The following is a 57,671-nucleotide window of genomic DNA, read 5'->3' on the forward strand; positions in this document are numbered from 1 at the left end:
ATCGACAAGCTGTACCACGAAAGCGAATTGGTGCCCGCCGTCGTCTCGGAGACGTATCCGAGCGGGGTGGTGCTGCTCGCGCTCGTCGATGTCGCCAAGCCGGAGTCGCCGGACCCGCGCTATGCGTTGATCACCAGGAAGGTGCGCACGCTGCCCGGTCATCAGGCCAAGGCGGGCGAGCGGGTGCCCGCGGTGGCGGTGCGCACCGATCGGGCGCCTGGCGTCGGTGAGCGCTGGCAGTCGGTGAGCGCCATGCCCATCGCCTGGGGCACCCGCGACGGCGCCGTCATCGAACGCGCCCGCGCCGCCATCAGCGAAACCGAATGGCGTTTGCTCACCGACAATCTCGGCCTCGCCGATAAAGTGCGCCGCACCTCCACCAAGCGCCTGCTGCTCGATCCACACCAGCTGCCCGGAGAACTAGGGGTCTGACTCCCCTGTACTGCCCCCTAGGGCACGTCCTCAAAGTCCCATCCGGCGCCTCCGCGGTCCAGCTCGCCGCCTGGCCGCGTTGTCGTCGTCGCCGATACAACCCCGGTATCGGCTCCTCCTCCGCCTTGCCAGGCGACGAGCTGGACCGCGGATGCATCCGGCCGGACTTTGAGGACGCGCCCTAGACTCGGGTGATGGTGCCAACGGCCGATCTGCTGGCGTTCGTCGCGGCAAGCATTCTGTTAATCATCATTCCGGGGCCCGGTGTGCTGTTCACCGTCGGGCGGGCACTCGCGCTCGGCCGTCGCGCGGCGCTGGTTTCGGTGCTCGGGCATTCCGCCGGCGTGCTGGTGGAGTTGATCCTGATCGCATTCGGGCTCGGCACGCTGCTTGCCGTCTCGGCGGTCGCGCTCACCGTTATCAAGTTCGCCGGCGCATTTTACCTTGTCTACCTGGGTATTCAGACCTTCCGTGACCGAAAGTCGTTGAGCGAGGCGCTTTCCGCGCGAGTCGAGCCCGCGTCCGGTAAGCGGGTGTTCCGGCAGAGCTTCCTCGTCGGCGTCACCAATCCCAAGGGGATCGTGTTCTTTTCGGCCGTGCTGCCGCATTTCGCCGATCCGCGGGCCGGTTCGCTGCAACTGCAGTTCTTATTGCTCGGCAGCATTTTCCTGGCGATCGCACTGGTGTCGGACAGTATCTACGCGCTGACCGCGGCGGCCGCGCGGAACTGGTTCGCGAAGTCGCCGCGCAGGCTGTCGGCGGTCGGCGGTGCGGGCGGGGTATTGATCGTCGGGCTCGGCGCCTCGGTGGCGCTGAGCGGGACGAGCGACTGACGGACTGCCGAATCCGGCGGGCGTTATCCCCGCTGGACGTCCGAACCGGCTACCGTACACCGGGTATCCGGATCGAGGAGGGGTGGTCGTCGCGATGAAATGGTGGTCCGGCCCGTTGGCCGTCGGTATGGTGGGCGCGCTCGGGCTGACCTCGGCCGCCGTCGCACCGATGGCGGCGAGCGCCGATATCGCCAATCCGTTCGTCGGCGCCCCCGGCCTCGGCGATCCCTACTATCCGCTCGACGGCAACGGCGGATATGACGTGCGGCACTACGACATCGGCATCGACTACGACCCGCCGAGCCACCAGCTCACCGGCACCGCTCGGATCGATGCGGTGGCGACGCAGGCGCTCGGGGCGTTCAACCTGGATTTCGCCGGACCGCAGGTGCGCACGGTCTCGGTGAACAACCTGCCCGCCACCTTCGATCGCAACGGCGAGCACGAGCTGACCATCTCACCCGCGCTGCCGCTGCTGCCCGGACTGCCCTTCACGGTGACGGTCGAATACTCCGGGATTGCTGCCGACACCCAGGGAGAGGGTTGGACCTACTCGTCCGGCGGCGGCGCGTTCGCCGCCGGTGAGCCGCACAGCGCCGCGACCTGGTACCCGCTCAACGACACCCCTTTGGACAAGGCCACTTTCACGCTGCGCGCGACCGTCCCCGCAGAATGGGAGGTGATGTCCAACGGGGTGCGCACCCAGGACGCGGTCGAGAACGACAGGCGGACGGTCGCCTGGGAGACCCATCAGCCGACCATCGGCTATCTGACCACCATCGCCATCGACAAATTCGATTTCCTGGAGCAGCGGCGCGCCAACGGGACTCCGCTGTTGAGCGCCTTCGCACCGAATGCCGGGCGGACACGCGCGCTGGAGGAGCGGCTGCCCGAGGTGCTCGACTTCATCGAAAGCCTTTACGGCCCTTATCCGTTCGATGCGGCGGGTGGAATTTTCGTCGACACCGATTTGAAGTTCTCGCTGGAAACCCAGACGCGGCCGATCTATGCGCCGTGGGTCGACCTGGACACCGTGGTCCACGAGGTGACGCATCAGTGGTGGGGCGATTCGCTCTCGGTGCGGCAGTGGTCCGATGTCTGCCTCAACGAATGCTTCGCCAGCTACACCGCCGACTATCTCTGGCCGGAACGCAAGGACGGCAAGAACGTGGACGCCGAATATCGTTCCACCATCGAGAAATACGGCAAGGATCAGCGGTTCTGGGATATCGCCCTCGCCGCACCGGGCGTCGGAAACGAATTCACCTCGGTCTATTACCGAGGCCCGCTCTTCCTGCATGCGTTGCGCAAGCGCCTCGGTGACGACGTATTCTTCTCGGCTGTAAGGGAATTCAACGCCGCACATGCGTACGGCAATGCGTCGATGCCGGAGTTTCGCGCCTTCCTGCAGACGAAATCCGCGACGGATCTCACCGGCTTCCTCGCGGCGTGGCTGGATGGCACGACTCGGCCACCGGACGAGTTCCTCTACCCGGATGCGTTGCGCGGCTAGGCCTTCGGTTTGCCCTCGGCCTTGGCCACCCGCCGCTCGGCCCGGTCCACTTGTTTCTGCGCGGTGTGCAGTTGCTCCTTGGCGGACCGGTCGGCCGCACGCGCGAATTGCCGTTCGTGTCCGGCGCGATCCAGTTCGTCGCGCAGGCGCTCTATTCGGGAGTTGATCTCGGCCAGGCGATGCGCGGCCTCGTCCGCCTCCGTGGCGGCTGTATCCCGTGCGGCGCGCGCCGATTCGAGCGCGGCCCGCGCCTCGTCACGCTCATGAACCGAATCCTGTTCAGGCGCGGTTGTTTTCGGATCTTCTGCGCGGTGTTCCAGCACCGAGAGCGTCGGTCCGGCCGGGCCGAAACCCTCGTAGGTCGCGGCGCTCGTCAACGTTCCGGTATGCACCTGTTCGGCGACGGCCGGATCGGCCAGTGCGGCCGTCAGCGTCTGGCCGACCTCGCGCAGCACCGCCTCGCTCGCCGGACGCCCGTGCTCGGCGGCCAGCGCGCCCGCGCGTTTGGCGAGCGCGTTGACCACCTGCTGACGCTGTGCGGTCAGGGTGCGCAGCCGCTGCCCGGACAGCTCCCGCTGCGCCGCGCGCAGCGCCGCGGCCAACTCCAGCAGCGCGTCCACTTCGCGCGGCGCCTCCCGGGCGAGCAGGTTCACCGTCCAGGCGGTGACCGTCGGTTTGCGCAGCTTGCCGATGGCGGTCGCGAGTTCTCGGTCACCCGCGTCGCGCGCGGATCGGACCAGCGCGTCGCGCGCGGCGACGAATTCACTCGGGTGCAGCGCGTATAGGTCGGTGGTTGCCTCGTCGAGCGTCATCTGCCGGTCCTCGCCTTCGCTCGTGGCGGGCATGGGAACGAAACGAGCGTAACGAGGCGGTCGGTCGGAACGACACCCCCGGTGGATTGGACGAACGTCCACGTCAGGCGTTTACGCGAAAGGCATTGCTAATGGACTACTTTGGGTTTCAACTGCTGACCGGACTGCTGCCGCGGGTGCTCGGACTGTCGATGATGGGGCTGTGGGCGCTGCACTGAGCCGCCGATTCGCCTTAAGGATGCTTCGAAACCCCTGGATCTAGCCCGCACGGCTGATGCGACCCGGTACCCGCGCAGGTATTCTCACCCGCGTTCAGGACCGTGAACATGTTCGGTGAGAAAGGTTTTCCCGTGAAGTTTCCAGGAGCGAGGCTGCTGGCACGCGTCGTGCTCGCCCTCGTTGCGGTGGCCGCGGTAGTAGTCGCGGTGGCCGGATGTTCGGCCGAGGCAAGTAAGTCCGATACCGCCAAGGCGAAGGTCGGCGACTGCATCAACGTCATCAAGGCTTCGGAGAACGACGCGAAGACCGAGCCGGTCGATTGCGCGTCCGACAATGCCCTGTACAAGGTCGCGAAGACCTACGACAAGAAGACCGACTGCACCGCACCCGCCGTCGGCTACAACGAAACCCTGAAGAACAACGAGACGGTGGCCTACCTATGCCTGGCACCGAACTTCAAACAGGGCAAGTGCTATGCCGATCTCGGAACCACCGGCTGGAAACTGACCGACTGCACCGCGAAGGAAGCCAGCTTCAAGGTGGTGCAGCGCATCGACGGCAAGGCCGACGAGCTGGAATGCGGTTCGAATGCCGAGAAGTTCCTGACCATCGAGGAGCCGAAGACCACGTTCTGCATGGCCAGGCCCGCCTGATCGTCATTCCAGCAGGGCGACCGACGCGATCCGGTGCAGGGTGAAGTGCCGGACCGCGCCGGTCACCGGGTCCAGGGCATCGAGTTGCCCGTTACCGACCTTCAACGGCTCGACCACCCGTTGCGTCGCGACGCCCTGTGCGTCGACGTAGCCGATATTCACCGACCGCCGCACCCGCGCGGCCAACTGCAGCAGCGCCAGGGTCGCCGCGGTGCTGGTGCGGGTGCCGTCGGTGCGGACCGACTGTCCCTGCCGGGCGCTCGCGGCCCGTTCGCCCGCCCGCAGCTCGGTGACGAGCAATTCCAGCTGTTCCCGGCTCGGCGGCGTCGGTCGATACGACTGTCTCGCGTTGGGGCGCACCGCGATTCGCGCACCGCGCGGCCGCAGATCCACGATGGCCCCCGAAGCGTCCTCACCCGCGGGGGCGAATCCGGCCGCCCGCAATTGGTCGAGCAGGTCACCGAGCGGCGCCTGCGCGATGGCCACCGTCGGCGCGATGGCCCGCAGCGCGAGCGCGCTCGCCACTGGCGCGGCCAGCACCTCGGCCAGCAGCGCCGGATCGTCGCTGCGCACGAATGATTGCGCCATCCCGGCCCGCAACTGGCCGTGGCGGCGGGCGACGTCATCGATGAGGTAGGTCAGCGCCTGCGGCACCGGTGTCCGCGAATGCGTGGCGAACAGCCGGTGCAGTTCCGCCGCGGTGAGGCCGGCATCGAGCGCACGTCGCACCGAACCCTCGCCGATCCGGTAAACCGTTGCGGCGCCCGCGGATTCGATATCCGCCACCAGTGCGACCCGCTGCCGCAGGTCGGCGGTGAGCGGGCCGGGCGCGATAACCGTCAGGTCCGCCTGCACCAGCACATGGTCGACCGGCTCCGGCAGCGCCGTGGCCATCTCGGATTCGGCGTCCGCGGCCGCGCCGTGCACCAGCGCGCGGCCCGCCGAAGCCAGCGCGCCGCGCCCGATCAGGCCGACCGCGGCCGCCTCCGCCAGCGTGTTGCGCACCGCCTCCGCGCGAAAGTGCCTGCGCCAGCGCGGTTGTCGCCAGGCCAGCGCCCGCCCGATCGCGGCGGCATCGATGGCGCTGCCGGAGGGCAATTCGGCCAGCAGGCCGAGTATCGCGCGGCGGTCCCTCGGCGCGACCGGATTGCGCAGCTCCACCGACAGCGCGGCGATGGGTTTGTCGTTGGTGTCGCGCATGCCGATCATCCAGGGGAGCCGGTCCAACTCCAGCCAGGCCTGGGCGATGGTCACCCAGCGCCGGGCCGGCGGCTGCTCCAGCCAGGCGTCGGCGGCGGGTGTCGGGGCCCAGAAATCATCGGTGGAATCGAATTCCGGGGCCGGATCCGGGAAACCCTTCTCGATCAGCTTGGCCGCCGCCAGCAGCTCGACCAGCAGCCCGGCGCGCGGCTCATCGATACCGGTCTGCTTCGCGACCCGGCGCAGTTCGCGTACCCCGAGCCCGCCCGCCCGCAGCGCGGGCGCGGGCAGTTGACCGAGCGCGTCGATGATGTCGCCGCAGTGCCGAAGCAACTCGCCGACCTCGCCCGCCGCGACGGCGTTCACCTCCGCCGGGGTGTGCTTCACCGGATCGGATGTGGGCGGGCGCAACAGGTTCGGGTGGGTGACCGGCTCGTTGCGCAGTACCTGACCGACGGTGATCGGCAGCTCGACCGTCTCGTCGTCGATCCAGTTCAGCAGGCGGCGGGCCAGCAGCTGCTGTACCGGGCGGTCCGGCGCGGTGCCGGGTGCGGCATCCCTGGTGCGGCCGCGCGGGCCGGTGGCCGCCAGCTTGTCGAGCAGATTGCGCTCGGCCGGGGCGATTTCCGCGAGCGCGGCCACCACCTCGGATTCGGTGAGCGCGTCGGGAACCTCGGTGGCGCTGCCGATCGGCCACGGCAGCGCCTCGGCCGCCGCCGGAACCATGCGCAGCCCGTCACCGTCGGTCCAGACCAGCGCGCGATCGGTGAGCCTGGTGAGCGACGCGTCGATCGCCGCCTTGCCGACCCGATCCTTCAACTGCACGTGCAGCTGTTTGCGCGCCAGCGGCGCGGTATCGCCCGGCGGACGGGTAATGCTGTGCACCGCAAGCGTTTCCAGGATGGCGAAATCGAGCGTGTCGAGATCGTCGGTGGCGCGCAGCACCGAGGCGCGCTGTTCGGCACGGGAGGCGAGCACCGTCATCGAGGAGGGCAGTGGCACCGCCAGATCGGGCCGGAGTTCGAGCAGCGCCACCAGCTGGTCATCGCTGCGCGCGCCGAGCCATCCGGCCAAGGAATCGGTTGCGGACATCCCATCCAGCCTACGGGGACCGGCGCGGCGCCGTCGGACGGGAAGGGCACGGGCTCGCATGTCACAATGGGCGCGTGGTGAACAAATCGAAGAAACCGTATGTCGACAACGGCTGGCCGAAGCTGGCCGATGGTGATCACGCGGTCACCGAACTTTCGTCGACCCGCTCCGGTGGGCTTTCGCCGTTCGGCGAGGACACCGAGTTTCCGGTCCCGGCCGAGCAGTTGCCGTACATGCACCCGCATACGGTGATCAACCGGTAGCTATCTCAGGGGCCGGAAAGGTCCTATAGATACGAACAAGGGCCCCGCATCCTCGTCGATGCGGGGCCCTTGTCCGTTGCCGAACAGCCTTACTGGGGGAGCAGCCCCTTGTTGGCCTCGTAGAAGTTCACGATGTTGGGATCCAACTTGACGTTGTTCGCCTTGGCGGTGTTGATGAAGTCGAGCGCTTCCTTGGGCACCTGAACGCCCTGGCTCTGCACGACCTCGATGGCGCGGTCCACCGCGGAGAAGATCTGCTGGCTCTGGTCGGGTGCGGCCTGGGTCTGCGGGGCCTCCGGGCTCCAGCGCGGGGTCTGGCCCGCGGGGGCCGTGCGCGGCGTCGGGCCGCTGCTGAGGCCGAGACGAGAGGAGCAGGAGGGCCAGGCGCCCCAGCCCTGCGAGGCGAGCACCTTTTCGGCGACCGCGATCTGCTGTTCGCGGCTGGCCTGGCTGGCGGTGGAGGCGTAATTCTGACCACCGTGCGCGTTCCAGGTGCTCTGCGTGAACTGCAGACCGCCCTTGAACCCGTTGCCGGTGTCGATACCCCAGTTGCCGCCCGCTTCACACTGGGCGAGACGATCCCAATCCGAGTCGGTTGCCGCGCTGGCGTTTCCAGCGAGGGCCATTCCCGCGGTGCCGAAGATGGCGCCGGTGACGGCGACCTTGGCTACGGTGCGCCCGGTGTTGGTTGGCTTGCGATGGCGTCCACTCATTCCGGTTGTCTTCCTCTCGTACGCACCTGCGAGGTTTATTCGGTCCGGACTGAGAGGTCGTCCGTCCCGCCCTCGCCCCTGCTTCTGCGTCGGGGTCCGGTACCCGCGGGGCGAGGCTCGGTGCGGCGGGCCGGTGGTGCCGGGTATCCCCGGCTGGATAAGACCGTACGACGATCGCCGCGAAAAATCACCATTTGGTAACCGGCGTGTGCGCAGTGGTCTCGAGATGGTCTCGATTGCTGTGACGCGGCTTTCGTGCAGCTAGAAGATGGTGGGTTCGACGGCTCGCCGCCTGTTGCCACGCCGTGACCCGCTCGTTATGTGACGAGGATCACATCCGAGATTCGGTAACGATTAACCCGGGTAAGTAGTTCAGCTTCATCTGGCGCGCCGACCGGACCACAGCGCGAAGACGATCGCGAGCAGAAATCCGACCGGCGTCAGCATGGCCGCCACATACAGCCAGACCCCGGGATCGCGGCCGCCGAAGAATGACGTCAGAAATATGGCGATGATCGCCAGCAATCCCAGCGCGAACAGGGTGAGGGAAAGCCGCAGCAACCACTCGCCGCCGCGGCGCGGCGAGCCGCCGTCGGGCGGCGGTGCGGATGGGTTCGTCACCGCTCGACCGTAAAACTGATGTGCTTGCGTTATTCGCACCGGGGTAGACTCGATGACAATCGCGTCCTGCAGACCTGTGGGGCGCGTTCTTTTCGCAAGCAAGCTGAAAGGACCTGTGCGCGGCGCTGTCGCCGGTCGGGTTCGGAGCAGACGGATGTGCTCGGACCCGCGGGGTCCGAGTTTCGATGATGAACGGGTGAGCGCAGTGCCGACCGGCAGGGTGAAGTGGTACGACGTCGAAAAGGGCTTCGGCTTCCTTTCCCAGGACGAGGGTGAGGACGTCTATGTCCGCTCGTCCGCGCTGCCCGATGGTGTCGAGGGCCTCAAGCCCGGTCAGCGCGTCGAATTCGGGATGGCCGCCGGTCGTCGCGGTCCACAGGCGCTGAGCCTGAAGTTGCTGGAGGCGCCGCCGTCGGTGCGGCAGGGTCAGGAGCGGGAGCGCGGCGGGCGCGGCAAGGAGCCGTCGCATCCGCGCAAGACGCCGGACGAGCTGCACGGGCTGGTCGAGGACATGATCACCCTGCTGGAGACGAAGGTGCAGCCGGATCTGCGCAAGGGCAAGTACCCGGATCGCAAGACGGCACAGCGCATTTCGGAGGTCGTCCGGGCCGTCGCGCGCGAACTCGACCACTGACGCGCTTTTTCGGCTCGCGTGAAACTTCGGTGATTCGCCGGGGAAGGGGTTCGGCCCCATACCCGGCGAATCACCTCACGAAATCAGCTCGCGGTACTGATCGACCAGGCCGCGTGCGGAATGTAAAGCTCACGGCCAGTGTCCTTGTCCCGCGCCAGAATTGGCAGCTGGAACTCGACACCGACCAGGCGTAGCTGCGGTTCCGGATGCGACGGGATGGTCACCGCCAGCGCGCCCGCCGGATAGTCGGTGTGGCTGGTCACCCGGTCTACCCGGTCGTGATTCGGCAGCTCGTACACCAGTTGGGCCAGCCATGGTGCGTCGGCGATCCGCTTGGGCAGCGAGAGCTGTAGCGGATAGCCGCTCGGCACATCGAGTTGGACGGTTTCGCCGTAACGGCAGTCCTCCAGTTTCACCGTGCAGTACACGTACGGATCGACGGTGACCGTGCGGCCGTGCGCGTACGCGGTGATCGCCGGATCCTTTTCCGGCGCGCGCTTGACGAGTACCACCAGCACGCCGACGAAGGCGACGACGAAGACCAGCAGTGCGGCGGCGATCAGTGCGGCGACGGTGCGGGCGCTCGGCTTCGTCACGACAACTCCTGCGCCGTATTTCGCTCACTCACTGACGGGATCTCCTATGCCTCGGTGGGGGTGCTGATCCGCGCGGCGGGCCGCGGGATGCGCCGGTTCGTGGTGCGGCACTTCCTGTTCCGCGTGCTGTGGGCGGTTGCCGCCGAGACCGGGCAACAGGGAGTGGCCGCGATAGCTGACAAATGTCTGGATCAGTCCGACTACGAGTATCGCCGATACCACGGCGAACCCTTTCCAGTAGTCGGTCGGCAACAGTACGCCGCCCGCGCCGCCCACCACCCAACTCAGCTGCAGCACCGTTTCGGACCGCCCGAAACCGGAGGCGATCGACTCCGGCGGCAGGTCGTCCTGGATCGATGCGTCCAACGAAACCTTGGCCAGCGCGCTGGCGCCCGCGGCCACGAAGGTGGCCAGCGCCGCGCCGAGCAGGCTGTCGGCGAAGGTGGCGAACAGCGTCACCAGCGTGCAGGCCGCGGTGCAGCCGAGCACGATCAGCGCGGGCTTACCCAGCTTGAGTCGCGCGCCGCCCGCGTTGCCGAGGAAATTGCCGATGCCCGCGGCCGCGCCGACCACGCCGAGCATGGCGGCCTGTTGCAGCGGGCGATGCTCGGTCGACTTGGCGACGAATGCCACATAGAAGGTGAGAAATCCGGTGAGCACCCGGATCGCGCTGTTCCCCCACAGCCCGGTGACCACCGCCCGGCCCAGTGGCTGCCTGCGTTTACGCGCGGGCACCACCGATTCCTGGCCAGGGCGCAGCACGGCGGTGTGCTCGTCCTCACCGTGATAGCCGATGGTCGCGGGCACCTCGCCCTCGGTCACCTCGACCCAGCGTGGAATGCGCAGGCTCAAATACGTTCCCGCGATCGCGATCAGGATCGCGAAGACCAGCGCGCCGGGCGATTTCGCGATCGCCGCGGCGAGCGCCGCGATCGCCCCCGCCCCGATGGTGCCGCCCACCAGGCCGAACACCGTCAGCCGGGAATTGGTGCGGACCAGGTCGATCTCCGGTGGCAGCACCCGCGGCGTCACCGCGCTCTTAAGCACCGAGAAGGATTTACTGCCGATCATCATGCCGAGCGCGAGCGGGTACAGCGCCCAGGTGTTGAAGCTGATGAGCAGCAGCGTCGCCACCCCGGCGCGCGCCGCGAACGAGGTGGCCAGCGCCAGCCTGCGGCCGCGCTGCAGCCGGTCGAGCAGCGGGCCGATCAGCGGGGCGATCACCGCGAACGGCGCGATGGTGATCAGCAGATACAGCGCCACCTTGCCCTTGCTCTCCGCCGATGCCGCGGAGAAGAAAAGGGTATTGGCCAGCGCGACGCCGATCGCGGCGTCCAGCGCGAAATTCGCCATGGTCGCGTAGGTGAGCGCGGTCAGGCCGGACTTGTCCGCGCCATTGGCCTCGGCGGCCCGCTTGAACGTGGCGATGCCGCGTTCGGTGAGTTCCCGGCTGCGCATGGCGGCCACCCGGGTGACCGTCAGCTTGCGCGGTACGCGCTGGGTGCCCGGCGGGTGATCCGCCGACACCGGGGTTTCGGGCTCGGGTGGTTCGAGCTGGCGCGGTTCATGACCCGGCGGTTCGGCGCGATTCGATGGATCCATATGCGGAAAGACACGGCGCGGCGTCCGGTGCGGTTCGGTTTCGGCGCTGTCGTCATGGTGGTCGATCGGGAGCCGCTTGGTCTCCGGCGGCTTACGTGGATCCGGTCGGCGCGCGACGTTCGGTGGCGGGTAATGGTCATAGCCGGGGTGCCGTTGGATCGGCGGCGACTCCTCGCCGTCCCACCAGTCACGGCCAGGACCGGAGGGTTCGCGAGGAGTAGTCACATCCTCAATTCTGTCGTACATCGATCCGTGGCGTTCAACGACGCTCGACCCCGGTCGGTCGACGGCGAAATCGGGATGATTCAGCATCACTCATTCGGCGACGAATCGAACCTCGAAGCTGGTCGGCCACAATTTGCCGGTCAGCAGGAAGCGATCGGTGCCGGGGATCTGGGCTATGCCGTTGAGCGCGTCCAGGCCGACCCTGGCCGTCGGTGGGAGCAGATCGCTCGCATCGATGATCGCGAGCACCGCGCCCGTATCCGGATCGATGCGCAGGATGTTGTCGGTGGGCCAGTCGTTGGCGTACACGGAACCGTCCGCGGCGCAATCGAGTTCGTTGAGACGCGCCTGCTGGTGGCTGGTCAGGGTTATCGAACCGGTGATCGCGAAGGTGCCGGGATCGCGGAAGGTGAGCTTGCCGGTGCCGTCGCTCATCACCAGCCTGCCCGCGCGAAAACATAGGCCCCAGCCCTCGCCGTCGTAGGCGACGCGGGTCCGTTCGGCCAGCGTCACCGGATCCCTGGCGATGGCGATATGGTCCTGCCAGGTCAGCTGCCACAGGGTGGCGCCGGCGCGGGTCAGGCCCTCGCCGAACAGGGGCGCGGGTAGGTCGGCTCGGGCGATTTCGGCGCCGGTCGCGAAATCGGTGGCCCGCACATTTGATCGGCCCGCCAACCCGGAGCTTTCGTACAGGGTCGCACCGTCGATCTCCAGGCCCTCGGTGAACGCCTTGGGGTCGTGCGGCCTGGTGCCGACGACCTGAATTTTCAGCCGCGGAGTCGCGTCGTCCGAACCGCCGCAGCCGCCGGTCGCGAGCACGGCGACGAGGACTGTGATGGCCAACGAACGCCGAGTGCGTTCCATACGGCAAAATGTAAGCCGTGAGCGCAGTTTCTGTTTCGGAGTCCGGCGTCAGGCCGATCCTGGCCGATGCCGTCGAGCTGGCCCGTCGTGCGCTCCAGGAGTTGGAACCGGCGGCGGTCGGCGCGCACCTCGGCGTCACCGCCGAGGACGAGTACGCGGCGACCCATCGCTTCGCGGCCACCCTGCCCGGCTATCGCGGCTGGCAGTGGGCGGTCGTGGTGGCCGCCGGGCCGGACGCCGACTACGCGACGGTCAGCGAATCGGCGCTGCTGCCCGGTCCGGACGCCCTGGTCGCCCCCGAATTCGTGCCGTGGGACCAGCGGATCCGCCCCGGCGATCTGGCCCCCGGCGACCTGCTCGCGCCGCCGCCCAACGATCCGCGCCTGGTGCCCGGCTATGTCGCCACCGGCGACCCGGTGATCGACGAGGTCGCATACGAGGTCGGTCTCGGCCGCACCCAGGTGCTCAGCCGCGAGGGCCGCGAAGAGGCCGCCGAGCGCTGGTACAGCGAATACGGCCCGGATTCCGAAATGGCCAAGGCCGCGCCGTCCACCTGCGGCCTGTGTGGCTTCTACCTCCCGCTGGCCGGTGCCATGCGCGCCGCCTTCGGTGTCTGCGGAAATTCGATGGGCGCCGACGGGCGCGTCGTCCACGCCGAATACGGCTGCGGTGCGCACTCGGATGTCGTAGTGCCCACCGGTGGCGGTTCGCCGCTCTATCAGGCATACGACGACGCCGCCGTGGAACTCGTCTCGCCCGAGGAATTGCGCACGGCGGCTGAGTCATTCGGTGCTGTTGTACAAGAGGCCGCCGCTGGGCAGGAGGCTGCCGCTGGGCAGGAGGCTGCCGCTGCGCAGGAGCCTGCCGGTGAGCGGGAGGCCGCTGCTGTGCAGAAGCCTGCCGGTGTGCGGGAGACCGCTGCTGTCCCGGACTCTGCCGCTGGGCAGGAGGCCGCCGCTGGGCGGGACCCCGCCGCTGGGCAGGAGGCTGCTGCTGCGCAGGAGTCTGCCGGTGAGCGGGAGGCCGCTGCTGTGCAGAAGCCTGTCGCTGTGCGGGAGCCCGCCGCTGGGCAGGAGGCTGCCGCTGCGCAGGAGCCTGCCGGTGAGCGGGAGACCGCTGCTGTGCAGGAGCCCGCCGCTGGGCAGGAGGCTGCCGCTGCGCAGGAGCCTGCCGGTGAGCGGGAGCCCGCTGCTGTGCAGGAGTCTGCCGGTGTGCAGGAGCCCGCCGCTGGGCAGGAGGCTGCCGCTGCGCAGGAGCCTGCCGGTGTGCGGGAGCCCGCTGCTGTGCAGGAGTCTGCCGGTGTGCGGGAGACCGCTGCTGTCCCGGACTCTGCCGCTGGGCAGGAGGCCGCCGCTGCGCAGGACCCTGCCCGTGAGCGGGAGCCCGCTGCTGTGCAGGAGCCTGCTGCTGTGCAGGAGGCTGCCGGTGAGCAGGACTCCGCTGCTGTGCAGGACGTCGCCGGTGAGCAGAAGCCCGTCGCCGAGCACGCGTCCGCTGAAATCGCGGGCGCGGCAATCGGATCGGTTACTGACGGCTCGGCTGCGGAGCTGCCCGATGCCGAGCCTCATGCGATTGTCGCGGCGCAAACTCCGATCCAGTCGGAGACCGCCGAATCGGCTGTGGCTGCCGCATCTCCGGTCGAGGACGCTATGGCTCCGGTCGGGGTTGCCGATGGGTCGGAGGGCGCCGAATCGTCCGCTGACGCAGCAGAAGCCGAGCCGACCGACGCTGTGGTGGATACGCCGACCGACGCGGTCAGCGCGCCCGAGAGGGCGGCGGGCGCTGATTCGGTGATCGAGAACGGTTCGGCCGAAGCGCATTCCACGGTCGACGCAGGCTCTTCCGCGACCGGCGAGGCGTCGGCGGCGGTTTCCGATGCACCTGGATCGGGCGAATCGCCAAGGGCTGCAACATCTTTCGCGACGGACGACCAGGCTGGGACTGACAGCGGCCTTGGGGATGTGGCCGAGAGCAATTCCGGAAATTCCCGGGCGGGGGATCACGAGTCGACCACCGTTTCGCCTGCCGCCGTTGATATTCCGCCGAAGGGCGATGCGACCTCCGCTACCTGGTCGGAGTACGGGTCATCGCCGCTGAGCTGAGTGGGGCGGCTGATCCGTTCGGTACTTCGGGGCTGCGCGCGGCCGTGCTCGCGGCGTGGCGGGATTCGCCGACGCGGTTGCGGGAGGACTCCGCGACCGAGGCGGATCTGGTGCGGGCCGGTTATCGCGATCGGTTGCTGACCGAGCTCGCGCAGAACGCCGCCGATGCCGCGGTCGCGGCGGGGGTGCCGGGGCAGGTGGCGGTCCGGCTCGACGGGCGCGAGCTGCGGGTTTCGAATAACGGTGCACCACTTGACCTTTCCGGCGTGCACGCGCTGACGGCGCTGCGTGTCTCCGATAAATCGGATGTCGAGTCGGTCGGGCGTTTCGGTGTCGGCTTCACCGCCGTGCTGGCGGTGAGCGAGGATGTCGAGATCCGTTCCACCACCGGTTCGCTGCGGTTCTCTCGCGAACTCACGCGGGCGGCATTGCGTGAGTACGGTATTCGCGCCGGTGCCGGGCCGGATGGGGCCGACGGCGGGGTGCTTCCGCCGGTACTGCGGCTGGCGTGGCCCGTTTCGACAGCACCGGAAGCGGGTGCGGACACCGAGGTCGTGTTGCGGCTGCGCGCCGATGTCGACACCGAGGCGCTGCTGGCGGCGATGCGTGCGGAGGCGGTCGATCTGCTGCTCGAATTGCCCGCGTTGCGCGGCATCCGGTTGGGGGACGACGAAATCACCTCCGCCGTCCGCGATTTGGGCAACGGACTGCAGGAGCTGCGCGTCGACGGTCCGGGCATCGAGCGGCGAATCTGGTGGCAGTACCGGACATCTCGCGCGCGGTGGCTGCTGCCGGTGCGGGCGGGCAGGCCGGTCCCGGCCGGGGCGGATGTGCTGCGCGCGCCGACCCGCTCCGATGAGGAGCTTTCGCTGCCCGCGCTGCTGATCGCGGATATCGCGATGCAGCCGGACCGTCGCAGGTTGCTGCCCGGCGCCCGGTTGGCCGAATTGGCCGAGGGCTACGCCGATTTCGCGGCCGCGCTACCGGCGGCCGAACGCCTTGTGCTGGTGCCCGCACCAGGTTTCGCGCGCAGCGAGGCGGATGGATTACTCCGCGAGGCGCTGGTTCGTGAACTCCAGACGCATTCGTGGCTGCCGATTGTCACACCCCAAGTGGGCGGCACCATCGATGCGATCGGCGAATCCGCCCCGGTTCTGGACGCTCTGGCGCGGACGACGCCGACAGCCGAGGAAGGCTCGACAGGCCAAGTCGTCTCGGGTGTCGATGCGGTCGAACCGGCCACTACGGATTCACTATTGCTCGACGCGGATTTCACGCCGCACGCACCGGATCCCGGAAACGCGCTGGCGATTCCCGCGCGGGCAAGCGTATTCACCGGTCTCACAACGGAATTGGCCGACCTGCTCGACGATGTCGTCGGCAACCTGGTGATCCCGGAACTGTCCGGTCTCGCATACGCCGAAGCGCTCGGTGTACTGGACGTGCACCGCCTCGGTCTGGCCCGGCTGGCCGAACTCTCGGCCGGAGTCGAGCGCCCACCGCACTGGTGGCGTTCGCTGTACGCGGCCCTGGAGCCTTTCGCCGTCGATCCGTTGACGATGGAAGAGCTTGGCGCGCTTGCGGTTCCGTTGACGGATGGCCGGTTGGTCACCGGCCCGCGGACCGTTGTGCTCGACGATCGGCTGGATACCCCGATCCGGGTGCACTGGGCCCGCCTGGTCCATCCGGAGGCGATGCACCCGCTGCTGTCTCGTTTGGGCGCGCGCTCGGCCAGCCCGGAGGATCTGCTGAACGATCCGGCCCTGCACGCCGAATTGGCGGATAACCCCGGCGACGAGGACACCGCCGACGCGGTGCTCCAGCTCGCCGCTTCGGTCGATCCCGCCGTACTGCCCACCTGGCTGAACATCCTCGAATTGCCCGATGCGACAGGCGAATTGCGTCCGGTGGACGAACTGCTGCTGCCGGATGCGCCGCTGGCCGGGCTGCTGGTGGCGGATTCGCCGTTCAGTACGGTGTCGGCTCAGTGGGTCGACGCCTACGGCGCGGATGCGTTGCGCGCGGTCGGTGTCGGCTGGGATTTCGGTGTCGTCACCGAATCGGATCCGACGGGCCCGGATCACGACCTCGATGACGAGGACCGCTGGTGGTCGGGTCTGCTGGACGATCCGCGCGAATTCGCGGCGGTGCGCGATCTGGATCTGGTGGCCGACGCCGCGTGGCCGGAGGCGTTGCGGCACTTGCTCGCCGAGCCGCGCACCCGCCGTCTGCTCGCGGACCGGGACGGGTACACCGCGTGGTGGCTGCGCCGCAATGCCCGCATCGACGGAACTCCGCTGGGCCTGTTCCGTCATCCGGACGATACGGAATTCGCCGATCTGCTACCGGTTTTCGACGTCCCCGGGCTGACGCGCACGGATGCCGACGCGCTGCGTGCGGTCCTCGCCGACGCGGGCGTCATCAACGGGCAGTTGGCCGCCGCGCTGCTCGGCGCGCTCGCGGATCCGACGAAAACCCCGTCACCCGAGGTGGTTTCGCGCACGCACGCCAGGCTCGCCGCGGCCGTCGACGACGAACTCGTCGACCTCAGCGAACTGGATCCGCCGGACCGGGTGCGCGCCCTGTCCGGCGCGGTGGTCGAAGCCGCCGACGCGTTCGTCCTCGATCAGCCCTGGTTCGGTCTGGCGGTGACGCCGGATCGCCTGGTGGTGGGCGATATGGACACCGCCGCGGCGCTGGCGACCCTGCTCGACCTTCCGCTGGTTTCGGCGTCGATCAGCGCCGAGGTGGTGGGCGACGGCTACCGCACCACCTGGGCGGACGAGCCGCTGGCCGTTGTGCTGCGCCAGCTTTGGACATTGCCGCCGCAGCGGGGTGAGCTGGTGCTGCACCGTGAGCTGCTGGTGCGGCTCACCGGCGCCGTATCGGGCACCGTCGCCGTGCCGTGGTGGCGCAGCGGCGATACCACCCACATTCGCGTCGGAAACCCCTCGGACGCAGCGTAACCGGATCAGGCCGCGAAGTTCGCGATCATCTCGCTGAGCAGATCCAGTTGCGCGCGAACGCTTTCGCTGTCGTTGTCGACGAGCCAGCGCAGCACCAGGCCGTCGATGGCGTTGAGGGTGAACCGGCTCAGCGATGACAGCGGTACCGACCACTGGTTGGCCGTCGCGTCGCGCGCGTGGTCCAGGATGTCGGCGACCGTGGTGTCGTTGAAGTTGTATTGCTCGCGGGCGATGGCGAGTTTCGCGGGCGTTTGTTCGCCTTCGCGCAGTGCGTAAGTCGTGGTTTCGTATGTGAGTAGTTGTCGTTCCGGAGTTGCTTCGATGTTGAGCCACATGAGTTCCAGGCCCGCGCGGATCAATTTTTGAAGCGCTTCTTTTCCAGTTCCGACGTCCTGCCAAACCGTTTCATTGGCGTCGACAGAATCGCGTAATTCCATCGACAACGCCTTGACCAGTTCGGTCATCAGCGCGTCCTTGTTTTCGAAACAGTAATGCACCACACCGAGCGACACACCTGCCGCTTGGGCGACATCGCGCGTGGTCACGCCCGCGACGCCCTTTTTTTCGGCAAGGCCGATCGCGGCCTCGATAAGGTGGGCCCGTCGTTCTTCGACGCTCAATCGGGAGGACACCTCAGCGAGTTAAGCGTCCGCGGCGCGCGCAGTCAATTCGCGCGGCGGAAAATCTCGACTGGACGAGTGACCAGTTGTGTGGTTCGCTGCCATCTGATGGGAAGGGAGACGCGTATGTCGGTATCGCGCAGAACCGTTCTTGCCGGCACGGTCGCCGGCACCGCGGCGCTCACCGTTCCGGTGACGCTCGCCGCGGGCGCCGCGCTGGCTCCGGCCGCACGCGCGGCGGGCGGATATCTGCTCGGCGTCGGCATCTCCGATATCACCGGCCCCGCCGCCGAATGCGGCATGATGGGCTACTCCCAGCTGGAACAGCAGACCGCGGGCATCCACCTGCGACCGAGGGCCCGCGCGTTCATCATCGACGACGGCAACCGCCGAATCGTGTTCGTGGTGGCCGACAACGGCATGATCTTCCAATCGGTGCACCGGGGCGTGCTGCTGGAGCTGGCCCGGCGCTTCGGCGATCGATACACCGAGCAGAACGTGCTGCTCACCTCCATCCACTCGCATGCGACCTGCGGCGGATCCAGTAACGATTACGCGTACAACCTGTCGATTCTCGGCTTCCAGCAACAGGTTTACGACGCCGAGGTCAACGGAATCGTCGAGGCGATCGCCGCGGCCGATGCCGATCTCGGCCCCGGCTCGCTGGCCATCGGCCGCGGCGAACTGCACGACGCCAGCGTGAACCGATCGCGAGTCGCCTTCGAGCGCAATCCGATTGCCGACAGAGAAGTATTTCCGAATGCGATAGATCCCGCCGTGACCGTACTTTCGTTCATGAAAGGCGGCAAGCCGGTGGGCGCGATCACCTGGTTCGCCACCCACGCCACCTCGATGACCAATCAGAACCACTTGATCAGCGGGGACAACAAGGGATACGCGTCGTTCTCCTATGAACACATCGAGCACGGCGTCCGATATCTCGACGGCGCACCGGATTTCGTCGCCGCCTTCCCGCAGACCAATGCGGGCGATCTGTCCCCGAATCTGAATCTGCGTCCGGGTTCGGGGCCCACCGAGAACGAATTCGACAACACCAGAATCATCGGTGACCGGCAGTATCGCGCATCGAAAAACGCACTGTCGCAAGCGCAACCGGTTAACGGACCGGTCGATTCGCTGCTCTGCTATATCGATATCGCCGACATCGCGGTGGACGGCCGATTCACCCCGGACGGACAACCCCGGCACACCGCACCCGCCGCCGCCGGTGTCTCGCTGATCGCGGGCAGCACCGAGGACGGTCCCGGGCTGCCCGGCATCCCGCTGCCCGAGGGCGTGCGCAACCCGTTCGTCGACGCGCTGATCGGCGGCCACGACGCCCCGGTGCCCGACTGGCTCGCGGATGCCCAGGCGCCCAAGGCGATCGCGGCCCCGCTCGGCCTGCTGCCGCCCGTGCCGTGGGTGCCGAATGTGGTGCCGATCCAGCTGGTGCGGATCGGCGAGCTGTATCTGGCCGCTGCGGGCGGCGAATTCACCATCGTGTCCGGTCTGCGCATCCGGCGCGCGGTCGCGGCCGCGCTCGGGGTGCCGCTGGAGCAGGTGCTCATGCAGGGCTACGCCAACGCCTACCACGAATACGTCGCGACCCCGGAAGAATACGATTCGCAGCAGTACGAGGGCGCGTCAACGCTGTTCGGCCGCTACACCTGTTGCGCCTACCAGCAGGAGTTCACCCGTCTGGCAACGGCTTTCGCGGCACGGCAGACCATCGCCCGCGGACCGGCGCCGCGCGATATCTCGAATATGCAGCCCGATTTCCAGCCCGCACCGGGCCCGGACACCACACCGCCGGGCCGCGCCTTCGGCGATGTGCTCGTCCAGCCCGCGCCGTCGTATCCGGCGGGCGCGCAGGCCGCCGTCGAATTCGTCTCCGCGCACCCGAAACACAATCCGCGCCGCAACGGAACCTTCCTGGAGGTGCAGCGCCGCAACGCATCCGGGCAGTGGACGCGGGTGGCCAACGAGGGCGAATGGGCGGTCAAGTTCTATTGGAGCAAGCGCGGTGTCGCCGATTCGGTGGCCCGGTTCACCTGGGATATCCCGGCCGACGCGCAGGAGGGTCGCTACCGATTCCAGCACTACGCGGACAGCTGCGGCTCGGACGGTGTGCTCCAACCCTTCACCGGCACCAGCGACGAATTCGAAATCGTCTGAGCCGCAAGCTCGCTCCGCATCGCCGACTCACAGACCGGTCTGCGCGCCCTTGTCGCCGCGGCGGGCACCCCGGCGCTGAATCAAGAAGATCCCCAGACCGAGCAAACCGACGACCAGACCCATCAGGCACACCGGACGATCCGCCGCCCACCGGTCGCCACCGGCGAAAACGACGACCGTGGCGATCAGCCACATGGCGCTGCCGACGGCCAGCACCGGGCGCGGATCGGTGAACCGCGGCGGGATCTCGGGCACGTTATCGGGCACCGCCCTAGGGTAGCCGCGCCAACCCGCGCCCCGCAGGCGGCGTGTCACGTATCGTTCACCACTGTGACAACGCCATCGGATGTTCGAGCCCTCGCTGGCGAGCTCTCGCTGGCGGTCGTTCGACTGACGCGCCATCTGCGGGGCCGCCGGGTCGACTCGCAGATCTCGCTGACTCAGCTCTCGGCACTGGCCACCCTGGCCCGTGAGGGCGCGATGACCCCCGGCGCGCTCGCCGCCAAGGAGCGCGTGCAGCCGCCGTCGATGACCCGCGTCATCGCCTCGCTGACGGATCTGGGACTGGTGCAGCGCGATCCGCATCCGACCGACGGCAGGCAGATCATCGTCTCCCTCTCGTCCGCCGGGCGCGCACTCATCGATGACGAGACCAGCGCCCGCGAGGCGTGGATGACCGAACAGCTCGCCGGGCTCACCGACGATCAGCTGCTGGTGCTGACCCGCGCCGTCGGCATCATGAAACAGATCGTCACGGAATCGGAGTAGCTACCGCGCGCCGAACGGCCGGTCGCTGTCGACGATTTCGCGGCCGAGCGGGAACAGCGAGAGCGGGATGAGCTTCAGGTTGGCCCAGCCGAACGGAATGCCGAGAATCGAGATGAACAGCGGAATGCTGGTGAACAGGTGGCCCAGCGCCAGCCACCAGCCCGCGACGATGAACCAGATGACGTTGCCGAGCAGCGATCCGACACCGGCCGACGGCTTCTCCACGGTGGTCCGCCCGAACGGCCACAGTACGTAGGCCGCGATCCGGAACGACGCGATGCCGAACGGGATCGTGACGATCAGGACGCAGCAGATGACGCCGGCCAGCAGGTAGCCCAGCGCCATCCAGAATCCGCACAGCACCAGCCACAGCACGTTGAGCACCAACTGAATCGGCTTCATATCGTCAGCATGCCAGGTGCGCGGTGCGGCGGGCATCAGGGAAAACCCGGATGTCGCCAGGTTCGGAACTACCAGCTCAGAAGTACCAGCCGAGCACCGCGTCCCGTTCGCTGCCGAATGCCTCGTCCAAGGCCCGCAGTGTCCCGGAATCCTTGACCTGCAAGCGGTTTGCCGCCGCGAAGGCCCTCGCGGGGTAGGCGCCGAAGTACATGCTGCCGAGCACGTCGATACCGACCTCGATATCGGGGGTGCGTTCGGTCGGCGCGCATTCGGCGATGCCGTCGCGGATGGTCAGCGCGAAGACGCCGCCCGCATTCCGGAACGGATCGTCAACGGCCAGTACGACTTCCAGGTCGCGCAGGTAGGTGCGGGCGGTGAGCGCGGCCGGGACGTCCATGAGCCGGGCCCAGAGACCGTCGCGCCGGGCGGTGGTGCGGACCAGGCGGATATCGGTGAGCAGGTAGGGGAGCGGATCGTTGTCCGCGAGCACCGCGTCCACCCGCCGCACCAGGTCCAGGCCGAGCAGCGTACGCCACAGCGCCACATGGGCTTCCGCGGTCACCGCGCGGAAATCGACTACGTCGACGACGATTCCGTCGGCCTCGTGCCGATACCGGTACAGCACATAGCCGTCCGGGTGCAGCAGCGCGAAATACGCTGTGCCGCCGCCTCGATGGGATGCCAGATCCGCGAACGTCAGATCCCATTTGGCCCGCGGCCGCACCTGCGCGCCGGGGACCAGCCTGCGCCATCGGTCGTAGATATCGATCAGCCGTTCCTGGACATCGGCCACCTCGACCAGCTCGACGCCGCCGGGATCCGGTGCGGTGGGCCGGAATTCGGCGAAGCGCCGATCGATCGACACCGCGTTCTCCAGGATGCACGGCCCGTAGCCGAAGCGGCCGTAGATCGTGCCCTCGCTGGCGGTGAAGATGGTGAGCGGCAGCCCGGCCGCCTCGGAGCGCCGGTGCTGTTCGGTGTACATGGCGCGCAGGATGCCGCGCCGCCGATGTGTCGGCGCGACACCGACGCCCGCGATGCCGGACGCCTCGACCGTGCGCTCGCCGGGGACCGTCAGCGTCATGGTGCGGCTGCGCATACTCCCCACGATCCGTCCGTTGTCGACCGCGACGATGGAATCCTCGATGGGGTAGATCAACCGGCCGTACTCGGCAAGGGCCGGTTCGGCCCGGTAACCGAAGGAGATTTCGGACAGCAACCGCATACCGGCGACGTCGGAGGGTTCAGCGGATCGAATGGTGATGCCCGTCAGCGCCATATTCGGACCATCCCATGAATTCGGCTCCGGCGCACGCGAATATCGCCGCACCGGCCGGGCAAACCGGTGCGGGAACACCCCTATTGTTGATTCGGCTGGATGAAGATCGCCGTGCCGTATGCCGCGACCTCGCTCATGGTGCCCGCGATCTCGTTGCAGTCGAACCGCATCGCGATCACCGCGTTGGCGCCGAACGACATGGCGTGCTGGCACATGCGCAGGATCGCCTCGTGCCGGGACTGGTACAGCAGCTGGGTGTACTCGGTGATCTCGCCGCCGCCGAGCGATCGCAGGCCCGCCGTGAAATTCGAGCCGAGGCCGCGGCTGCGCACGGTCAGCCCCGCCACCTCGCCGAAAACCCGGACGATCTGGTGTCCCGGCACATCGTTCATGGTGGAGACCAGGATCGGGAACTGCGGTCCGGGCGGCGTTTGTTGCGGCTGCTGCTGATACTGCTGCGGCGGATACGGCTGCTGCGGCGGCTGATTCATGCCCGCAGCATAGAGGCGGCCCCCGCGGGCCACCAGCGCCCGTTCCATACACCTAACCCGCGACCTGAACCGGGTGTGTGGCCGGTCGGCGGCGACCGGCAGGATAGAGCGCGTGGCCGAAGTGATCGATATCGACGATCCCGCCGATGCGCGGGTCGACGACTTTCGCGATCTCAAGAATGCCGATCGGCGTCCGGATCTGCCGGGGCGGAAGGGATTGGTTATCGCGGAGGGCGTGGTCGTGGTGCAGCGCATGCTCGATTCGCGTTTCGCGCCGACCGCGCTGCTCGGCGTCGCCAAGCGGTACGACGAGCTGGCCGAGGAACTGGCCGAGGTGTCGGTGCCGTTCTACCGGACGACGGCCGAGATCATGGCCGAGGTGGTCGGCTTCCACCTCAACCGCGGGGTGCTCGCGGTGGCGCGCAGGCCCGAGCCGCTCACCCTCGACGAGGTGACGGAGAAGGCGCGCACGGTCGCGGTGCTGGAGGGCGTCAACGACCACGAGAACCTGGGCTCGATGTTCCGCAACGCCGCCGGGCTCGGTGCCGAGGCCATCCTGTTCGGCGACCGCTGCGCCGACCCGCTGTACCGGCGGGCGGTGCGGGTTTCGATGGGACATGTGCTCCGGGTGCCGTTCGCCTCGGTCCCGGACTGGCCCGACGGTCTGGATATATTGCGGCGCAAGGGTTTTCAGATAATCGCGCTGACGCCGAATCCGGCGGCGACGAATCTGGCCACCGCGATGACGGGTGAGCGCGTCGCCCTGCTGCTCGGTGCGGAGGGGCCGGGACTCACCGAGGAGGCCATGCGCGCCACCGATATTCGCGCGCGCATCCCGATGTCGAAGGGCACCGACTCGCTGAACGTGGCGACCGCCGCCGCGATGGCGTTCTATGAACGGGTGAGGCTGTCATGATTTCCGGAGCCCGCCGATGAGTCAGTTGCCCGACGGTTCGTATCCGTCGAATCAGCCCGATCGGGATCCGACGCCGTGGGGCAGCGGCATCGCCGTCGCGACGCTGGTCGGTCTGCTGACGGCGCTGGCGGTGTACGCGTTCGGCAGTGCGCTCGCCGAGGTGCATCCGCTGCTCGCGGTCGCGGTGAACCTGGTCGCGGCGGGTGGCGCCGCGCCATCGGTCTGGCGCTGGCGCTGGACGCCGGTGACCCGCTGGGTGCTCGCGGGCGGCGTCGGCGGTGTGCTGCTCGGCTGGTTCGTGCTGTTGGTCGGCGCGGTGTTCTAGGAGACCCGGTCGCGCCCGCGCAGCCAGCCGAGCAGTCCGCGGCCGCGGCGCGCATCCGGTTCGGGCTCCTCGGGCGGCGGCGCGAGCGTCGCCGGATCGGGCGCTTGACCCTTCGGATAGAGGTTGAACCCGCATACCGCGATATCGCGTGCGACCAGCGCGCCCTCGGGCGCCGGCGCCCGGTAATGGAATCCGAGCCATTCGTTGTTGGCGGCGTCGGCGAAATCCGGCGGATCGAACGGCAGCGACTGCGGATCGGGTAGCTGCCCGGCCTGCCAGCGCACCGGATGTTCGCCTGCCCAGTACGGCCGTTCCCACACGTCGGGCAGGCCGTCGTCCTCGAGGATATTGACCCGGGTGGAGCTGAACGCGCGCCGGAATTCGCCGCGCTCCCAATGCGCAAACGCGCCCCAGCCGTGCGCGGTGTCGAACGCGATGAGGTAGGTCTGTTCGGAGGCCAGTGGACGCACCAGCAGCTCGGGTAGCGCGGTCGGATGCGCGAGCGCCGCCTGCGCCGAGCACACCACGGTGACGCCGGGATAGCAGCCGATGTACACCTCGTCGGCGTCCGGGCCCGCGCAGCCGCCGAGCGTGCCGACCATGATGGGCACCACGTCGTTGTCGGCGTGCAGCTGTTTGGCGAGGGCGAGTGCGGCTTCGGGATCGGGATCGCGGTGTGCGCGGAGAACCGCGAGTGGGTCGGATGCGTCGACGTACCAGAGGGATGAGGCTTTGGACAGCATTTCCGGCACCTCCCGATGGTTGCACGAAACAGCTCCGCGAACTTCGAGCAACTCCGGGCGTGTACCGAACAAATTCGACCGTCCGCGAATTGCCCTCTGCCGACCCGCGAGTCGGCTACACACCGAAAAATCTACCCGCATCTGGGCGACGATGCCCGGCCTTCGGCCCGGGAACACGCCACCGGCACGCCGAAATCGGGTGCGATCGGCCGCACAGCTACCGCTGCGGGCTCGTCAGCAAACCCGGTCCACGCTCCGGAGTCGCACCTGCGGCGGCTGCGTACGGGTCGATCGAAAGTACCTACCGGTCAACGATGTTCGGCGGATGCGGGCCGGTCGGATGGATGAAACAGGCTGTCGGACCACCGAACTGGATATTCGGCCGGTCGAAACGGACCGTCGCCGAACCACTCTCGAAGAGATAGCAGCCGCGACACGGGACGTCGCGACCCCGCGCGCCGGACGACGGCGCGCCACCATAGCGCGTAACTCAGTGACCCGAGCTACGCACGCCTAGGAGTACATCCTCCCAAGACGGCATCGGCGCTTTGCCGCGCTTGGTGCGCGCGGATTTGGCCGGGGTCTTGGGGCTGGCCTTGGGGGTCTCCTCGGCAGGCGCCGGCGTGGCCGTGGCGGCGGGAGCCGCCGGAGCGGTGCTCGCGGGCGCGGCGGCGGGCGCCGGGGCCGGAGTGGGCGCCGGGGCGCTGGGGGCCGTCACGGTGTTGGGCGTCAGTGCGCCGGCCGCGGCCGGGATGGCGGCCGCCGCGCCGCCGGACACCGCGCGCGGCTGTTCGTAGTATTCGTCCAGCGTCGGCTGGCCCTGGCGGGTCGCGGTGCGCGCGGCGGGCGCCTCGCGGGTGGGCCGCGGCTCGGGAGCGGCCGGTTCGGGTTCGGGCGCCTCGATCTCCGGCTGCGGCGGCAGAACGGTGGCCAGACCGCGCAGTGCGCGACCGTAATCGGGATCGATCAGGTCGGAGGCCGGATCGTCGAGCGGGGAGACGCTGCCGCCGTGCGCGTCGGGCTGGTAGCGCCAGTGCGCCGCGATCTCGGAACGCCCGTTCTGCCACTGCAATTGGGCGACCCAGTAGCCCTTCTCGTCCTTCCAGGCATCCCATTCGGCGTTTTCCAGCGTGTGCCCGCGGGCGCTGAACGCGGCGGTGACGATATCGATGAGGGTTTCCACGGCCGGGCCGTCGGCGCGCACCGGATGCGCCTTCTGCGCCAGTTCGGCGGCGCGGGCCCGCTCCAGCAGCACCGGGTAAGCGAAACGCTCCACCCGGCTGGCCGGCATTCCGGATTCCTCGGTGACCTGCTCGACGGAGGCGCCGGCGCGGATACGGGCCTGGATATCGCGGGGACGCATAGAAGCTTCCATTTCGATCTCAATCTGGCCGAATCGGGCAAGGTCTCCGCGTGCAGCGGCTCGTAGCTTGTCATCTGCGGGCAGCCGGAATTTCTGACCGGACTCGGTGTCGACACACACGATGTGCGTGGAGTCGGGCGTCACCCCGATCACTCGAAGTTCACGCACCGTTACCTCCTTATCGCGTCGGCTCGCGACACCGCCCACTTTCCGAAACAGTAGTGCACTGGTGAGATCCATGGGGCAAGACACGCGGTACGGAAATCTATCAACGGACACATCCGCACCGCTAATCTGCTCTGTTCACTTTTGACAATACAGATTGCGAAGTGTTCGCGCGCACCGTAATACGGCGCGGGCCCGACCGGCAGGTATCCGATCGGGCCCGAAATTCATTCGTTCGCCGTGCTTACGACAGCTTTTCGACCACCCAGTCGATGCTGCGGGTCAGCTGGGAAACATCCTCCGGATCGATCGCCGGGAACATGCCGATGCGCAACTGGTTGCGGCCCAGCTTGCGGTACGGCTCGGTGTCGACGATGCCGTTGGCGCGCAGCACCTTTGCCACCGCGGCCGCGTCGACCGAATCGGCGAAGTCGATGGTGCCGACCACCTGCGAGCGGTGCGCCGGATCCGTGACGAACGGGGTGGCGTACTCGCTCGACTCGGCCCACGAGTACAGCCGCGACGAGGAATCGAGGGTCCGCTTGACCGCCCAGTCCAGGCCGCCGTTGCCGTTGAGCCATTCGATCTGGTCGGCGAACAGCAGCAGGGTGCCGAGCGCCGGGGTGTTGTAGGTCTGGTCCTTGCTGCTGTTGTCGATCGCGATCGGCAGCGAGAGGAATTCGGGGGTGTAGCGCCCCGATTCGGCGATCTCACTCACCCGCTCGAGCGCCTTCGGGCTCATCAGCGCCACCCAGAGGCCGCCGTCGGCGGCGAAGCACTTTTGCGGGGCGAAGTAGTACACGTCGGCGTCGGCGATGTTCACCGGCAGACCGCCCGCGCCCGAGGTGGCGTCGATGGCGATCAGCGCCTGCTCCGAACCGGCCGGACGCTGCACGGGAACCGCGACGCCCGTTGAGGTTTCGTTGTGCGCCCAGGCGATCACGTCGGCGGCCGGGTCCGAAACCGGTTCCGGCGCGGTGCCCGGATCGGTGGTGATGACGATCGGATCGCCGATGAACGGGTTCTTCTTGGCCACCGAGGCGAACTTCGAGCTGAACTCGCCGTAGGTGAGGTGCAGCGAACGCTCGCGGATCAGGCCGAATGCGGCGGCATCCCAAAACGCCGTGGTACCACCGTTACCCAGCACCACCTCGTAGCCGTCCGGCAGGCCGAACAGCTCGCGCAGGCCGGAGCGCACCCGCGCCACCACGTCCTTCACCGGCTTCTGCCGATGCGAGGTGCCGAATACCGCGGCGCCGACCTGCACCAGCGACTGCAGCTGCTCGGGTCGAACCTTGGAGGGGCCACAGCCGAAGCGACCATCGGCGGGCTTGAGATCGTCGGGAATGGTCGGGAAGGCAGTGGTCATGGCGCACATGCTAGTAGGTGGTAATGCTGTGTCGTCGACCACAGTCCAGCTAACCTGTGCAGCCATGAACTCGGCGGCTAACTCGGGGTGGCTGTTACGCAAGCGAAGGGCACTCGGACTTGGTGTTCCTTCGATATCCGACGATGCGCGGCGCGAGTTGCTCATCCGCGGAACCCTCGGCTCCGCAACGATCTTGGATGTCCGGCCACGACGCAGCGAACCCGGGCACGCCTTCTGGGCGCGGGTGCAGCTGGAGGGGCAGGAGCCATACGAGGTGCGGGTGCGTCAGCGGGTGCCCGAGCGCGATCTGGACTGGATGCGCCCCGGCGATGTGGTGAGCTGCCGGGTGGATCCCGGCGACCGGGACCGGCTGGTGCTGTTCGTCCCGGATCTGGAGGAGACCGCCCGGGTCGGCATCGCGAAGATCCTGGCCGATGGCAGGCGCGCGGACGCGACCGTGCTCGCCGCGGCCCCGGTCGGCGCGGAATACTCCGGCCGCGACGATCCGGTGCTGCGGCTCGACCTCGAATTGCGTGCCTGGGACGAGCCGAAACCGTGGCGGGTCAGGGTCGTTCAGCAGGTGCCGCTCGCGGCGATCAACCTGGTCGATCTCGGCCAGCGCCTCGAGGTGGCATTCTTCACCGTGGATCGTGGCGAATCGGTCGCGATCGACTGGGCGGCCACACTCGGTGACGAATAGCGGGTAATCCGTTGCCGGAAGCCCGAATTCGATTACAGGTGGACGAAAGTGAATCCCGCGGCGCGAAGTTTCGGCAGCACCGCGAGCATGCCTGCCCCGGTACCGGCCTGTGGGCGGTGCATGTGTGCGAGGGAAATCGCGCCCGGCGCAGCGGCATTCATATTCTGCTGCACCTGGGCCGAGCTCGCGGTGGCGCCGAAATCGGCGTTGATGCTGAAACCGACCGGGGTTTCCCCCAATTCGTTGCAGATGCGCACCGCGACATCGTCGTAGTGCGCGGTGCCCGCGCGGAAGAATCGCGGCGGCCTGCCGACGAGTTGGGTCAGGCGTTCGTGGTTGGACCACACCTCGTCGACGGCCTCCTGCACCGACTTGGTGCCGTTGATGCCGTACGCGGCCCGGCCGTTCACCGAAAGCGGCCGGTGCTGCACACCGTGATTGGCCAATTCGAACAGCGGATTGCCCATCAGCTGGGCCACCCGCGCCGGATTCGCGTCGATCCACCGCTTGTTCAGGAAGAGTGTCGCCGGAATCTGTTGGGTGACAAGGAAATTGATCAACGACTCGTCCATGTCGTTGTTATCCGGCCCACCGCAGGCGTCGAAGGTGATCGCCATCTGCTTGCCGGTGGCATTGAAAGAGCTTGTGATGCCCGGCATTTCCATGCCCCACTGCTTCGGCTGTTCGCCGGCGTGCCGGGCGGCGACGGCGGCGGGCCCATTGGCGTCGTCGATCGGTGCGGCCTTCGGCAGACCTGCCCTCGGCTGAGGCGGCTGCGTTGTCGATGTCGGCGCCGACTCGCCGTGGGCGGCAGAACATCCGGTGACGACGAAACCCGCGGCGAGCGCGGCAGCGCCGAACAACCCCCGGCGCGACAGTTCTCTATCCAGCATTCCCCGTACCTCTGATCTCGACGTTGCGGGGGAATGCTACGTCACCGAATCCGCCGATGTGGTCTGGGGCACAGAGTGTTCACCGGGCACGGCGCGCCGGATCCGTCCCTGGAACCGGCACGCCGGCAACCACTTACGCGTGCGAAATGGCCGACCAGCCCGCGACGTCCTCAGGCTTGCGCGGGCCGGGCCCGGTGTAGATCGCGGCCGGGCGCACCAGCTTCCCCAGTTGCTTCTGCTCCAGGATGTGCGCGCACCAACCCGCGGTGCGGCCGCAGGTGAACATCGCGGGCATCATGTGCGCGGGCACCTCGGCGAAGTCCAGGATCACCGCGGCCCAGAACTCCACATTGGTTTCGATCGCGCGGTCCGGGCGCCGCTCGCGCAGCTCGGCGAGCGCCGCCTGCTCCAGCGCGGCGGCCACCTCGTAGCGCGGGGCGGCCAACCGCTTCGCGGTGCTGCGCAGCACCCGGGCGCGCGGATCCTCGGCCCGGTACACCCGATGCCCGAAGCCCATCAGCTTTTCCTTGCGGTCCAGGATGCCCTTGACCAGAGCCCTTGCGTCGCCGGTCTTTTCGACCTCCTCGATCATCGGCAGCACCCGGGCGGGCGCGCCGCCGTGCAGCGGGCCCGACATCGCGCCGATCGCGCCGGACAGCGCCGCGGCGACATCGGCGCCCGTCGATGCGATGACGCGCGAGGTGAAGGTGGACGCGTTCATGCCGTGCTCGGCGGCCGACACCCAGTAGGCGTCGATGGCCTCGGTGTGCCGCGGGTCCGGGTCGCCCTTCCAGCGGGTCATGAACCGCTCGGTGACCGTGCTGCACTCGTCGATCTTCTTCTGCGGTACGGCGGGCTGGTAGATGCCGCGCGCGGACTGCGCGACGTAGGACAGCGCCATCACCGAGGCGCGGGCCAGATTCTCCCGCGCGGTCTCGTCGTCGATATCCAGCAGCGGCTGATAACCCCAGATGGGGGCGAGCATGGCCAGGCCGGCCTGCACGTCGACGCGCACGTCACCGGTGTGCACGGGCAGCGGGAACGGTTCGGCGGGCGGCAGGCCGCGGCCGAACTCCCCGTCCACCAGCAGAGCCCACACATCGCCGAAGGTCACCCGATTGCCGACCAGATCCTCGATGTCGACGCCGCGGTAACGCAGGGCGCCGCCGTCCTTGTCGGGTTCGGCGATATCGGTGGTGAATGCCACCACACCCTCGAGCCCGCTGACGAAATCGCTTGGTACGGATGCTCCTGGCACCGCGGGGCTGGTAGTCATGTTGTGACTCTCCTTGCACTTCGGGTCGCATGGGTTCTCGTCGATGAGGGATAACGCTTCGCCGAGCACATGCCGATCGGTTAAAACCTTAGCTTCTTGCTACCGCGGAGTAACGTCTGCCCCATGCGTGACCTGGACAATTCATCTGTCGGTCAAGAAGCGGCAGAGTTGCCAACGGATGTGGATTTGGCCGCCATGCGGGCCGAGTACGGGAACAACCCGTTCGGCTCCGGCGAGGACACCGACCTCGACGAGAGCTGGCTCGCGGGCGGTTGGGAGCCGCTGCTGCGGCACTGGATAGAGCAGGCGACGGCGGTCGGCATCGCCGAACCCAACGCCATGGTGCTGGCCACCGTGTCGCTGGCGGGCGGCACGCCGCGCCCGGTTGCCCGCACGGTGCTGTGCAAGGGTCTCTCACCCGAGGGTGTGACTTTTTACACGAACTACGAATCGGCGAAGGGCACCCAGTTGGCCGCGGTGCCGTTCGCCGCGGCCACCTTCGTCTGGCCCGCGCTCGGTAGACAGGTGCACGTGCGCGGCGGAGTGGAGCAGGTGCCGATCGAGACCACCACCGTCTACTGGCGATCCCGGCCGCGGGATTCCCAGCTCGGCGCCTGGGCCTCGCAGCAGTCCCGCCCGATCGGTTCGCGCGCCGAAATGGATCGGGTGCTGGCCGAGACCACCGCGCGCTTCGCCGATGTCGACGAGATCCCGGTGCCGCCGCACTGGGGCGGCTACCTCCTACGCCCCGACGAGGTCGAGTTCTGGCAGGGCCGCCGCGGCAGGCTGCACAACCGGATCCGGGTGCGCATCGACGACGGCGCGATGACCGTCACGCGACTGCAGCCGTAAGGAAATCGGCTCTGGTGAAATAAAATTCACTTCGATACCCGGGGCGTGACTGGTTAATCTCCTGGCCATGTGCACCCTCGCCTGTCGCCTTCCCGGATGAGGATCCTGGCCGACACCACCCCATTGCGTCAGCCGGATTATCGACGCCTGTGGGTGACCGGCATCATCACCATGGTCGGCGCCCAGATGTCGCTGGTCGCGGCGCCGCAGCAGATTTTCCAGATCACCGGCAGCTCCGGCTATGTCGGCCTCGCCGGGCTGTTCGGTCTGGTGCCGCTGATCGTCTTCGGACTGTGGGGCGGCGCGCTCGCCGATGTGATGGATCGGCGAAAGCTGTTGCTGCTCACCAGTTTCGGCACCGGCATCACCTCGCTCGCCTTCTGGGCGCAGGCCGCGGCCGGGCTGCACAACGTATGGGTCGTCCTGGTGCTGCTCGCCGCGCAGCAGGCGTTTTTCGCGGTGAATCAGCCGACGCGCAGCGCGACCATCCCGCGCCTGCTGCCCGCCGAACAGCTGGCGGCGGCCAATTCGCTCAATATGACGGTGATGCAGTTCGGGTCCATCGCCGGGCCGGTGCTGGCGGGCGCGCTCATCCCGGTGATCGGCCTCGCGACGCTGTACCTGCTGGACGCGATCGCGCTACTCGCGACGCTGTGGGCGGTGTGGCGGCTGCCCGCGCTGCCGCCGACCGGCACCGAACGTAAGGCCGGATTCCGCACCGTCCTGGACGGTTTCGCGTATCTGGCCACCCAGCGCATCCTGCTCGCCTCGTTCGCGGTGGATCTGATCGCCATGATCTTCGGCATGCCGCGGGCGCTGTTCCCGCAGATCGCGCGCGAGACCTTCGGCGATCCGGCCACCGGCGGACTCGCGCTCGGTCTGCTGTTCGCGTCGATGTCGGCGGGTGCGGTGCTCGGCGGAGTGTTCTCCGGCTGGATTCCCCGGGTGCGGCGGCAGGGGTTGGCCGTCGTGATCTGCATCGCGCTGTGGGGCTGCTCGATGATCGGCTTCGGGGTGGCCGTCGGGCTCACCGGAGATCTGCTCGGCGTCGGCGCCGGACTGTGGATCGCGCTGGGCTGCTCCGCATTCGGTGGCGCGGTCGACATGGTGTCCTCGGCGCTGCGGGTCACCATGCTGCAGACGGTCGCCACCGACGAGATGCGCGGGCGGCTGCAAGGGGTGTTCATCGTGGTTGTCGCGGGCGGGCCGCGCATCGGTGATGTTGCCCACGGTTTCGCCGCGGCGAGCCTGGGTACAGCTGTTGCTGCGGCGGGTGGTGGTGCACTCGTTGTGGTCGGCATGGTGCTCGCGGCGCTAGTCTTTCCGGCGTTCGTTCGGTACCGAGTGGGCCGCGCACATGCCGAAATGGTTCCGCAGTGACCCTGGCGAACACTCGGCAACCAGGAGCGAAACCTCACCGCAGCGTGTCCCGATTGTGAGCCCAACGAGAGCCACCCTCGATGGTTGGCCCGCTCGGTGAACGGCTAGCGTTGAGGTAAGTGCGTCGGGGCCGACCGCGCTCGACGCCTACGGTTCTAGCCTGAGAGGGATCCTTCCGTGCCCGCTGAGAACATCATCAACGTCGACGACGACGCCAAGCCGGTCCTTGTCTATCCCGGCGGGGAATTCCCCATGACGGTGACCAAGGCCGCCGAGGGCAATGACGGGATCGACCTCGGAAAGCTGCTGGCCAGCACCGGTTACGTCACCTACGACCCCGGCTTCATGAACACCGCGCCGACCAAGTCGGCCATCACCTACATCGACGGTGAGGCGGGCATCCTGCGCTACCGCGGGTACCCGATCGATCAGCTAGCCGCCTCCTCCACCTTCATCGAGGTCAGCTACCTGCTGATCTACGGTGAGCTGCCCACCGCGGCCCAGCTCGACGACTTCACCAACCGGATCCGCAGGCACACCCTGCTGCACGAGGACCTGAAGCGGTTCTTCGACGGTTTCCCGCGCAACGCGCACCCGATGCCGGTGCTGTCCTCCGCGGTGAACGCGCTCTCGGCGTACTACCAGGACTCGCTGGATCCGCGCGATCCGGAGCAGGTGGAGCTGTCCACCATTCGACTATTGGCCAAGCTGCCCACCATCGCGGCCTACTCGTACAAGAAGTCGGTCGGCCAGCCGTTCCTCTACCCGGACAACTCGCTCAGCCTGGTGGAGAACTTCCTGCGGATGACCTTCGGCTTCCCGGCCGAGCCATACGAGGTGGACCCCGAGGTCGCCGCGGCGCTGGACATGCTGCTCATCCTGCACGCCGATCACGAGCAGAACTGCTCGACCTCGACGGTGCGTCTGGTCGGCTCCTCCGACGCCAACCTGTTCACCTCGGTATCCGGCGGCATCAACGCGCTGTGGGGTCCGCTGCACGGCGGCGCGAACCAGGCGGTGCTGGAGATGCTCGACGGCATCAAGGCCAACGGCGGTGACGTCAAGGAGTTCATCCGCAAGGTCAAGAACAAGGAAGACGGGGTGAAGCTGATGGGCTTCGGTCACCGCGTCTACCGCAACTACGACCCGCGCGCCGCGATCGCCAAGAAGCACGCCGACGCCATCCTGCGCAAGCTCGGCGGCGACGACGAGCTGTTCGATATCGCGCAGGCGCTGGAGGAGGCCGCGCTCACCGACGACTACTTCATCGAGCGCCGCCTGTACCCGAACGTCGACTTCTACACCGGCGTCATCTACAAGGCCATGGGCTTCCCGACCCGGATGTTCACCGTGCTGTTCGCGATGGGCAGGCTGCCCGGCTGGATCGCGCACTGGCGGGAAATGCACAGTGAGCCACTGAAGATCGGTCGTCCGCGCCAGATCTACACCGGATACGGTGCGCGCGATTACCGTGAGATCGCCAACCGCGATTGATAACCCACCTATCGAAGGGGATAGCGAATGACCAAGCCGGAGATCGAATTCCAGGAGGGCCCCGCGCCCACCGAACTGGTGATCAAGGATCTCACGGTCGGTGAGGGCAAGGAAGCGGTGCCGGGCGGCACCGTCGAGGTGCATTATGTGGGCGTCGAATTCGACTCCGGTGAGCAGTTCGACTCCTCCTGGGACCGTGGCGAATCCATCACCTTCCCGCTGAGCAACCTGATCCAGGGCTGGAAGGACGGCATTCCGGGCATGAAGGTCGGCGGCCGTCGTCAGCTGACCATCCCGCCGGAGCTGGCCTACGGCCCGGCGGGTTCGGGGCACCGGTTGTCGGGCAAGACGCTGGTGTTCATCATCGATCTGCTGAACGCCAACTGAAAGCTGTTGCCGCAGCCCGGGTTTCGGACCCGGGCTGCGGCATTTTCCTGGTTTCGCCAGCTGCTTTCGAGTAGCGAACAGCTCAGCCGCGGACGATTTCGACCGGGTCGGTGAGCGCGGCGGCGATGGCCGATTGCTGGCCGGAGCTGCGCTGCGGGAGCGCGGCGACCGCCTTATCGGTTTGCGTACTCAAATTGCCGACGACGCTCTGCAATTGAGTGACGCCCTGGGTGAGTTGGCTGATGGCACTGGTCAATTGGGCGCCGCCCTGCTCGGCGAGCTGGGGGAGACCCTCGGCGAGTTTCGCGCCCTGCCGCAATTGGTCACTGGCGCTTTGCAATTTGCCGACGACGGTGCGCAGCAGGGTGCCGAGATCGGTATTCGGGTCGACCGAGGCGCCCACCAGATCGCCGAGGCCGGTCAGCTGCGAGCCCGCCTGGCTCGAAATATCGCGCAGCCCTTGGAGTTTGGCGATGACGCCGGTGAGCGTCGGATCGCCCGCGAAGGGTAGGCCCTTCAGCAGCGGCAGAATTTGGTCGAGTCCGGTGGTGACGGCGCCGGCGGTCTGCGACACCTGACTGATGGTGACGCCGGTCGAACCGAGCGCGTCGGCGAGCTGATTCGCCTGTGCGGCCGCGCCGCTCACCGTGTTGTTCAGCAACGCTATCGCCGAAGTCAATTGCGCGGCACCGCTTTTCGCGAAGTCTAGGAAGCCGAGCATTTGATCGGCGCCGGAGCTGAACTGATCGGCGCCCGCAGCCGCGGCCTGCACCCCCATGTTGAGCAGCTGGGCGGTGAACTGCACCTGTGTCATCTGGGTGCGCGCCTGGGCCGCGGCGCTGAGTGCCGCGTCGACGCCCGCCGCGCCGATCCGGTGCTGTACCTCGGTCACCGCGCCGTTCACCAGGTCGCGATCCGCGCCCTTGTGCGTGCTCACGGTGACCTTGGCCCGCTTGGGATCCGGTCCGGCGAGTGTGCCCATGGATGTGGTGAGGTCGTCGGGCAGCGTGATGACCGCGGCGTAGTCCTTGATATCCGCTTCGCCCGGTTTCGCGGCCGTCCAGTCGTAGCCGCCCGCATCCTGCAAGGCCTGCACGACCTTCGCTCCGGTCGGTCCCTTGTCCGCGTTGACGAGCGCGATACCCGTCGGCGTGTCGGAACGCCCGCAGGCGACGATGCCGGCGGCAATCGTGCCAGCGGCGACGAAAATGGCCAGAAGTCCCCAGCGGGTCCGTTTTTCGATCACGCGAACAGACCCTAGAGTCCGCAGGTTACCCCGCCATGGCTGTTTTATAAGAATTTGCTATGGGCGCGCGGCCCGGCTTATTTGTTCCAATGCGTGTTCCGGGCGGGCAAATGCAGCACCAAGCGCACGCCGCCCAGCGTCCCATCATCGAAATATGCTCGCCCGCCGTGTAATTGGGCCTGTTGGGCGACCAATGCCAGCCCGAGTCCGGATCCGCCCTTGCTCGCCTGGCTACCGCGGAAGAAACGATCGAATACCGCCTCCCGCTCCTCGATCGGGATGCCGCGACCATTGTCGTCGATCGAGATGATGATGTGCCCGTCCGAAGCGCGGTGCGCGGAAACCAGTGCCTGCGTTGCCCTTCCGTGTTTGACCGAATTGGTGAGCGCGTTGTCGACGGCGAGCCGCAGCCCGGCGGGCAGCCCACGGGTGACCAGTTCGGCGTCGCAGTCGATGCGCACGGTCAGATCCGGATAGTGCCGCATGGCGTCGTGTGCCGCCTGATCGCACAGATCACCGACGTCGGTGTCGACGTGATCGCGCTCGTTGGTGAGGTCGCCGGTGGCCAGTCGTTCCAGCGCGGCCAGCGTGCTCTCCACCCGGCCCTGGCTGCGTTGCAGGTCGGCAAGGATTTCCGCGCGCTGGGTCTCGTCCAGGTCCAGGGTGCGCAGCACCTCGAGGTCGGTGCGCATGGCGGTGAGCGGGGTGCGCAGTTCGTGCGCGGAGACGGCGGCGAAATCGCGCGCGGTGTCCAGGGCGGCGGCGGTTTCGGTCTGTGCCTGATCGACCCGCTCCAGCATGGTGTTCACCGCCTGGGCCAACTGCTCGGCCTCGCGTACACCCGAACCGTCGATCGGCGGCTGTGGATTGTCCGGATCGCGATAGCCGCTGCGCGCACCGACCTGCTTGGACAGGTGCACCATCGGGCGCACCGCGCGCCCGGCCAGCAGCCAGCCGAGCGCGGCGGCGGCCGCGATCGATGCCAGCGCCCCGAACAACACCCAACGTTGTTGCTGTGCGGTGGTTTTCGCCGCATCCGTGAACGGAATGCCGAGCGACACCACCTGACCCGGCGGCTGATTCTCGGTGGTGGTGAGGATCCGATATGGGATGCCGTGCACCGTCACCGTGCGCGAACCCGTTGGCAGATCGGGCATTTGGGTTGGGGTGCTGGCGATGACGTCGCCGTCCCGGCGCACGGTGAGCGCCAGATCGTTGTTCAGCCCCGTGAGCCCGATGGCGGTCACCGCGATCACCGGCTGCAGCAACACGATGCGCGAGGCCACCTTCAACTGCTGATCGGACTGCTGCACGTTGATCTTCTCGATCACCTGCACGCTGAGCAGGCTGATCAGCGAAACGATGATCACCGCACCCGCCGCCGCGGCCCCCGCCACCCGCGTGCGCAGCGAAAAGGTCCGGCGCCGACGGGGTTTCGCGGTCATTTCGGGGCTCGGAGGACGAATCCCACCCCGCGAATGGTGTGCAGCAGCCGCGGCGTGCCGTCCACTTCCAGCTTGCGCCGCAGATATCCGACGAATACGTCGACCACATTGGTGTCGGCGGCGAAATCGTAGCCCCACACCAGTTCCAGCAGCCGCTCGCGGCTCAGCACAACGCCGACATTGCGCGCCAGCGTGCACAGCAGCTCGAATTCCCTTTTGGTGAGCTCGATTTCGTGCCCGTTGAGCAGCGCGCGATAGCCGGCGACGTCGACTTCCAAGGGGCCCACCGTGATCGCGCCCGGCGTCGCCGGTGCGGGTGCGTCGGTCTTGCGGCGCAGCAGCGCCCGGATCCGGGCCACCAACTCGGCCAGCACGAACGGTTTGACCAGATAGTCGTCGGCCCCGTACTCCAGCCCGGCGATGCGATCGTCCACCGACGCGCGGGCGCTGAGCACACAGATCGGCACCTCGTTGCCCATGGCGCGCAGCGCGGTCACCACTCCGGCGCCGTCGAGCACCGGCATATTCATATCGAGCACGATCGCATCGGGCGCATGCTCGTTCACGCTGCGCAACGCGGCCGCGCCGTCCCTGGCCACCAATACCTGGAAGCCGGACAGCCGCAGCCCTCGCTCGACCGAGGCGAGCACGTCCTCGTCGTCGTCGACGACGAGGACGGTCGGGTTCCCAGGACGCTCTGCCACGTCAGTCATTCTGCCGTCACCGCGCACCCGGATCGGTCAAGCGCCGCTCAGTAGTTATGGCAGGCGGCCGCGACCTGGCGCAGTTGCTCGGCGATACCCGCGGCGCGCGGGTCGTTCTCGGCCTGTGCCGCGGCGTCCGGATTCGCATCGATCGCCTTCTGCAGTTCGGCGCGGCGCTGATCCGGCGGCAGGTTGAACTTCTGCTGGATCTCGGCCTTCTGCGCCGGGTTGTTGTCGAGCATGTTCGCCAGCAGCGGGGCCTTGGCGTGCAGTGCCTTGTCGACCTGGTCGAACGAACAGGTGGTGTCGAGCAGCGGCGCGATCATCGAGGTCGGATCGGCGGCGGCGATGCCGGGGCCGAGCAGAACGGTGACCGTGGCGATGCCGCCGGTCGCCAATGCGGCGAGGGTGGTGCGGCTGCGCAAACGTTTCATGTGGTGCTGCCTCCATGGTGTCGATGGGACGTGGACAAGCGACCTCGACCTTAGGGCGAGGCGCTGGCACAGGTGTGAACGATTACTGAGGATTCTCTGAGGGACGACCAAAACTATGACGGCACAACCGGATCCGCGATATTCATAGTTTCGTGATCCGCTCCGGGACGGGCCGCGACGATCTGCTCGGCGAGCGCGGTGAGTACGGCCGGATCCTCGATGGTGGACGGCATCTCGTACGGCTCGCCCGCCGTGATCAACCGGATGGTCTTGCGCAGGATCTTGCCGGATCTGGTCTTCGGCAGCGCGGGAACCACCACCACGTCGTAAAGGGTGGCGATCGCGCCGATCTGTTCGCGCACCCGGGTGATCAGCTCCGTGCGCAGCAGTGCCGGATCGATCTGGACACCCGACTTGAGCACCACGTAGGCCAGCGGCCGATGTCCCTTGAGCTCATCCGGCAGACCGATCACCGCGCATTCGGCGACCGCGGGATATCCGGCGATGGCGGCCTCGATACTGCCCGCCGAGAGCCGGTGCCCCGCCATATTGATGACATCGTCGCTGCGCCCGAGGACATAGAGGTAGCCGTCCTCGTCGAAATAGCCGGAGTCGCCGGTGAGGTAGTGGCCGGGATAGGTGGTGAGGTAGGAGCGCTCGTAGCGGGCGTCGTCGTGCCAGAGCCCGCTCAGCGTGCCGGGCGGCAGCGGCAGCCCGATGACGATATTGCCCTCGGTGCCCGGCGCGACCGGATTGCCCTCGGAATCGAGCACCCGGATCCGATAGCCGGGCACCGGCACCGACGCCGATCCGGCCTTGATCGGAAGTTGTTGCAGCCCAAGCAGATTGGCGCAGATCGGCCAGCCGGTCTCGGTCTGCCACCAATGGTCGACGACGGGGCAGTCGGGCCGGTCGGCGAGCAGTGTGTGCACCGCCCACTCGTAGGTGGCCGGGTCGAGGCGTTCGCCCGCGCAGAACAGCGCGCGCAGCGAGGACAGGTCGTAGTCCGCGGCGAGTGCCGCGTCCGGATCCGCCTTGCGGATGGCGCGCAACGCGGTCGGGGCGGTGAACACTGCGCGAACCTTGTGGTCCTGGATCACCCGCCAGTACACGCCCGCATCCGGCGTGCCGACCGGTTTGCCCTCGTAGAGCACCGTTGTCGCGCCGACGAGCAGCGGCGCGTAGACGATATAGGAGTGCCCGACCACCCAGCCGACATCGGAGGCGGTCCACATGACATCGCCGGGGCCGACGTCGTAGATATTGCGCATGGACCAGGTGAGGGCAACCGCGTGTCCGCCGTTGTCCCGCACCACCCCCTTCGGCTTACCGGTGGTGCCGGAGGTGTAGAGGATATAGAGCGGATCTGTCGCATCCACCGCAACCGGATCGGCCGGTTCGGCGTCGCGAACGGCGTCCGCCCAGTCCAGCCACTGCGCGACGACGGTTTGCGCGGAGCTCGGCAGCGATTCGGTCGCCGGCTGCGGCGCGGCGAAATGAATGGTGTCGAACAGCGGCTTTCCGTCGACGACGACATCGCGCTGCTTGACGATCACGTGTCGCGGCGCGGTGGTCTGGGCGATATCCAAGGCCTGCAAGACAATTGGCGGGTATTGAATCGGCCCGCTCGGCTCGATGCCGCCCGAGGCGGTGATGATGAGCACAGGTTCGGCGTCGTCGATGCGGGCCGCGAGCTCGGGCGCGGCGAACCCGCCGAACACCACCGAATGCACCGCGCCGATGCGCGCGCAGGCCAGCATGGCGATCACCGCTTCGGGAATCATCGGCAGGTAGATGATCACGCGGTCGCCCTTGCCGACTCCGAGCCGGACCATCGCGCCGGCGAACCTGGCAACCTCGGCAAGCAACTCGGCGTAGCTGAAAACGCCTCTGGTGCCGGTCATAGCGGAGTCATATATTAAGGCGGGCTGATTCGGTCGGCCCTCCTCTCCGGCGGCTGGACTTCCGAACACATGCCGGTCGAGGGCGTTGAAGGAGGTGTTGAGGCGAGCATCGGGGAACCATCTCGCCACCGGACGTGCGGTGGCATCGACTATTTGAGTAGGTGGCACGTCCCAATCGATTGCCTCGGCCGCGCCGGACCAGAACTCCGCGGGATCGACCAGGCTGGTCTGATAGACCGGCCGGTACTCGCGCTTCGTGTGCCCACCCGTCGCTCGGTCACCACCCCCCACCGAATCGCTTGTATTCAAACCGGTGACTCCCTAGCCTCGCTCGATGCCCGCCTCGATAGATCAGCATGATTGTGGCAGACTTCACGCGACGCCCGGGCGGGTGTCGCGACCTTTGGTTTTGCCTGGAACGGGCAGGTCAAGGGGGGCAAGCTTACTCGAAGTCACCCAAGAAGTTATTGATCCGTTAGAATCTGATGTCACTTATTTCGGCCGTCGTAGACGCAATTTCTCGGCCTGCAGCAGTTCTCGGCCAGCTCCGTCTGTCGAGCCAGCATGCGATTGTGGAGGTTCGCTGATGGCGCGTGGTTGGGGCCAGTTTGGAAAGTGAGTGGGAGATGCGTGACGCCGCTAGGTCCGGCAGAAGGCGCTGGGCGCTCGGCAACTGGGACCTGCGCTGGAAGGTGACGGCGGTCCTGGCCGTACCTCTTGCGGTCGCGGTGGGGCTTGGGGTTTCCAGGATTTCGACCGAGTTCGCCGACTCGAGCAGGTTGGCGGATGCCTCGGACACCGTCGCTGCGATTCCGGTGGTGACGGCGCTCAGCGGCAACATGGGTGTTGTCGCCGGTTCACAGATGATCGCGATCGGCCCGAACTCCGCTGTGACCGACCAGAACCTGGCGGATCTGGACAAGGCGATCGGTGCGGCGGAGAAGGTCTCCGACAAGTTGAACGGTGTGCCCGGTGGGGCGCGCGCCGCGCTGGACGAGATGCTCACCTCGGCGAAAGCGGTTAGAGCGCAGGGTAAAGCGCCCTCTACGCAGCCGGGGGCCGATGTCGTCGCGCTGATCGACAAGGTGCGCAGCGACAGCGTGCGCGTCGTGGAAAACGTTGTCGGACAGGTCAGCGACGCGGCCGTCGACGAGGCGAAGCTGCGCCTGGTGGACGCGCTCAACACCCGCTCGACCCTGACCAATGAGCTCGCCGCGTTCCCGGACTATCTGCGTAACCCGAAGGACGGCCTGCCGGGCTTCCTTACCGCGGCCAACACCGAGCGCACGCTGCTCAATGTGCTTGCGCACCGGTTCGATGCCACCGATATGTCCATTGCCGACCTGCGGGTCGGTATCGATACGCGGGTGTCGTTGGCGAGCAGTCCGGAGGCGATGGCCGGCAGAATCGACGTCGCTGGGTTGAAGAATTCGCTCATCACCAGCCTCGCGGTGTACGAGAAGATCATCGGCAAGGCCACCAAGGATATTGACTCCGCGATGAATTCGCTGGTGTCGACGGCCCAGCGGGATGCGTGGACGTACACCGCGGTCGTCGTCGTCACCATTCTGGCCGCACTCATGCTCGCCGTCTTCGTCGCGCGATCGATGATCGTGCCGCTGCACCGGCTGCGGCTGGCCGCCCTGCGGGTGGCCGAAAGCGATCTGCCGCATGAGGTCGCGCAATTGCGCAACGGCGCCGCGCCGGAGGACGTGCCACTGGAACCGATGCCGGTGCGCAGCTCCGAGGAAATCGGCCAGCTGGCCCGCGCGGTCGACGATATCCACGGGCAGGCACTACGTTTGGCGAGCGACCAGGCGCAGATGCGTTCCCAGGTGAACGACATGTTCGAAACCCTGGCCCGTCGCTCCAAGTCGCTCGTCGACCACCAGCTCAGCCTCATCGAGGCGATGGAGTACGACGAGAAAGACCCACGTCTGCTGGAAAACCTGTTCCGGCTGGACCATCTCGCCGCCCGCATGCGCCGCAACGGCGACAACCTGCTCATCCTCGCGGGTACCCGGCAGCGCCGCGCCAAGTCCGCCCCCGTCGAAATCGCCGATGTGCTGCGCGCCGCGATTTCCGAGGTCGAGGATTACGAGCGGGTGAAACTCGGTGCGACGCCGCGCGGTTCGCTGGTCGAGCCGGCCGCATCCGATATGGCGCACCTGTTCGCCGAGCTGCTGGACAACGCGCTGCGCGCCTCGCCGCCGGAGACAGACGTCAAATTCACCTTCGCCCAGGCGCACGACCAGGGCATGTTGATCGAGGTGGCCGACCGCGGCATCGGTATGCCGCCCTCGGAGATGAACGAGATCAACCACCGGCTGGAACAGACCGCGGAGCCAGGGCCGGATACCGCCCGGCACATGGGTCTTTTTGTGGTCGGCCGGTTGGCCGAGCGGCACGGGCTCACCGTGCGGCTGCGGGCGACCTTCGATACCGCCCGGGATCCTGGCGTCACAGTGACGGTTCACGTGCCTGCCAACCTCATCGTCGCAGGTAAGGGCGGGCCGGTCATCCAACCGACCCAGGCCAATCCGAATATGCCGCAGCGTCCGGCTCTCCCTGGGCAGCAGCGTCCGGCCCTCCCTGCGCCGAGCACCATGCAGACGCGGGCGATCACCCGCACGCCGGGCGGCAATGTCATGGTCACCGTCGATCCCGGTGTGAGCGGCCCGATCTCGACCAGCGGCCCGGTCCCCACCAGCGGTCCGGTGCCGACCAGCGGTCCGGTTCCGGTGGGTGGACTGCCGCAGCGGCAACCGGGTTCGTCGATGGCCGCCGGACTGCGTAGCGACGCGGTCCCCACCTTGCGCCCGGCGCCGGGTCAGGGTCAGGCGCCGCCCAATGTGCCGCAGCGCGGCAAACTCGCCGCCGCGAATCTGCCCAAACGCAACCTCAATGCGGGCGGTCCGCCGCGCTCGTTGAGCGGCCAGCCGATGAATCCGCCGCCGCCGGGAGGTCAACCGCCGAGCGGTCAAGAGCCGACCATCCTCGGTGGCGGGGTACCGCCGCGCGATCCGAACTCCGGCGACCTGCCGCAGCGGCAGCCGGGCGCCAACGGGGTGCCGCAGCCGAGCATCAGCGGATTGCCGCAGCGTGAGCCCGGTGCCGGTGGTCTGCCGCAGCGTCAACCGGGTGCGAACGGTGCGCCGCAACGTGATTCGGTGAACGGTCTGCCGCAGCGCGAGGCTCCCAATGGGTTGCCGCAGCGTGAGCCTGGTGCCGGTGGTCTACCGCAGCGTCAACCGGGTGCGAACGGTGCGCCGTCGCGTGAGCCGGGCGCCGGTGGTCTGTCGCAACGCCAGCCGACGGCCAACGACGCACCGCCACGTGAGCCCGGTGTGCAGCCGCGGCGCGATGCGCTGTCCGGTGATGTGCCACCCGGTGGTGGTCTGCCGCAGCGTGATCCGGGTTCGAGCGGTCTGCCGCAGCGTGCCAAGCGCGATCCATTGTCCGGTGACCTCCCGCAGCGCGATGCCCCTGGTGGTCTGCCACAACGTGATCCGGGTTCGAGCGGTCTGCCGCAGCGTGCCAAGCGTGACCCGCTGTCCGGCGACCTCCCGCAGCGCGAGCCCGGCGGTCTGCCGCGGCGTGACGCGTTGTCCGGTGATGTGCCACCCGGTGGTCTGCCGCAACGTGCCAAGCGCGACGCCCTGTCCGGTGATCTACCGCAACGGTCGAATAGCGACCCGCTTTCGGGTGATCTGCCGCAACGTGATTCGGGTCGTCTGCCACGTCGCGAAGCCCCCGGCGGCTTGCCGCAGCGCGACGCATTGTCCGGCGATATGCCGCAGCGGTCGAATAGCGACCCGCTCTCGGGTGATCTGCCGCAACGTGATTCGGGCCGTCTGCCGCGCCGCGAGGCCCCCGGTGGCTTGCCGCAGCGCGATCCGTTGTCGGGTGAGTTGCCGCAGCAGCGTGAGTCCGGTGGTTTGCCGCGGCGCGACGCATTGTCCGGTGATCTGCCGCAGCGGTCGAGTAGCGACCCGCTTTCGGGTGATCTGCCGCAACGTGATTCGGGCCGTCTGCCGCGCCGCGAAACCCCCGGTGGTCTGCCGCAGCGCGATCCGGGTTCGAACGGTCTGCCCGCGCGGCACAGCGCATCCGGTCTGCCGCAACGCGATCCGGGCGCGACGAATCTGCCGCAGCACGAGGCGCCCCCCGGTGTCGCGCTACCTCGGCGGGAGAGCGCGCCGGAGGTGGCGGACGGCGGCGCGGCGCGGGATCCCGGCAAGCACAGCTTCCGGTCCAACCCGCAGAAGACCGCGTCGTTCTTCCAGACCAGATTGCAGCCCGCCGTCGATACCGGTTCCTCGATGGGTACGCCGATCTTCCAGGAAATGATGTCGGCGTGGCTGTCGGATGAGAACTCGGACCGGTCCCAGGTGGCCGCCTCCTTCGAATCACCGGGTGACGAAGGGTGGCAGGCGGCTCGCCACGCCGCCGAGGCACAGACCGAAACTCGAACGGCGGCCGGGTTGCCGCAACGCAATCCGGGTGGTCGACTCGTACCCGGTGCCGTGAACGGCGCCGCGGATCGGGCACCCCGCCGCGACCCCGAATCGATCAGGTCCAGCTTGAGTCGTCACCAGCAGGGCGTCCGGGATGGCCGCGCAATGAGAGCAATGAACCTAACCGGAGATAAAGGAGACCGATGAACCCCGATCTAGGTGGTACGAATCGTCAGCTGGATTGGCTGGTTTCGAACTTCGCCAACGAGGTTCCTGGCGTAGCCCATGCCGTCCTGGTCTCGGCTGACGGACTACTCATGGCCGCGAGCGCGCAGCTGCCCGTGGATCGGGCCGAACAGCTGTCCGCCGTGACGGCCGGCCTGGCCAGCCTGTCGGTGGGCGTCTCGAACCTGTTCGAGGGCGGCACCGTCCTGCAGTCGGTTGTCGAGATGGAGCACGGTTACCTGCTGCTGATGGCGGTGGGTGACGGTTCGTATCTCGCCGTTCTGACCAACACGTCCTGTGATATCGGTCAGGTGGGATACGAAATGGCTTTGTTGGTCGAGCGGGTGGGCCAGACAGTTCAGGCCACGCCACGCGTCACGATGGGTTCCTGATGGTGGGATGGACATAGAAGATCACCGCGTGGGGAGCGCCGAGCCGAGCCTCGTTCGCCCGTACTCGCTGACCGCAGGCCGCACCAGGCCAGCGGTCGAGCTGGCGTTGGAGGCCCTCGTCGCATCGCATCCGGTCGCCCTGGAGCGGCAGTTCGAACTGACCAACATCGAGACGTCAATCGTGGAGTTGTGCAGAGAATCGCCGTCCGTTGCCGAGGTTGCTGCCCGATTGGGTATTCCGATCGGAGTGGCTCGCGTTCTCGTGGCCGACCTGATCGAGGCCGGGCACGTACGCGTTTCGGCGACTTTGAAAGACGATTCCAGCGACGATGAACGTCGCGAGCTGATCGAAAGGGTTCTCAGTGGACTCCGGCGTATTTGATTCGACGGCGCAGGTCGACACCCGGACCAGCAAGCCTACTTCGGCGAAGATCGTTGTCGCGGGTGGCTTCGGTGTCGGTAAGACCACGTTGGTCGGTGCTGTCTCGGAGATCGTTCCGCTGCGCACGGAGGCATTGGTGACCAATGCCAGTACCGGCATCGACAATCTGACGGGCATTCCGATGAAGTCGACCACCACCGTGGCGATGGACTTCGGCCGGATCAGCCTTGCCGACGATCTGGTGCTGTATCTCTTCGGCACGCCGGGGCAGTACCGATTCTGGTTCATGTGGGACGACCTGATCCGCGGCGCCATCGGCGCGGTGGTGCTGGTCGACACCCGCAGGCTGGAGGACAGCTTCGCCGCCGTCGACTACTTCGAGGCGCGCAACCTACCCTTCTTGGTGGCGCTCAACGAGTTCGACGACGCGCCCCGCTATCCGATCGAGGACATCCGACAGGCGCTCGCGGTGCCTGCCGATGTGCCGATCCTGTCGATCGACGCCCGGCGGCGCGAGCCGGCCAAACAGGCGTTGGTCGCGCTCACCGAGTACGCGCTGCGCAAGGTCATGCAGGGATACTGATTTGCCGGGCCCCGGCGGGCAGGAGCGGAGCGAATCGGGCCCGGATGTCGCCGGGCGCGGTGAAACCGTTGGTGTGCGGCGGGTTTCCGCGATCGAGCTGATCGATCGGCTGCTCGACCCCGGATCGTTCGTCAGCTGGGATCGGCCACCCGTCGCGGTGGCCGCGTCCCCGTGGTACCGCGCGGAGCTGGTCCGGGCCGAGCGGGCGGCGGGCACGGACGAGGCAGTGCGCACCGGCGCCGGGTTGCTGCGTGGTCGGCGGGTGGCCGTAATCGCTTGCGAGTTCGGGTTTCTGGCCGGTTCGATCGGGGTCGCCGCGGCGGAGCGGATCGTGGCCGCGGTCGAGCGCGCGACCGAACTGGGCCTGCCCCTGCTCGCCTCGCCCACCTCGGGCGGCACCAGGATGCAGGAGGGCACGGTGGCCTTCGTGCAGATGGTGAAGATCGCGGGTGCCGTCGCGGCACACAAGGCGGCCGGGTATCCATACCTGGTGTATTTGCGCGACCCGACCATGGGCGGGGTGTTCGCGTCCTGGGGCTCGTTGGGGCATATGACTTTTGCCGAGCCCGGTGCGCTGGTCGGATTCCTCGGGCCGCGGGTGTACGCGGCGCTGTACGGGCGGCCGTTCCCGGATGGGGTGCAGACCGCCGAAAACCTTTACCGCAGCGGTGTTATCGACGGTGTGGTGCCGATTTCGGTGTACCGCAGGATCGCTCATCGCGCGTTGAGCGTGATGAGCGGGGTGCCCGATGCACAGACGGTCGAATCGTCGCCGCACGCAGCGGTATTCGGAGCCGCACCGGGTGAGGTATCTGCCTGGGATTCGGTATCGATCTCGCGCCGCCCGAATCGGCCGGGTATCCGTGAGCTGTTACGCCATGTGACGCAGCGTGTTCCGTTGAGTGGGACCGGTCAGGGCGAGCTGGACCGGACGGTCGTGCATGCCCTCGCCCGGTTCCGCGGTTGGCCGTGCGTGGTCTTCGGGCACGACCGGTCGGGGCAGCGTGGCGAGAACACCATGGGACCGGCTGCTTTGCGGGAGGCCCGCCGCGCCATGGCGCTGGCGGAGGAGCTGCGGCTGCCTCTGGTGTTGGTGATCGATACGGTTGGGGCCGCACTGTCCAAGGAGGCGGAGGAGCGTGGTCTCGCGCCCGAGATAGCCCGCTGCATAGCCGATTTGGTCACGTTGCGCACGCCCACCGTCTCCGTGCTGCTCGGCCAGGGGACCGGTGGCGGTGCCCTCGCGCTGCTGCCCGCCGACCGGGTGCTCGCCGCGACACACGCCTGGCTCGCTCCGCTGCCGCCGGAGGGCGCCAGCGCCATCGTCTATCGAGACACCACCCATGCGTCCGAACTCGCGGCCGCCCAACGCATTCGGTCAGCTGATCTGCTGGCCGACGGAATAGTCGACCGCATAGTCCCTGAACTCCCGGATGCCGCAACCGAACCCATCGACTTCGCGAATCGCATGGTTACCGCCGTCGCCGAAGAACTTGCCGCCCTGGGCAATTCCAGTGAACCCGAACTCCTCGCCCGCCGCAGGGTCCGTTACCGCCGCCTCGGGCTGCCGGGTTGATCAACGGTATCGGTACGTCGGGGATCGCGACGCGTGTGAGGATATTCGCGCCGTAGCGGAGGATCAGTAGCCCCGGAACTATGGGGCGGACTGATGGTGAGGGGGCTGGCATGATCTCGGGCATGATCATCCGACGAATCTCCATGCTCGCAGTCACCCTGCTTCCGGCCGCGGCGGCGCTCACCACCGCTGCCACGGCCACCGCCGACCCGTGGTTGCAGCCGCCGGTGATCGAGCAGGTGATCGTGTCGCCGGGCAACGCGTCGGTGAAATTCCACAACCCCAACGACGAGGGCGTCTGCTGGATCTATCGAGATGACACCGGCGAAATCCTCGGCGGCAACAACCCGGTGGCCTTCGCCGTCCCCGGCGGCAGAATGGTCCAGACCTCGACCGGCGCCAATTACATTCCGGCCCAGCGGATCCCGCTGCGCGGTGCCTGTTCGACGGATCGCCCGGCCACCGGCTACGACGGCTCGGCCCGCACCGATATCGTCTACGTCGACGTCCCCGAGCGCCCCCGCACCGGCAGCTTCTGAGGTCCGGCTGACCGTCGAGACGGCTCACCGGACGATCTGTAGTCCGTTGCGGATGCGGTCCAGGTCTGCGCGATAGAAGTCGAGGTCGGTGGCCGTCACCTCGGTTCGCATGAGGATCGGGTACGCCAAATTGCCGGAGATGTAATTGGCGGAAAGGGATTCGTCGTGGTCGGATCCGTTGCCGTCCTTGGCGGGAACTGTTCCAATGGACCGGAATCCGGGGAGACCGCAGACGTCGATCCTCCCGGAGGACAATTCCTTCCATCCAGCGGGGGCGGCGACGCTGACTATGGCACCGGCTTCGACTGGGGCGGGTGCAGTGACGGTGATGGTTGCGCTGCGGCGTCCGCCTGGTTTCGGGGCGTCGCGGTGGATCGCCAAACCGGGGACGGTGCCGTCCCACTTCGCCGGTTGCCAGCCGGGTAACCGTGGAATCCGAACTGTGAACGGATGTTCCGGGGCAGGGTCGATGGCGAAGGCCGGTCCAGACGTGTCGGCGCACGCAAATTCGGTCACGGTTGAGGTCTCGGCCGAGTCCGACGCGCCGCATGCGGCCATGGATAGCGCGGCAACACAGACGAATGCCGGTGCGAGACATCGAAGACCGATCATGGGTCGAAAGTTTATTCGATTATGCGGGGCCTCCCAGGGCTGAGAGCTGCGACGCTGGCCGCTTGCGGAATCCGGATTGCGGACGGCGGATTGCGATTTCGATCGATGGTTGCATCGCTGGCGCATCCGCGCGGTGCACGTGATATGCGACCTTGCTATAGCGTGTGCTGCTTGATTGCTGAAAAGCCAAGCGCCAGAGTGTATTCGGGTAACAGATACCGGTAATACCCTTCAGCCCAGTCGGTTTCGAGTACAGAATCCGATCCGAACGGGGGTCCCGTACCGAATGATCGGTGTGAAACCGATTTTGCTAGCCGATGCGGCTCTCACTGCGCCGCTTGTATTTTCGGCAGTCGCCGCGAATGTGTTCAGGTTCGAGCCGGCCCGGAGCGGGCTTCCATGGCCTGCGCTCGGTTCTTTCCCGCTGGGTTCGCGCCCCCCGACCGGCAAGTGGTGCGGCCGATCGTGAACCTACCGAAGCGATTCAGGCCCAATATTTTTCATGAGGATGCCGGGGGGCTGCCACTATCATGGCCGACAGTGAGATCATCGAGATTCTGGGGGAGTCGTGGTTGCTGTCGGGAAAATTGTCGCCATCGCGTTGGACAGTGCCGATCCGGCCGGTCTGGCGCGGTTCTACCGTGAGCTGTTGGATCTGCCGGTGCGGTACGAGTCACCGGAATTCGTTTGTCTGCAGGGTGAAGGCGTGATGTTGACCTTCGAGTACGTGGCCGACCATCGGCCGCCGGTCTGGCCCGGTGTCGAGGTGCCCAAGCAAATGCACCTCGACATCGAGGTCGACGATCTCGACGAGGCCGAACGCCGGGCGATCGAAATCGGTGCGGTGAAAGCGGACTTTCAGCCCAAGCCGGAAAGCTGGCGGGTACTGCTCGACCCAGCGGGGCACCCGTTCTGCGTCGTTGCACCGATACCGGCGCATTCCTGACGGTACGAATACGCGACCAGGTGTGATTCAACAGCTACCGTCGCGGGGAATCATCGGTCAGCGGCGCCGGTTGCACTCGGTAGCGGATGTGAGCCGGGTGGCGTTGGCGGACAGAGCTTTTCGTTGCTCGGCGGCGAAAGGGGTCGATGATGACCGAACAGGGGAACGCGGCGGCGGTGCGGGCGGCCTACAACCTCCTCGACTCCGGGGATCTGGAGGGCTTTCTCGAACTGCTGGACCCGGAGTTCGTTGCGACGCAATCGGATGCGGTGCCGTGGCGCGGTAGTTATCGCGGACCGGCGGAGGCGCGCGAAATGTTCGGCCGGGTAGGCAAATTCGCGGAGTCGACGTATCGTGCCGACGAGTTCATCGATAGCGGCGAGCGGATCGTTGTCATCGGTGCGGCGACGATCACCCCGCACCTGACGGGAAGACCGGCCACGGTCCGTGAGCTGCATGTCTGGCGGGTTCGTGACGGGCGGCTGCTCGGTCTGGACATCTTCCTCAACGCTCCGCAGAACCTGCTCACGGAACTCGCCCAGAGCAGGTGTCGCACGGCGCGTGTGGCGAGCTGACCGACCCGCTCCAAGTACTGGTCGGTCTGAAAAACGGGTGGTCAACACACCGAGTGTGTCGTTGACGGTTCGGCGCGTCACTTCTACGGTCGAGTAGTGACCTACAAAAGCGAGACCAGCGCAGTGCCAGCCATCGTGCTGAGCGACGGGAACCTGATCCCGCAGCTCGGCTTCGGTGTGTTCCAGGTGCCGGCCGACGACGTCTTCCCCGTCGTCACGGCCGCGCTGGAGGCCGGATACCGCAGCATCGACACGGCCGCCATCTACGGCAACGAAGAAGGCACCGGCCAGGCGATACGCGAGTTCGGGTTGCCCCGCGACGAGGTCTACGTCACCACCAAGGTCTGGAACGAGCATCAGGGATTCGACTCGACGCTGCGCGCCTTCGACGCGAGCATGGACCGGCTCGGCCTGGACTACCTGGACCTTTACCTGATTCACTGGCCGATCGCCATGGCCGATAAATACGTCGACACCTTCCGCGCGCTACAGGCGCTGAAGGCGCAGGGCCGGGTTCGTTCGATCGGCGTCTCCAACTTCACCGTCGCGCACCTGGAACGCATCATCGGTGAAACCGGGGAGACCCCGGCGGTCAACCAGATCGAACTGCATCCGCGGCTGGCCCAGCGCGAACTGCGCGAATTCCACGCCGCACACGCCATCGCCACCGAGGCGTGGAGCCCCCTCGGCCACGGCACGCTGCTCGAGGACAAGACCATCATGTCCATCGCCAACGAACTCGGTCGCACCCCCGCGCAGGTCATCATTCGCTGGCACCTGCAGCTCGGGAATATCGTCATCCCCAAGTCGGTCACCCCGTCCCGAATCAAGGCCAACTTCGAGGTCTTCGGATTCGAACTGTCGAAACAACAAATGGACGCGATCGATGCCCTCGACAACGGCGGTCGCGTCGGTCCCGACCCGGACACCTTCAGCATCGGCGCCTGAAGCACCGGCACGATCGGTGCCATTCCCGGTTCGGCGGATGAAAAACGGCCCGCATTCCGGCGTTTATTGATACGAAAGCAGTGCCGCCGCAAGGCTTTCCGCAACGAACAGTTCCGCGTCATCGCATCGCGCAGGTTCGTTCTGCCAGGCTGCGATCGACGGAGCGGCGCGACCACAGAACTGCTCGTCGCCGGCATGGCGTGCAGGGAGGTCACCACGACAGTCGCGGCGCTCTACACGGTGGTCGATGAAGTGCGATACCGGTAGCTGTTGGCACTCGGGCTGTACCCGGAGCGGCCGCCAAGTGCAGGTCTCGACCGAACTGTGGCGGATTCGGGGATTACGGGCTGCCGATATCGGCATCGAACCTGGACCGAGGCTAGGGACGCTCGAGGGAGAGCTGCTGGTTCAGAATCCGGACCCGCTGGTCGACGGCTGTCGCTGTTCTTGAGGGCGGGTGATTTTGCTGGCTTCGTGCACGCCTGTACAGGCGCGTGGCTACACCCGTACGTATCAGTGCGGCAATTCAGTTTGAACACCTTCGAATTGCTGCGAGTTTTTGCCGTCCACCGCAACGATCTTGTTGACGGCTTTCTCCATGGTGTCGCGGATCAGTGTCACGACCTCGATATGTGCCTGGAGGGCAGAGTCGACATCGCCCTCGCCGCCGATTGCCTTGAGGCCTAACATCTCCGCCAATTTGTCGGAGCATTCGAAGCGACCGAAGCCGGTTACCCGGGACATGAAGGTGAGATCGTTGCGCAGCTGTGTATAGAGATCGATCTGTTTGTTGCACGCATCTCGGCAAGTGGTGGCTACATCAGGGTCGAGGAGAAGTCGGCCCGCCTCTGCTTCGCCCTTGAGATATGTCCAGCGTGTCTGCTCTTCCTTCATGTTCGTCGACATGGGAACCTCTCGGCTATCTCGGAAATAACGGCACGAGGGCCTCAATGACGGTTGTTGCTCGACCGCACGGATCTGTTTGATTCTTCGAGGCAGCACTATCTATCGTGGTAATTGCAATCGCCCCCTGAGCGGCGGGGAAGACGAAGTCGCAGTCTTCTTTGAGTTTATCGGTCGTAGTGCGATATTTGAATCCATCACGCCCGGATATGGTGACATTGGAGAAGTCGACATTTTCGGGCTTCTTCTTGTAATCGTCGACAGAGTGAACAGTGGAGAAGACGCCTACAGTGAAGTCCCATGATGACGCCTTGTTATTCCAGCTGCACACTTTGAACCCGGGCTCTTCAACGCCTGCGACGCCGGAACGTTTGGTAGCCGGAACTAGCCCGACCGATTGCAGCGTCTGATCCGAGAGCTGGGTGCACGGATCCCACAGCGCGGCAGCCGTGGCGGACGTGTTGACCGCTGATGGCGTGGGCTGGCCCTGCTTGTCCGGCCCGCATCCGGACGCCAACAGCAGTACCCCCGTCAGCGCCGCAATGGTCGCTGTTGCCTGCCGTCCCACCTGTGCCCTCCGATCAGCCGTCGCTCGAATCGGCTCAAAGGGTAAGACGCACCCCGCCGCTGTTCGGTTCCCATCAGAACATGATTGATACCGCTGCTGGTAGAGCTGGGTGTCGACGGCGGTTTCTGTCCTGGGCTTATGCAGTGATTCCGATCGAGTTAGTGGGTTCGGTCACCGGCCGGCCCGCATCCGCAATGCGAGCTGACGCCGGAGCAGCGACTGAATGTTGAGATTCTTCCTGGGCTTATGTGCTAAGTGCATGGGGATTTCTGATGTTGCTTCAGCGTAAAGGGGCGTAGTGGTGTGCTGCTGGCAGTCGGCAGGTCACTCGAGGGAGGCGGGTCATGGAAGAGGATCGCAGTTCGACGATTCCGAAACGGCAGTTGGGACGGTATCTGCGCGAGGGGCGGGATGAGTGTGGGCTCACCCTCGAGCAGGCGGCCAAGTTGATCGAGCGAAGCTCCAGCACGCTGCAGCGGATGGAGAAGGGGACGTTATCGAAGATCGTCGCCGTAGATCTCGATGCGTTGTGTGCGCTCTACGACTTCAATGCGGCAAAGACGGCGGCGATGAAAGGTCTTGCGGCACAAGCGAATGAGGACAATTGGTGGCATGAGTACGGGCACCTGATCCCTGAAGACTTCGATATTTTCGTTGGATTGGAGGCTGCGGCGCAGAGCTTGATTACATACGAATCCGAGCTGGTGCCAGGGCTACTGCAGATTCCGGCGTATGCGAGCGCGCTTATGCATGCCGTATTTCCCGACGACAGCGCCGAGGAACACGCGTTGCGTGTTCAGTTGCGCATGCGGCGGCAGACGCGCATCACTCGCAAGGTGCGGCCAGCGAAATTCGATGTGGTACTTCGGGAGTCGGTGCTTCGCGGGCTGGTCGGCGGTCCGAAGGTAATGGGCGCACAAGCGCGTTACCTGGCTGACATAGGGACGCGGTCCAATGTCAGCATCCAGATCCTGCCATTCCGAGCGGGGTTCCCGCTCGGCGTCGCGGTCGGACCGTTCGTCATCCTCGATTTCGGCGAAGACAAGAAAGGTAGCCCGATCGAGCCGCCCGTTGTCTACCGGGAGAGTTACACGGGCGACTTGTATCTTTCCAAGCCAGCCGCCGTTCGGCGGTACCATCAGGCCTACGAGTGCCTTCGGCGGAATGCCTTGGACGCGGTGGCCAGCAGGCACCTGCTTAGGCAGGTGGCAAAGGAGTATGGGGCGTGATGGTCGATCTATCTGCGGCGGAGTGGTTCAAGAGCAGTCGCAGCGGTGGAGACAAGAACTGTGTCGAAGTTTCCTTCGCGGCGAACAACCTTGTGGGGGTTAGGGATTCGAAGAACTCTTCGGGTCCTGTGTTGGTGTTCACCGTCGATGAGTGGTCGGCTTTCATTGGTGCGGTGGCTACCGGCGTATTCGACCATTGATGGTGACCGCGAAATCTATTGCGGCTATGGCTGGTTCGTTGACTCGACTGTGACTGTCCGCTTGGTGTGATTGCGCTGACTGTGCTTGCCGACGGTCTGCAACTGATCAGATGGGTGCGCATCCGTGACATGGGCCACCGGATAGCGAGACCTATTGCAGCCCAAGATAACTGGTCAGTTCAACCGCCGCTGCCCGCCCGGCGCGATTGGCGCCGATGGTGCTCGCCGACGGTCCGTAACCGATCAGGTGGATGCGCGGATCGTCCGCGACCTGGGTGGCGAGGCGGCCGTCCATTTTGATGCCGCCGCCGGGGCCGCGTAGGCGTAGGGGCGCGAGATGGTCTAGGGCGCTGCGGAATCCGGTGGCCCACAGGATGACATCGGCGTGCTGGAAGGTTCCGTCGGCCCAGCGCACGCCGTCCGGTTCGATGCTTTTGAACATCGGGTGGCGTTGCAGGGCTCCGCGTTTCTGGGCGGCGCGCAGTCGGTCGTCGAGGCGTAAGCCGGTCACCGAGACCACCGAGCCGGGTGGTAGCCCGCGCCGGACCCGATCCTCGACGATGGCGACGGCGGCGCGGCCGGCTTCCGCGGTGAACATGTCGTCGCGGAATCGGGGTTCGGTGCGTGTGACCCATGTGGTGGTGGTGACCTGGGATATTTCGTCGAGCAATTGCACCGCCGAGATTCCGCCGCCGACCACGACGACGTGTTTGCCCGCGAATTCGGCGGCGGCGCGATAGTCGTGGGTGTGTAGTTGGCGGCCGCGGAAGGTTTCCGCGCCGGGGTAGACGGGGATGAAGGGATGCTCCCAGGTTCCGGTGCAGTTGATGATGCCGCGCACGCGCATGGTGCCCGCGGGATCGGTTTCGGCATTGAGGAATTCGCCGCGGCCGTCACAGCGGTTGCCGTCGGCGTCGCGGTCGCAGACGACGGTGACCGAGACCGGACGGTGTACCCGCAATTCGAAACGTTTTTCGTAAAGCTCGTAATAGTGCGGCACGGCGGTGGTGGCGGGCACGGTTTCCGATCCGGGCGGCAATGTGTCGGCAAACGACATTCCGGGCAAATCGTGCACCCGGTTGACCGTGGAGAGGGTGAGCGAGGGCCAGCGGAATTGCCAGGCGCCGCCCGGTGCCTGCGCATGATCGACGATCAGGAACTCGTGTTCGGGGCGCAATCCGAGGCGTTGCAGGTGATAACCGGCAGACAGTCCGGCCTGACCAGCACCGATTACCAGGATCTCGAAGTCTGTCGGCACGTTGCGAGATCGTATCGCCTTCAACGGTCTGGACGGTCGGCTGTGGCAGAGTGAGAGTAACCAAACGACACGCGGTGTGAGCGACGGGCGCGGTAGCTTGTGTGCCCAAGCAGGGCACCGTGAACGCCGCCAATTAGACACCGTCAGTTGGGGAGGATGCATGCTCGGAGTTAGCCGCGATGGCGATGTTGTCACCATCGAACTGCAGCGGGAGGAGCGCCGCAATGCGCTCAATATCGAGCTCGTGGCACTGCTACGCGAGGCGGTGTTCGATGCCTCCCAGAACGCCAGGGTCATCGTGCTGACCGGGCAGGGGCCGATCTTCAGCGCGGGCGCCGATCTCGACGGCGTCTATTCGCAGGAGTTCCTGGATGGCTTGGTCGATATGCTGCACACCATCGAATCGACCCCGATTCCGGTGATCTCCTCGATCAGCGGCGGCGCGCTCGGCGCGGGCGTGCAGATAGCGCTGGCCTCGGATCTGCGGGTGCTGTCCGAGGATTCCTATATCGCCATTCCGGCGGCGAAACTCGGCATCACGGTGGATCGCTGGACGGTGCGCAGGCTGGTGTCGCTGATCGGCGGCGGCCCGGCCCGCACGATATTGCTTGGCGCGGAACCGGTTTCGGCATCCGACGCGTACAACTTCGGCTTTGCCAACAGAATCGGCACGCTGGCCGACGCGCAGGCATGGGCCAAGCAGATCGCGGCGCTGGCCCCGCTGTCGCTGCGGCATATGAAGCTGGAACTCAACGACGACGGCACCAGGGAGCCGGAATCGGTGCAGCTGCGCGCGGCGTTGGAAGCGGCATGGACGAGCGAGGACGCGCAGGAGGGCCGACTGGCCCGGCGGGAGAAGCGCGCGGCGAAGTTTGTGGGGCGATGATGAAGTTGCGCAAGGTGATCGGTTACGCGATGGGCGGTCTCGGGCTGGTCTGGGTGGTGCGTGCGGCGTGGGGGATACCCTCCGCGATCGGCGCATCGATTTCGGCCATCCAGCCGTATGCCACGGGGGCGGTGAACTACCGCAACCGGCAGTTCCACAACACCGAGCCGAGCACCCAGTTGGCGGCGGGATCGGCTCCCTCCCTGCTGTATTCGTTGCTGACGCAGCGAAATATCGGGCGGCCGAAAGGTGTCATCCCGCTGCACACCCCCGAGGCGCCGGATCAGCCGGCCGATCTCGCGGTCACCTGGTACGGGCACGCGACCGCGCTGGTCGAGGTGGACGGCTACCGGGTGCTCACCGATCCTGTTTGGAGCGAACGGGTTTCGCCGTCGATGCTGGTGGGTCCGGCCCGGATGCATCCGGTGCCGACGCCGCTTTCGGCGCTCCCGCCGGTGGACGCGATCCTCATCTCGCACGACCACTACGACCACCTCGACAAGGAAACGGTCCGAGAGCTGTTGCGCCGCCAGGACGCACCGTTCCTGGTGCCCATCGGCATCGGCGCGCACCTGCGGCACTGGGGTGTCCCGGAGCAGCGGATCGTCGAATTGGATTGGGGCGGTTCGATTTCCCTGTCGGCGCTGGACCGGCAGCGCGGTTCCGGCGATCTCACCATCACCTGTACCGAGGCCAGGCACTTCTCCGGCCGGGGGCTGAC

General features: G+C 66.9%; 55 protein-coding genes and 1 pseudogene (2 of these 56 cut by a window edge). 30 read left to right on the top strand and 26 right to left on the bottom strand.

The features are described from left to right. From LGY53_RS18060 to LGY53_RS18070, 3 genes are all read left to right on the top strand, one after another. Positions 1-432, top strand: the 3' portion of a protein-coding gene (locus tag LGY53_RS18060) for a DUF3239 domain-containing protein (protein ID WP_225727824.1). The gene continues 234 nt to the left of window position 1, outside the view; 432 of the gene's 666 nt are visible here — the last part of the coding sequence; its start codon lies off the left edge, out of view; the stop codon is at positions 430-432. Between the two features lie 194 nt (positions 433-626). Next, positions 627-1,265 carry a LysE family translocator gene (locus LGY53_RS18065; RefSeq protein WP_225727825.1) on the top strand — a complete coding sequence of 213 codons (639 nt, stop codon included), beginning with the start codon at positions 627-629 and terminating at the stop codon, positions 1,263-1,265. Between the two features lie 82 nt (positions 1,266-1,347). Continuing rightward, a complete protein-coding gene (locus LGY53_RS18070; protein ID WP_308102920.1) occupies positions 1,348-2,778 on the top strand; it encodes a M1 family metallopeptidase in 1,431 nt (476 codons plus the stop codon). Here LGY53_RS18070 and LGY53_RS18075 read toward each other — a convergent pair. After that, on the bottom strand, positions 2,775-3,590 hold the full coding sequence (locus tag LGY53_RS18075) for a hypothetical protein (RefSeq protein ID WP_225727985.1): 816 nt from the start codon (positions 3,588-3,590) through the stop codon (positions 2,775-2,777). The two genes, LGY53_RS18070 and LGY53_RS18075, sit on opposite strands and share 4 nt — an antisense overlap. 350 nt (positions 3,591-3,940) lie before the next feature. On the opposite strand from LGY53_RS18075, the gene LGY53_RS18080 reads away from it, so the two are divergent. Then, on the top strand, positions 3,941-4,462 hold the full coding sequence (locus LGY53_RS18080; protein ID WP_225727826.1) for a hypothetical protein: 522 nt from the start codon (positions 3,941-3,943) through the stop codon (positions 4,460-4,462). Positions 4,463-4,465: 3 nt separating this feature from the next. Here LGY53_RS18080 and LGY53_RS18085 read toward each other — a convergent pair whose 3' ends face one another. Next, positions 4,466-6,754, bottom strand: a complete 2,289-nt coding sequence (locus tag LGY53_RS18085) for a helicase-associated domain-containing protein (RefSeq protein WP_225727827.1) — start codon at positions 6,752-6,754, stop codon at positions 4,466-4,468. A 74-nt stretch (positions 6,755-6,828) separates the two neighbouring features. Here LGY53_RS18085 and LGY53_RS18090 point away from each other — a divergent pair, with 74 nt between their 5' ends. Continuing rightward, entirely contained in the window at positions 6,829-7,017 is a 189-nt protein-coding gene (locus LGY53_RS18090; RefSeq protein WP_167471837.1) for a hypothetical protein, read from the top strand. An 89-nt stretch (positions 7,018-7,106) separates the two neighbouring features. Here the strand turns inward: LGY53_RS18090 and LGY53_RS18095 are convergent, their stop codons facing one another. Then, entirely contained in the window at positions 7,107-7,730 is a 624-nt protein-coding gene (locus LGY53_RS18095) for a resuscitation-promoting factor Rpf1 domain-containing protein (protein WP_225727828.1), read from the bottom strand. A 378-nt stretch (positions 7,731-8,108) separates the two neighbouring features. After that, positions 8,109-8,351: a hypothetical protein gene (locus tag LGY53_RS18100; protein WP_225727829.1), complete on the bottom strand. Its 243-nt coding sequence runs from the start codon at positions 8,349-8,351 to the stop codon at positions 8,109-8,111. A gap of 205 nt (positions 8,352-8,556) precedes the next feature. On the opposite strand from LGY53_RS18100, the gene LGY53_RS18105 reads away from it, so the two are divergent. Next, positions 8,557-8,985 (top strand): cold-shock protein, encoded by a 429-nt coding sequence (locus LGY53_RS18105; RefSeq protein WP_174867558.1) that lies wholly within the window; start codon positions 8,557-8,559, stop codon positions 8,983-8,985. 83 nt (positions 8,986-9,068) lie between these two features. Here LGY53_RS18105 and LGY53_RS18110 read toward each other — a convergent pair whose 3' ends face one another. The 3 genes from LGY53_RS18110 to LGY53_RS18120 form a co-directional block, all read right to left on the bottom strand. Continuing rightward, on the bottom strand, positions 9,069-9,581 hold the full coding sequence (locus LGY53_RS18110) for a DUF2771 domain-containing protein (RefSeq protein WP_225727830.1): 513 nt from the start codon (positions 9,579-9,581) through the stop codon (positions 9,069-9,071). Between the two features lie 24 nt (positions 9,582-9,605). Next, on the bottom strand, positions 9,606-11,408 hold the full coding sequence (locus LGY53_RS18115; RefSeq protein ID WP_225727831.1) for an MFS transporter: 1,803 nt from the start codon (positions 11,406-11,408) through the stop codon (positions 9,606-9,608). Between the two features lie 90 nt (positions 11,409-11,498). Further along, positions 11,499-12,272 (bottom strand): glutaminyl-peptide cyclotransferase, encoded by a 774-nt coding sequence (locus tag LGY53_RS18120; protein ID WP_225727832.1) that lies wholly within the window; start codon positions 12,270-12,272, stop codon positions 11,499-11,501. Between the two features lie 17 nt (positions 12,273-12,289). Between LGY53_RS18120 and LGY53_RS43630 the strand changes: the two are divergent. Together LGY53_RS43630 and LGY53_RS18130 are read left to right on the top strand one after the other, a co-directional pair. Continuing rightward, a pseudogene (locus LGY53_RS43630) lies at positions 12,290-13,025 on the top strand (DUF3027 domain-containing protein); the annotation flags it as partial. A 1,393-nt stretch (positions 13,026-14,418) separates the two neighbouring features. Continuing rightward, complete coding sequence (locus LGY53_RS18130; RefSeq protein ID WP_225727834.1) at positions 14,419-17,340, top strand: sacsin N-terminal ATP-binding-like domain-containing protein; 2,922 nt, start codon at positions 14,419-14,421, stop codon at positions 17,338-17,340. 5 nt (positions 17,341-17,345) lie between these two features. Here LGY53_RS18130 and LGY53_RS18135 read toward each other — a convergent pair whose 3' ends face one another. Continuing rightward, entirely contained in the window at positions 17,346-17,960 is a 615-nt protein-coding gene (locus LGY53_RS18135) for a TetR/AcrR family transcriptional regulator (RefSeq protein WP_225727835.1), read from the bottom strand. Between the two features lie 126 nt (positions 17,961-18,086). On the opposite strand from LGY53_RS18135, the gene LGY53_RS18140 reads away from it, so the two are divergent. Next, on the top strand, positions 18,087-20,135 hold the full coding sequence (locus LGY53_RS18140) for a neutral/alkaline ceramidase (protein WP_225727836.1): 2,049 nt from the start codon (positions 18,087-18,089) through the stop codon (positions 20,133-20,135). Between the two features lie 27 nt (positions 20,136-20,162). Here the strand turns inward: LGY53_RS18140 and LGY53_RS18145 are convergent, their stop codons facing one another. Then, positions 20,163-20,402, bottom strand: a complete 240-nt coding sequence (locus LGY53_RS18145) for a DUF2530 domain-containing protein (RefSeq protein WP_225727837.1) — start codon at positions 20,400-20,402, stop codon at positions 20,163-20,165. Positions 20,403-20,465: 63 nt separating this feature from the next. On the opposite strand from LGY53_RS18145, the gene LGY53_RS18150 reads away from it, so the two are divergent. After that, positions 20,466-20,903 carry a MarR family winged helix-turn-helix transcriptional regulator gene (locus LGY53_RS18150; protein WP_167471846.1) on the top strand — a complete coding sequence of 146 codons (438 nt, stop codon included), beginning with the start codon at positions 20,466-20,468 and terminating at the stop codon, positions 20,901-20,903. Here LGY53_RS18150 and LGY53_RS18155 read toward each other — a convergent pair whose 3' ends face one another. From LGY53_RS18155 to LGY53_RS18165, 3 genes are all read right to left on the bottom strand, one after another. Then, positions 20,904-21,305, bottom strand: a complete 402-nt coding sequence (locus LGY53_RS18155) for a YccF domain-containing protein (protein ID WP_225727838.1) — start codon at positions 21,303-21,305, stop codon at positions 20,904-20,906. A 76-nt stretch (positions 21,306-21,381) separates the two neighbouring features. Further along, positions 21,382-22,584 (bottom strand): GNAT family N-acetyltransferase, encoded by a 1,203-nt coding sequence (locus tag LGY53_RS18160; RefSeq protein ID WP_225727839.1) that lies wholly within the window; start codon positions 22,582-22,584, stop codon positions 21,382-21,384. 80 nt (positions 22,585-22,664) lie between these two features. Further along, positions 22,665-22,991 (bottom strand): YbjQ family protein, encoded by a 327-nt coding sequence (locus LGY53_RS18165; protein WP_225727986.1) that lies wholly within the window; start codon positions 22,989-22,991, stop codon positions 22,665-22,667. Positions 22,992-23,187: 196 nt separating this feature from the next. Here LGY53_RS18165 and LGY53_RS18170 point away from each other — a divergent pair, with 196 nt between their 5' ends. Continuing rightward, the gene (locus LGY53_RS18170; RefSeq protein WP_225727840.1) at positions 23,188-23,991 is read left to right on the top strand and encodes an RNA methyltransferase; all 804 of its coding nucleotides are present in this window, start codon (positions 23,188-23,190) and stop codon (positions 23,989-23,991) included. Positions 23,992-24,007: 16 nt separating this feature from the next. Then, complete coding sequence (locus LGY53_RS18175) at positions 24,008-24,316, top strand: DUF2537 domain-containing protein (RefSeq protein ID WP_225727841.1); 309 nt, start codon at positions 24,008-24,010, stop codon at positions 24,314-24,316. On the opposite strand, the gene LGY53_RS18180 is transcribed toward LGY53_RS18175, so the two are convergent. From LGY53_RS18180 to serC, 3 genes are all read right to left on the bottom strand, one after another. Then, positions 24,313-25,059: a hypothetical protein gene (locus LGY53_RS18180; RefSeq protein WP_225727842.1), complete on the bottom strand. Its 747-nt coding sequence runs from the start codon at positions 25,057-25,059 to the stop codon at positions 24,313-24,315. The two genes, LGY53_RS18175 and LGY53_RS18180, sit on opposite strands and share 4 nt — an antisense overlap. Before the next feature lie 490 nt (positions 25,060-25,549). Then, the gene (gene sepH / locus LGY53_RS18185) at positions 25,550-26,590 is read right to left on the bottom strand and encodes a septation protein SepH (protein ID WP_225727843.1); all 1,041 of its coding nucleotides are present in this window, start codon (positions 26,588-26,590) and stop codon (positions 25,550-25,552) included. Between the two features lie 241 nt (positions 26,591-26,831). After that, positions 26,832-27,956, bottom strand: a complete 1,125-nt coding sequence (gene serC / locus LGY53_RS18190; protein ID WP_225727844.1) for a phosphoserine transaminase — start codon at positions 27,954-27,956, stop codon at positions 26,832-26,834. Positions 27,957-28,020: 64 nt separating this feature from the next. Here serC and LGY53_RS18195 point away from each other — a divergent pair, with 64 nt between their 5' ends. Beyond that, complete coding sequence (locus tag LGY53_RS18195) at positions 28,021-28,656, top strand: hypothetical protein (protein ID WP_225727845.1); 636 nt, start codon at positions 28,021-28,023, stop codon at positions 28,654-28,656. A gap of 32 nt (positions 28,657-28,688) precedes the next feature. Here LGY53_RS18195 and LGY53_RS18200 read toward each other — a convergent pair whose 3' ends face one another. Beyond that, a complete protein-coding gene (locus LGY53_RS18200) occupies positions 28,689-29,549 on the bottom strand; it encodes a polysaccharide deacetylase family protein (protein ID WP_225727846.1) in 861 nt (286 codons plus the stop codon). Positions 29,550-29,682: 133 nt separating this feature from the next. Next, positions 29,683-30,825: a citrate synthase 2 gene (locus tag LGY53_RS18205; protein WP_225727847.1), complete on the bottom strand. Its 1,143-nt coding sequence runs from the start codon at positions 30,823-30,825 to the stop codon at positions 29,683-29,685. A 123-nt stretch (positions 30,826-30,948) separates the two neighbouring features. Between LGY53_RS18205 and pdxH the strand changes: the two genes are divergently transcribed. The 4 genes from pdxH to LGY53_RS18225 all read left to right on the top strand — a co-directional run bounded on the left by pdxH (position 30,949) and on the right by LGY53_RS18225 (position 34,938). Beyond that, a complete protein-coding gene (gene pdxH, locus LGY53_RS18210; protein ID WP_225727848.1) occupies positions 30,949-31,677 on the top strand; it encodes a pyridoxamine 5'-phosphate oxidase in 729 nt (242 codons plus the stop codon). 96 nt (positions 31,678-31,773) lie between these two features. Next, a complete protein-coding gene (locus tag LGY53_RS18215; RefSeq protein ID WP_225727849.1) occupies positions 31,774-33,057 on the top strand; it encodes an MFS transporter in 1,284 nt (427 codons plus the stop codon). A 177-nt stretch (positions 33,058-33,234) separates the two neighbouring features. After that, a complete protein-coding gene (locus LGY53_RS18220) occupies positions 33,235-34,551 on the top strand; it encodes a citrate synthase (RefSeq protein WP_167471859.1) in 1,317 nt (438 codons plus the stop codon). 27 nt (positions 34,552-34,578) lie between these two features. Continuing rightward, positions 34,579-34,938: an FKBP-type peptidyl-prolyl cis-trans isomerase gene (locus LGY53_RS18225; protein ID WP_167471860.1), complete on the top strand. Its 360-nt coding sequence runs from the start codon at positions 34,579-34,581 to the stop codon at positions 34,936-34,938. Positions 34,939-35,020: 82 nt separating this feature from the next. Here the strand turns inward: LGY53_RS18225 and LGY53_RS18230 are convergent, their stop codons facing one another. From LGY53_RS18230 to LGY53_RS18250, 5 genes are all read right to left on the bottom strand, one after another. Next, the gene (locus LGY53_RS18230) at positions 35,021-36,184 is read right to left on the bottom strand and encodes a hypothetical protein (protein ID WP_225727850.1); all 1,164 of its coding nucleotides are present in this window, start codon (positions 36,182-36,184) and stop codon (positions 35,021-35,023) included. 77 nt (positions 36,185-36,261) lie between these two features. Then, positions 36,262-37,629, bottom strand: a complete 1,368-nt coding sequence (locus LGY53_RS18235; protein WP_225727851.1) for a sensor histidine kinase KdpD — start codon at positions 37,627-37,629, stop codon at positions 36,262-36,264. Continuing rightward, positions 37,626-38,342, bottom strand: a complete 717-nt coding sequence (locus LGY53_RS18240) for a response regulator transcription factor (RefSeq protein ID WP_225727852.1) — start codon at positions 38,340-38,342, stop codon at positions 37,626-37,628. Before LGY53_RS18240 ends, LGY53_RS18235 begins: the two co-directional genes overlap by 4 nt. A 38-nt stretch (positions 38,343-38,380) precedes the next feature. Beyond that, positions 38,381-38,767 (bottom strand): hemophore-related protein, encoded by a 387-nt coding sequence (locus LGY53_RS18245; protein ID WP_225727853.1) that lies wholly within the window; start codon positions 38,765-38,767, stop codon positions 38,381-38,383. 113 nt (positions 38,768-38,880) lie between these two features. Then, positions 38,881-40,962 (bottom strand): AMP-binding protein, encoded by a 2,082-nt coding sequence (locus LGY53_RS18250; RefSeq protein ID WP_225727987.1) that lies wholly within the window; start codon positions 40,960-40,962, stop codon positions 38,881-38,883. A 335-nt stretch (positions 40,963-41,297) separates the two neighbouring features. Between LGY53_RS18250 and LGY53_RS18255 the strand changes: the two genes are divergently transcribed. The 6 genes from LGY53_RS18255 to LGY53_RS18280 all read left to right on the top strand — a co-directional run bounded on the left by LGY53_RS18255 (position 41,298) and on the right by LGY53_RS18280 (position 48,825). Further along, entirely contained in the window at positions 41,298-45,335 is a 4,038-nt protein-coding gene (locus tag LGY53_RS18255; protein ID WP_225727854.1) for an ATP-binding protein, read from the top strand. Then, positions 45,332-45,745, top strand: a complete 414-nt coding sequence (locus LGY53_RS18260) for a roadblock/LC7 domain-containing protein (RefSeq protein WP_011207200.1) — start codon at positions 45,332-45,334, stop codon at positions 45,743-45,745. Before LGY53_RS18255 ends, LGY53_RS18260 begins: the two co-directional genes overlap by 4 nt. Before the next feature lie 7 nt (positions 45,746-45,752). Next, positions 45,753-46,127, top strand: coding sequence for a DUF742 domain-containing protein (locus LGY53_RS18265; RefSeq protein WP_014981573.1), 375 nt, complete (start codon positions 45,753-45,755; stop codon positions 46,125-46,127). Then, positions 46,108-46,710 carry an ATP/GTP-binding protein gene (locus tag LGY53_RS18270; RefSeq protein WP_174867263.1) on the top strand — a complete coding sequence of 201 codons (603 nt, stop codon included), beginning with the start codon at positions 46,108-46,110 and terminating at the stop codon, positions 46,708-46,710. The genes LGY53_RS18265 and LGY53_RS18270 overlap by 20 nt, the downstream gene beginning before the upstream one ends. A gap of 73 nt (positions 46,711-46,783) precedes the next feature. Continuing rightward, positions 46,784-48,286 (top strand): acetyl-CoA carboxylase carboxyltransferase subunit alpha/beta, encoded by a 1,503-nt coding sequence (locus LGY53_RS18275; RefSeq protein WP_225727988.1) that lies wholly within the window; start codon positions 46,784-46,786, stop codon positions 48,284-48,286. A gap of 122 nt (positions 48,287-48,408) precedes the next feature. Beyond that, a complete protein-coding gene (locus LGY53_RS18280; RefSeq protein WP_225727855.1) occupies positions 48,409-48,825 on the top strand; it encodes a hypothetical protein in 417 nt (138 codons plus the stop codon). Positions 48,826-48,849: 24 nt separating this feature from the next. Here the strand turns inward: LGY53_RS18280 and LGY53_RS18285 are convergent, their stop codons facing one another. Next, complete coding sequence (locus tag LGY53_RS18285; RefSeq protein WP_225727856.1) at positions 48,850-49,341, bottom strand: hypothetical protein; 492 nt, start codon at positions 49,339-49,341, stop codon at positions 48,850-48,852. A gap of 664 nt (positions 49,342-50,005) precedes the next feature. Between LGY53_RS18285 and LGY53_RS18290 the strand changes: the two genes are divergently transcribed. The 3 genes from LGY53_RS18290 to LGY53_RS18300 all read left to right on the top strand — a co-directional run bounded on the left by LGY53_RS18290 (position 50,006) and on the right by LGY53_RS18300 (position 51,906). Continuing rightward, positions 50,006-50,383 (top strand): VOC family protein, encoded by a 378-nt coding sequence (locus LGY53_RS18290; protein WP_225727857.1) that lies wholly within the window; start codon positions 50,006-50,008, stop codon positions 50,381-50,383. Between the two features lie 149 nt (positions 50,384-50,532). Continuing rightward, positions 50,533-50,958 (top strand): nuclear transport factor 2 family protein, encoded by a 426-nt coding sequence (locus LGY53_RS18295; RefSeq protein WP_225727858.1) that lies wholly within the window; start codon positions 50,533-50,535, stop codon positions 50,956-50,958. A 96-nt stretch (positions 50,959-51,054) separates the two neighbouring features. Beyond that, positions 51,055-51,906, top strand: coding sequence for an aldo/keto reductase (locus LGY53_RS18300; RefSeq protein WP_225727859.1), 852 nt, complete (start codon positions 51,055-51,057; stop codon positions 51,904-51,906). A 513-nt stretch (positions 51,907-52,419) separates the two neighbouring features. On the opposite strand, the gene LGY53_RS18305 is transcribed toward LGY53_RS18300, so the two are convergent. Together LGY53_RS18305 and LGY53_RS18310 are read right to left on the bottom strand one after the other, a co-directional pair. Next, positions 52,420-52,812: a hypothetical protein gene (locus tag LGY53_RS18305; RefSeq protein WP_225727860.1), complete on the bottom strand. Its 393-nt coding sequence runs from the start codon at positions 52,810-52,812 to the stop codon at positions 52,420-52,422. Positions 52,813-52,825: 13 nt separating this feature from the next. Then, entirely contained in the window at positions 52,826-53,377 is a 552-nt protein-coding gene (locus tag LGY53_RS18310; RefSeq protein ID WP_225727861.1) for a DUF3558 domain-containing protein, read from the bottom strand. A 344-nt stretch (positions 53,378-53,721) separates the two neighbouring features. On the opposite strand from LGY53_RS18310, the gene LGY53_RS18315 reads away from it, so the two are divergent. Next, positions 53,722-54,606 carry a helix-turn-helix transcriptional regulator gene (locus tag LGY53_RS18315; RefSeq protein ID WP_225727862.1) on the top strand — a complete coding sequence of 295 codons (885 nt, stop codon included), beginning with the start codon at positions 53,722-53,724 and terminating at the stop codon, positions 54,604-54,606. Continuing rightward, positions 54,606-54,806, top strand: a complete 201-nt coding sequence (locus tag LGY53_RS18320) for a DUF397 domain-containing protein (RefSeq protein ID WP_255665077.1) — start codon at positions 54,606-54,608, stop codon at positions 54,804-54,806. Before LGY53_RS18315 ends, LGY53_RS18320 begins: the two co-directional genes overlap by 1 nt. A 151-nt stretch (positions 54,807-54,957) precedes the next feature. On the opposite strand, the gene LGY53_RS18325 is transcribed toward LGY53_RS18320, so the two are convergent. Further along, positions 54,958-56,064, bottom strand: coding sequence for an NAD(P)-binding domain-containing protein (locus LGY53_RS18325; RefSeq protein WP_225727864.1), 1,107 nt, complete (start codon positions 56,062-56,064; stop codon positions 54,958-54,960). A 160-nt stretch (positions 56,065-56,224) separates the two neighbouring features. Between LGY53_RS18325 and LGY53_RS18330 the strand changes: the two genes are divergently transcribed. Next, positions 56,225-56,950: an enoyl-CoA hydratase gene (locus tag LGY53_RS18330; protein ID WP_167471876.1), complete on the top strand. Its 726-nt coding sequence runs from the start codon at positions 56,225-56,227 to the stop codon at positions 56,948-56,950. Beyond that, positions 56,950-57,671, top strand: the 5' portion of a protein-coding gene (locus LGY53_RS18335) for an MBL fold metallo-hydrolase (protein WP_225727989.1). The gene runs 421 nt beyond the window's last position; only the first 722 of its 1,143 coding nucleotides appear in the window; the start codon lies at positions 56,950-56,952; its stop codon lies off the right edge, out of view. The genes LGY53_RS18330 and LGY53_RS18335 overlap by 1 nt, the downstream gene beginning before the upstream one ends.

The sequence above is a fragment of the Nocardia sp. JCM 34519.1 genome (assembly GCF_020361265.1).
Lineage (GTDB): Bacteria > Actinomycetota > Actinomycetes > Mycobacteriales > Mycobacteriaceae > Nocardia > Nocardia arthritidis_A.

Coding starts and splice junctions, on each gene's coding strand:
- LGY53_RS18065 (WP_225727825.1), top strand. CDS start 627: ATGGTGCCAACGGCCGATCTGCTGGCGTTCGTCGCGGCAAGCATTCTG.
- LGY53_RS18330 (WP_167471876.1), top strand. CDS start 56,225: ATGCTCGGAGTTAGCCGCGATGGCGATGTTGTCACCATCGAACTGCAG.
- LGY53_RS18315 (WP_225727862.1), top strand. CDS start 53,722: ATGGAAGAGGATCGCAGTTCGACGATTCCGAAACGGCAGTTGGGACGG.
- LGY53_RS18255 (WP_225727854.1), top strand. CDS start 41,298: ATGCGTGACGCCGCTAGGTCCGGCAGAAGGCGCTGGGCGCTCGGCAAC.
- LGY53_RS18120 (WP_225727832.1), bottom strand. CDS start 12,272: ATGGAACGCACTCGGCGTTCGTTGGCCATCACAGTCCTCGTCGCCGTG.
- LGY53_RS18235 (WP_225727851.1), bottom strand. CDS start 37,629: ATGACCGCGAAACCCCGTCGGCGCCGGACCTTTTCGCTGCGCACGCGG.
- LGY53_RS18320 (WP_255665077.1), top strand. CDS start 54,606: ATGGTCGATCTATCTGCGGCGGAGTGGTTCAAGAGCAGTCGCAGCGGT.
- LGY53_RS18280 (WP_225727855.1), top strand. CDS start 48,409: ATGATCATCCGACGAATCTCCATGCTCGCAGTCACCCTGCTTCCGGCC.
- LGY53_RS18195 (WP_225727845.1), top strand. CDS start 28,021: ATGAACTCGGCGGCTAACTCGGGGTGGCTGTTACGCAAGCGAAGGGCA.
- pdxH (WP_225727848.1), top strand. CDS start 30,949: ATGCGTGACCTGGACAATTCATCTGTCGGTCAAGAAGCGGCAGAGTTG.
- LGY53_RS18175 (WP_225727841.1), top strand. CDS start 24,008: ATGAGTCAGTTGCCCGACGGTTCGTATCCGTCGAATCAGCCCGATCGG.
- LGY53_RS18240 (WP_225727852.1), bottom strand. CDS start 38,342: ATGACTGACGTGGCAGAGCGTCCTGGGAACCCGACCGTCCTCGTCGTC.
- LGY53_RS18205 (WP_225727847.1), bottom strand. CDS start 30,825: ATGACTACCAGCCCCGCGGTGCCAGGAGCATCCGTACCAAGCGATTTC.
- LGY53_RS18265 (WP_014981573.1), top strand. CDS start 45,753: ATGGACATAGAAGATCACCGCGTGGGGAGCGCCGAGCCGAGCCTCGTT.
- LGY53_RS18160 (WP_225727839.1), bottom strand. CDS start 22,584: ATGGCGCTGACGGGCATCACCATTCGATCCGCTGAACCCTCCGACGTC.
- LGY53_RS18245 (WP_225727853.1), bottom strand. CDS start 38,767: ATGAAACGTTTGCGCAGCCGCACCACCCTCGCCGCATTGGCGACCGGC.
- LGY53_RS18140 (WP_225727836.1), top strand. CDS start 18,087: ATGTCGGTATCGCGCAGAACCGTTCTTGCCGGCACGGTCGCCGGCACC.
- LGY53_RS18155 (WP_225727838.1), bottom strand. CDS start 21,305: ATGAAGCCGATTCAGTTGGTGCTCAACGTGCTGTGGCTGGTGCTGTGC.
- LGY53_RS18200 (WP_225727846.1), bottom strand. CDS start 29,549: ATGCTGGATAGAGAACTGTCGCGCCGGGGGTTGTTCGGCGCTGCCGCG.
- LGY53_RS18075 (WP_225727985.1), bottom strand. CDS start 3,590: ATGACGCTCGACGAGGCAACCACCGACCTATACGCGCTGCACCCGAGT.
- LGY53_RS18085 (WP_225727827.1), bottom strand. CDS start 6,754: ATGTCCGCAACCGATTCCTTGGCCGGATGGCTCGGCGCGCGCAGCGAT.
- LGY53_RS18225 (WP_167471860.1), top strand. CDS start 34,579: ATGACCAAGCCGGAGATCGAATTCCAGGAGGGCCCCGCGCCCACCGAA.
- LGY53_RS18180 (WP_225727842.1), bottom strand. CDS start 25,059: ATGCTGTCCAAAGCCTCATCCCTCTGGTACGTCGACGCATCCGACCCA.
- LGY53_RS18260 (WP_011207200.1), top strand. CDS start 45,332: ATGAACCCCGATCTAGGTGGTACGAATCGTCAGCTGGATTGGCTGGTT.
- LGY53_RS18095 (WP_225727828.1), bottom strand. CDS start 7,730: ATGAGTGGACGCCATCGCAAGCCAACCAACACCGGGCGCACCGTAGCC.
- LGY53_RS18305 (WP_225727860.1), bottom strand. CDS start 52,812: ATGTCGACGAACATGAAGGAAGAGCAGACACGCTGGACATATCTCAAG.
- LGY53_RS18215 (WP_225727849.1), top strand. CDS start 31,774: ATGAGGATCCTGGCCGACACCACCCCATTGCGTCAGCCGGATTATCGA.
- serC (WP_225727844.1), bottom strand. CDS start 27,956: ATGACCACTGCCTTCCCGACCATTCCCGACGATCTCAAGCCCGCCGAT.
- LGY53_RS18295 (WP_225727858.1), top strand. CDS start 50,533: ATGACCGAACAGGGGAACGCGGCGGCGGTGCGGGCGGCCTACAACCTC.